The organism is Pseudomonas sp. LG1E9 (assembly GCF_003290225.1).
Classification (GTDB): domain Bacteria; phylum Pseudomonadota; class Gammaproteobacteria; order Pseudomonadales; family Pseudomonadaceae; genus Aquipseudomonas; species Aquipseudomonas cyclaminis.
In genome coordinates this window covers 5,772,427-5,822,500 of sequence record NZ_CP029983.1, presented here as the reverse complement: position 1 = coordinate 5,822,500, position 50,074 = coordinate 5,772,427, and the positions used below count along the sequence as shown (strand labels likewise).

The 50,074-nt window shown below is 57.7% G+C and carries 43 protein-coding genes, 1 tRNA gene, 2 rRNA genes and 1 pseudogene (2 of these 47 running past the window's edge); 33 read left to right on the top strand and 14 right to left on the bottom strand.

Going from position 1 to position 50,074, the window contains the following annotated elements; translation table 11 throughout:
• The 5 genes and pseudogenes from DNK50_RS26650 to DNK50_RS26630 form a co-directional block, all read left to right on the top strand.
• Nucleotides 1-551, top strand: a 23S ribosomal RNA gene (locus DNK50_RS26650); it begins 2,341 nt to the left of the window's first position.
• 151 nt (nucleotides 552-702) lie between these two features.
• Nucleotides 703-818 (top strand): 5S ribosomal RNA (gene rrf / locus DNK50_RS26645).
• Nucleotides 819-913: 95 nt separating this feature from the next.
• A pseudogene (locus tag DNK50_RS26640) lies at nucleotides 914-1,246 on the top strand (transposase); the annotation flags it as partial.
• Between the two features lie 137 nt (nucleotides 1,247-1,383).
• Nucleotides 1,384-1,536 carry a hypothetical protein gene (locus DNK50_RS28885; protein ID WP_158235039.1) on the top strand — a complete coding sequence of 51 codons (153 nt, stop codon included), beginning with the start codon at nucleotides 1,384-1,386 and terminating at the stop codon, nucleotides 1,534-1,536.
• Nucleotides 1,537-2,905: 1,369 nt separating this feature from the next.
• On the top strand, nucleotides 2,906-9,346 hold the full coding sequence (locus DNK50_RS26630; RefSeq protein WP_112196689.1) for a dsDNA nuclease domain-containing protein: 6,441 nt from the start codon (nucleotides 2,906-2,908) through the stop codon (nucleotides 9,344-9,346).
• A 353-nt stretch (nucleotides 9,347-9,699) separates the two neighbouring features.
• On the opposite strand, the gene DNK50_RS26625 is transcribed toward DNK50_RS26630, so the two are convergent.
• The 9 genes from DNK50_RS26625 to DNK50_RS26585 all read right to left on the bottom strand — a co-directional run bounded on the left by DNK50_RS26625 (nucleotide 9,700) and on the right by DNK50_RS26585 (nucleotide 17,932).
• On the bottom strand, nucleotides 9,700-10,545 hold the full coding sequence (locus DNK50_RS26625; RefSeq protein WP_112196688.1) for a chromosome segregation protein SMC: 846 nt from the start codon (nucleotides 10,543-10,545) through the stop codon (nucleotides 9,700-9,702).
• Between the two features lie 98 nt (nucleotides 10,546-10,643).
• Entirely contained in the window at nucleotides 10,644-13,532 is a 2,889-nt protein-coding gene (locus tag DNK50_RS26620) for a DUF927 domain-containing protein (protein ID WP_112196687.1), read from the bottom strand.
• A complete protein-coding gene (locus DNK50_RS26615; RefSeq protein WP_017478646.1) occupies nucleotides 13,529-13,801 on the bottom strand; it encodes a DUF3077 domain-containing protein in 273 nt (90 codons plus the stop codon). Before DNK50_RS26615 ends, DNK50_RS26620 begins: the two co-directional genes overlap by 4 nt.
• Nucleotides 13,798-14,082, bottom strand: coding sequence for a hypothetical protein (locus DNK50_RS26610; protein ID WP_112196686.1), 285 nt, complete (start codon nucleotides 14,080-14,082; stop codon nucleotides 13,798-13,800). The genes DNK50_RS26615 and DNK50_RS26610 overlap by 4 nt, the downstream gene beginning before the upstream one ends.
• Nucleotides 14,083-14,612: 530 nt before the next feature.
• Nucleotides 14,613-14,918, bottom strand: a complete 306-nt coding sequence (locus DNK50_RS26605; RefSeq protein WP_112196685.1) for a hypothetical protein — start codon at nucleotides 14,916-14,918, stop codon at nucleotides 14,613-14,615.
• The gene (locus DNK50_RS26600; RefSeq protein ID WP_112196684.1) at nucleotides 14,915-15,169 is read right to left on the bottom strand and encodes an AlpA family transcriptional regulator; all 255 of its coding nucleotides are present in this window, start codon (nucleotides 15,167-15,169) and stop codon (nucleotides 14,915-14,917) included. The genes DNK50_RS26605 and DNK50_RS26600 overlap by 4 nt, the downstream gene beginning before the upstream one ends.
• 80 nt (nucleotides 15,170-15,249) lie before the next feature.
• Nucleotides 15,250-16,194, bottom strand: a complete 945-nt coding sequence (locus DNK50_RS26595) for a hypothetical protein (RefSeq protein WP_112196683.1) — start codon at nucleotides 16,192-16,194, stop codon at nucleotides 15,250-15,252.
• A gap of 246 nt (nucleotides 16,195-16,440) precedes the next feature.
• The gene (locus DNK50_RS26590; RefSeq protein ID WP_043205854.1) at nucleotides 16,441-17,682 is read right to left on the bottom strand and encodes a tyrosine-type recombinase/integrase; all 1,242 of its coding nucleotides are present in this window, start codon (nucleotides 17,680-17,682) and stop codon (nucleotides 16,441-16,443) included.
• A gap of 165 nt (nucleotides 17,683-17,847) precedes the next feature.
• Nucleotides 17,848-17,932, bottom strand: a tRNA-Leu gene (locus DNK50_RS26585).
• Between the two features lie 108 nt (nucleotides 17,933-18,040).
• Between DNK50_RS26585 and queA the strand changes: the two genes are divergently transcribed.
• The 6 genes from queA to DNK50_RS26555 all read left to right on the top strand — a co-directional run bounded on the left by queA (nucleotide 18,041) and on the right by DNK50_RS26555 (nucleotide 24,115).
• The gene (queA, locus tag DNK50_RS26580) at nucleotides 18,041-19,090 is read left to right on the top strand and encodes a tRNA preQ1(34) S-adenosylmethionine ribosyltransferase-isomerase QueA (protein WP_112196682.1); all 1,050 of its coding nucleotides are present in this window, start codon (nucleotides 18,041-18,043) and stop codon (nucleotides 19,088-19,090) included.
• Nucleotides 19,091-19,095: 5 nt separating this feature from the next.
• Nucleotides 19,096-20,211 carry a tRNA guanosine(34) transglycosylase Tgt gene (gene tgt / locus DNK50_RS26575; protein WP_162633419.1) on the top strand — a complete coding sequence of 372 codons (1,116 nt, stop codon included), beginning with the start codon at nucleotides 19,096-19,098 and terminating at the stop codon, nucleotides 20,209-20,211.
• 43 nt (nucleotides 20,212-20,254) lie between these two features.
• Entirely contained in the window at nucleotides 20,255-20,593 is a 339-nt protein-coding gene (yajC, locus tag DNK50_RS26570) for a preprotein translocase subunit YajC (protein WP_003175975.1), read from the top strand.
• 62 nt (nucleotides 20,594-20,655) lie between these two features.
• Nucleotides 20,656-22,524 (top strand): protein translocase subunit SecD, encoded by a 1,869-nt coding sequence (gene secD / locus DNK50_RS26565; protein ID WP_112196680.1) that lies wholly within the window; start codon nucleotides 20,656-20,658, stop codon nucleotides 22,522-22,524.
• Between the two features lie 9 nt (nucleotides 22,525-22,533).
• Nucleotides 22,534-23,448 carry a protein translocase subunit SecF gene (gene secF / locus DNK50_RS26560; RefSeq protein ID WP_099585623.1) on the top strand — a complete coding sequence of 305 codons (915 nt, stop codon included), beginning with the start codon at nucleotides 22,534-22,536 and terminating at the stop codon, nucleotides 23,446-23,448.
• Nucleotides 23,449-23,572: 124 nt separating this feature from the next.
• The gene (locus DNK50_RS26555; RefSeq protein ID WP_003175972.1) at nucleotides 23,573-24,115 is read left to right on the top strand and encodes a glycine zipper 2TM domain-containing protein; all 543 of its coding nucleotides are present in this window, start codon (nucleotides 23,573-23,575) and stop codon (nucleotides 24,113-24,115) included.
• A gap of 221 nt (nucleotides 24,116-24,336) precedes the next feature.
• Here the strand turns inward: DNK50_RS26555 and suhB are convergent, their stop codons facing one another.
• Complete coding sequence (suhB, locus tag DNK50_RS26550; protein ID WP_003175971.1) at nucleotides 24,337-25,152, bottom strand: inositol-phosphate phosphatase; 816 nt, start codon at nucleotides 25,150-25,152, stop codon at nucleotides 24,337-24,339.
• A gap of 145 nt (nucleotides 25,153-25,297) precedes the next feature.
• On the opposite strand from suhB, the gene trmJ reads away from it, so the two are divergent.
• The 21 genes from trmJ to DNK50_RS26445 all read left to right on the top strand — a co-directional run bounded on the left by trmJ (nucleotide 25,298) and on the right by DNK50_RS26445 (nucleotide 44,103).
• Nucleotides 25,298-26,068 carry a tRNA (cytosine(32)/uridine(32)-2'-O)-methyltransferase TrmJ gene (gene trmJ / locus DNK50_RS26545; protein ID WP_099585622.1) on the top strand — a complete coding sequence of 257 codons (771 nt, stop codon included), beginning with the start codon at nucleotides 25,298-25,300 and terminating at the stop codon, nucleotides 26,066-26,068.
• 2 nt (nucleotides 26,069-26,070) lie between these two features.
• Entirely contained in the window at nucleotides 26,071-26,856 is a 786-nt protein-coding gene (cysE, locus tag DNK50_RS26540) for a serine O-acetyltransferase (RefSeq protein ID WP_112196679.1), read from the top strand.
• Nucleotides 26,857-27,143: 287 nt separating this feature from the next.
• Nucleotides 27,144-27,635 carry a Fe-S cluster assembly transcriptional regulator IscR gene (gene iscR / locus DNK50_RS26535; protein ID WP_003194020.1) on the top strand — a complete coding sequence of 164 codons (492 nt, stop codon included), beginning with the start codon at nucleotides 27,144-27,146 and terminating at the stop codon, nucleotides 27,633-27,635.
• Between the two features lie 50 nt (nucleotides 27,636-27,685).
• On the top strand, nucleotides 27,686-28,900 hold the full coding sequence (locus tag DNK50_RS26530; RefSeq protein WP_112196678.1) for an IscS subfamily cysteine desulfurase: 1,215 nt from the start codon (nucleotides 27,686-27,688) through the stop codon (nucleotides 28,898-28,900).
• Nucleotides 28,901-28,999: 99 nt separating this feature from the next.
• The gene (gene iscU, locus DNK50_RS26525) at nucleotides 29,000-29,386 is read left to right on the top strand and encodes a Fe-S cluster assembly scaffold IscU (protein WP_003209682.1); all 387 of its coding nucleotides are present in this window, start codon (nucleotides 29,000-29,002) and stop codon (nucleotides 29,384-29,386) included.
• A 28-nt stretch (nucleotides 29,387-29,414) separates the two neighbouring features.
• Nucleotides 29,415-29,738 carry an iron-sulfur cluster assembly protein IscA gene (gene iscA, locus DNK50_RS26520; RefSeq protein ID WP_003209680.1) on the top strand — a complete coding sequence of 108 codons (324 nt, stop codon included), beginning with the start codon at nucleotides 29,415-29,417 and terminating at the stop codon, nucleotides 29,736-29,738.
• An 8-nt stretch (nucleotides 29,739-29,746) separates the two neighbouring features.
• Nucleotides 29,747-30,268, top strand: a complete 522-nt coding sequence (gene hscB / locus DNK50_RS26515) for a co-chaperone HscB (RefSeq protein ID WP_099585619.1) — start codon at nucleotides 29,747-29,749, stop codon at nucleotides 30,266-30,268.
• A 51-nt stretch (nucleotides 30,269-30,319) separates the two neighbouring features.
• Complete coding sequence (gene hscA / locus DNK50_RS26510) at nucleotides 30,320-32,182, top strand: Fe-S protein assembly chaperone HscA (protein ID WP_099585618.1); 1,863 nt, start codon at nucleotides 30,320-30,322, stop codon at nucleotides 32,180-32,182.
• Nucleotides 32,183-32,185: 3 nt separating this feature from the next.
• Entirely contained in the window at nucleotides 32,186-32,527 is a 342-nt protein-coding gene (gene fdx / locus DNK50_RS26505) for an ISC system 2Fe-2S type ferredoxin (protein ID WP_099585617.1), read from the top strand.
• Between the two features lie 13 nt (nucleotides 32,528-32,540).
• Nucleotides 32,541-32,741 carry a Fe-S cluster assembly protein IscX gene (gene iscX / locus DNK50_RS26500; RefSeq protein ID WP_078734574.1) on the top strand — a complete coding sequence of 67 codons (201 nt, stop codon included), beginning with the start codon at nucleotides 32,541-32,543 and terminating at the stop codon, nucleotides 32,739-32,741.
• Between the two features lie 88 nt (nucleotides 32,742-32,829).
• On the top strand, nucleotides 32,830-33,255 hold the full coding sequence (ndk, locus tag DNK50_RS26495) for a nucleoside-diphosphate kinase (RefSeq protein ID WP_003175956.1): 426 nt from the start codon (nucleotides 32,830-32,832) through the stop codon (nucleotides 33,253-33,255).
• Between the two features lie 29 nt (nucleotides 33,256-33,284).
• The gene (gene rlmN / locus DNK50_RS26490) at nucleotides 33,285-34,433 is read left to right on the top strand and encodes a 23S rRNA (adenine(2503)-C(2))-methyltransferase RlmN (protein WP_112196677.1); all 1,149 of its coding nucleotides are present in this window, start codon (nucleotides 33,285-33,287) and stop codon (nucleotides 34,431-34,433) included.
• A gap of 12 nt (nucleotides 34,434-34,445) precedes the next feature.
• Nucleotides 34,446-35,204 carry a type IV pilus biogenesis/stability protein PilW gene (gene pilW / locus DNK50_RS26485; RefSeq protein ID WP_112196676.1) on the top strand — a complete coding sequence of 253 codons (759 nt, stop codon included), beginning with the start codon at nucleotides 34,446-34,448 and terminating at the stop codon, nucleotides 35,202-35,204.
• Nucleotides 35,204-36,184, top strand: a complete 981-nt coding sequence (locus DNK50_RS26480; RefSeq protein ID WP_099585614.1) for a RodZ family helix-turn-helix domain-containing protein — start codon at nucleotides 35,204-35,206, stop codon at nucleotides 36,182-36,184. Before pilW ends, DNK50_RS26480 begins: the two co-directional genes overlap by 1 nt.
• Before the next feature lie 2 nt (nucleotides 36,185-36,186).
• Complete coding sequence (gene ispG / locus DNK50_RS26475; RefSeq protein WP_099585613.1) at nucleotides 36,187-37,296, top strand: flavodoxin-dependent (E)-4-hydroxy-3-methylbut-2-enyl-diphosphate synthase; 1,110 nt, start codon at nucleotides 36,187-36,189, stop codon at nucleotides 37,294-37,296.
• Between the two features lie 23 nt (nucleotides 37,297-37,319).
• Nucleotides 37,320-38,609 (top strand): histidine--tRNA ligase, encoded by a 1,290-nt coding sequence (gene hisS / locus DNK50_RS26470; RefSeq protein ID WP_099585612.1) that lies wholly within the window; start codon nucleotides 37,320-37,322, stop codon nucleotides 38,607-38,609.
• 41 nt (nucleotides 38,610-38,650) lie between these two features.
• Complete coding sequence (locus DNK50_RS26465; protein ID WP_099585611.1) at nucleotides 38,651-39,292, top strand: YfgM family protein; 642 nt, start codon at nucleotides 38,651-38,653, stop codon at nucleotides 39,290-39,292.
• Nucleotides 39,285-40,436, top strand: a complete 1,152-nt coding sequence (gene bamB, locus DNK50_RS26460) for an outer membrane protein assembly factor BamB (protein ID WP_099585610.1) — start codon at nucleotides 39,285-39,287, stop codon at nucleotides 40,434-40,436. The genes DNK50_RS26465 and bamB overlap by 8 nt, the downstream gene beginning before the upstream one ends.
• 134 nt (nucleotides 40,437-40,570) lie before the next feature.
• Nucleotides 40,571-42,040, top strand: coding sequence for a ribosome biogenesis GTPase Der (der, locus tag DNK50_RS26455; protein WP_112196675.1), 1,470 nt, complete (start codon nucleotides 40,571-40,573; stop codon nucleotides 42,038-42,040).
• Between the two features lie 135 nt (nucleotides 42,041-42,175).
• A complete protein-coding gene (locus DNK50_RS26450; protein ID WP_112196674.1) occupies nucleotides 42,176-43,324 on the top strand; it encodes a pyridoxal phosphate-dependent aminotransferase in 1,149 nt (382 codons plus the stop codon).
• Nucleotides 43,312-44,103 (top strand): amidohydrolase, encoded by a 792-nt coding sequence (locus tag DNK50_RS26445; RefSeq protein WP_112196673.1) that lies wholly within the window; start codon nucleotides 43,312-43,314, stop codon nucleotides 44,101-44,103. The genes DNK50_RS26450 and DNK50_RS26445 overlap by 13 nt, the downstream gene beginning before the upstream one ends.
• 133 nt (nucleotides 44,104-44,236) lie before the next feature.
• Here DNK50_RS26445 and leuA read toward each other — a convergent pair whose 3' ends face one another.
• From leuA to DNK50_RS26420, 4 genes are all read right to left on the bottom strand, one after another.
• A complete protein-coding gene (gene leuA / locus DNK50_RS26440; protein ID WP_112196672.1) occupies nucleotides 44,237-45,916 on the bottom strand; it encodes a 2-isopropylmalate synthase in 1,680 nt (559 codons plus the stop codon).
• Nucleotides 45,917-46,240: 324 nt separating this feature from the next.
• Nucleotides 46,241-47,062 carry a M23 family metallopeptidase gene (locus DNK50_RS26430; RefSeq protein ID WP_112196671.1) on the bottom strand — a complete coding sequence of 274 codons (822 nt, stop codon included), beginning with the start codon at nucleotides 47,060-47,062 and terminating at the stop codon, nucleotides 46,241-46,243.
• A 3-nt stretch (nucleotides 47,063-47,065) separates the two neighbouring features.
• The gene (xseA, locus tag DNK50_RS26425) at nucleotides 47,066-48,445 is read right to left on the bottom strand and encodes an exodeoxyribonuclease VII large subunit (RefSeq protein WP_112196670.1); all 1,380 of its coding nucleotides are present in this window, start codon (nucleotides 48,443-48,445) and stop codon (nucleotides 47,066-47,068) included.
• 10 nt (nucleotides 48,446-48,455) lie between these two features.
• The gene (locus DNK50_RS26420) at nucleotides 48,456-49,346 is read right to left on the bottom strand and encodes a LysR family transcriptional regulator (protein WP_112196669.1); all 891 of its coding nucleotides are present in this window, start codon (nucleotides 49,344-49,346) and stop codon (nucleotides 48,456-48,458) included.
• A 99-nt stretch (nucleotides 49,347-49,445) separates the two neighbouring features.
• Between DNK50_RS26420 and DNK50_RS26415 the strand changes: the two genes are divergently transcribed.
• Nucleotides 49,446-50,074: the 5' portion of a sulfite exporter TauE/SafE family protein gene (locus tag DNK50_RS26415; protein WP_112196668.1), read on the top strand. 139 nt of this gene lie beyond the right edge of the window; the window shows 629 of its 768 coding nt (coding positions 1-629); it begins with the start codon at nucleotides 49,446-49,448; the stop codon falls past the right edge of the window.

Here is a 50,074-nt window from a genome sequence, read left to right as displayed (position 1 = left end):
ACAGACACGTCGAGCAGGTACGAAAGTAGGTCTTAGTGATCCGGTGGTTCTGTATGGAAGGGCCATCGCTCAACGGATAAAAGGTACTCCGGGGATAACAGGCTGATACCGCCCAAGAGTTCATATCGACGGCGGTGTTTGGCACCTCGATGTCGGCTCATCACATCCTGGGGCTGAAGCCGGTCCCAAGGGTATGGCTGTTCGCCATTTAAAGTGGTACGCGAGCTGGGTTTAGAACGTCGTGAGACAGTTCGGTCCCTATCTGCCGTGGACGTTTGAGATTTGAGAGGGGCTGCTCCTAGTACGAGAGGACCGGAGTGGACGAACCTCTGGTGTTCCGGTTGTCACGCCAGTGGCATTGCCGGGTAGCTATGTTCGGAATAGATAACCGCTGAAAGCATCTAAGCGGGAAACTAGCCTCAAGATGAGATCTCACTGGAACCTTGAGTTCCCTGAAGGGCCGTCGAAGACTACGACGTTGATAGGTTGGGTGTGTAAGCGCTGTGAGGCGTTGAGCTAACCAATACTAATTGCCCGTGAGGCTTGACCATATAACACCCAAGCAATTTGCGTCGAAAGGCCAGATTGCGGTGTGTGAAGACGAGATGAACCGAAAGTTCGACGCTCACAAGACACCGAAAGTTATCACATACCCAATTTGCTGAAGCGAGGCCAACAGGCCGCGACTCAGTACCCGAATTTCTTGACGACCATAGAGCATTGGAACCACCTGATCCCATCCCGAACTCAGTAGTGAAACGATGCATCGCCGATGGTAGTGTGGGGTTTCCCCATGTGAGAGTAGGTCATCGTCAAGATTAAATTCCGAAACCCCATTTGCGAAAGCAGATGGGGTTTTGCTTTGGGCGGTCGAAAAGTTCGCAAATGTTCGCTCGCGCAAAACATGAACGAAGTGCTGTGTCGCCACGGCGTCGATATTCCACGCCAAACCTCGGCGCGCTGGGTGATCCACTGTGACGAAACGCGGGTCCAGATGATGATAGAACTGAGTCGAGAGTCGACCAGCCAATCCTGGATGTGGATACAAGCCAACGGGCAGCCGAATCAGCCCGTTATCATGTTTGACTACTCGACTAACCGGGCGCACGAGGTTCCGTAGCGCTTGCTCGAAAGCTATCGTGGCTACCTGATGACCGATAACGCCTTGGGTGTGTAATCCGGTGTCGAACGTTTAGGCTGTTGGGCACATGCGCGACGCAAGTTTGTCGAGGCGCAAAATATGCGTGGCTGCCGACAGCGTCTTCGGTTGAGGATTGCGAAGCTTTATTGTCCTGGAACGGCTCGCCGGTATCGCAACGTGCTGTCCATCTTGATGGTCGGCAGGGTTTACTTTGAATTCAAAGAACGAGCGGAGCAGCGATCATGAAGTACGACGATAAACTGATTGAAGAAGCCATGCTTGCCCTGTTGGTAACCTGGTTCCGACTCGGATACCTGACTTCATACCACGGCAATACGGTAGGTGAGGTTGACCATATTCAAGTCAAGGTTCGCTCGTTTGCTTATGTGTGCTGATAGGGGGAGAAGGGGAGGCTATGTCATCACAAGACTCTCGCGGTTCCTAAGCGCGCTCACTGGCTTTTAAGGTTTGTAACTATCTCGGGGGTGGGTTTCGCTTGATCTTGCCTTCTGAGTGGTTATGCGGCCCCTGCGACAGTTTTTTACTTTTTTGCAGACGAAAAAAAAGACCTTGAAATTCAAGGTCTTTCTTTAAGATGGTGCCCGAGGGAGACTGGAGCCTTCCATATAATCCGTGGCCTACAGCTGGATTACATGGTTAGGGATACACGCGGGGATACATGCTGCTTGGGCCTGTGATCCCACAATCATAAATCTGTGCACGAACAATCAGTAAACCAGTCGTGCTCTGCCAGGAATTTAGCTGGTATGGCAAGGTTTGCAGCAATAGAAACAACCATTAATTTTTAGTTTGGGATTTGCTCCCCGAGCGGCACTGACAGCGCCAGTGCACGTCAGATGATTTCCGAGTGATACCTGATTCTCCGGCCGCGGCATGAAGCTGCAACCGGTCGTTGTGTTATGCACTTCGTAGTCGCCGTTGGTCTGTACGTTTCTATTCACGATAAATGATTGCATTGGTTAGTCCTCGCTTCCGTGTGTCGGATCGGTAATGACTCAGCGTTTAGCTATTTGTGCCTTGCCCGCAGTGTTTCACTCAGGCCAGCACGGAAGGAGGGTAGCTGGAGGATGGCAGAAAGCAATCAGTCTCCAGAATGGCGCTGGGGACCCTGGCACTATATGAAGCACACGGGGCATGAAACCCGCGGGATCGAGTTAGTGGGAGGCGTCGAAAGTTACTGAAATTTCAATCGTTGAAATTGAAAGGATCTTGAAGAAAAAGGGCCATCGTTACAGCTTCGGTAACGGTGGCTGTATCTGTTGCTGATAGCGAACGGCCGTATGGCGTCATCCATGATCATAGGTGTCAACCACGTCAACCTGTCAACCGACGTAGGAAAGACTGCGGCTAACACGTTCCCGCGGGTTTCTTAGCCCATACCTTCAAGAGTGCTCCAGGGGCGCCACTACCGAACCAATGCTAAGAGCATGACCCACATCGCTTCGCTGGAGGAGCAATACTAATGGGGCTGGGGGGATACCCTAATAAAACCGTGTTACGGGTGTTACGCGTGTTACGTAGTTAGATAACTGTTTGATTTTAATGGATTTTTACGGTGTTACACAGCTGAGGCTGGTTTGCCGATATGCGTGTTACAGGAGGCGTAGGTGTTACGCTTTTTTCTAAATATTAGGAGCTGTTTTTTCTCAAGAACGTACAATTAAGTCAGTATTTTATAGCTCTATCCTAGAGAGGAGGCTAGCGTAGCTGGCACGCTATCCATTTAGAATGAGCGAGTAATGCATGGGACAGTCAGAGGTCAATTTGGAAGATAAGGAAAGTTTCCTAGGTGCTGTCGCGTCGAACGCTGGCGACGACTTCCATGTGCTTTGGGCCACGCGTGAGATGCTCCGGCTGCTCGACGCTAAAGACGACGTAATAGCTGTCAAGGTTGAAGGCCCTCCTCGTGATGATGTTCACGCTCAGTTGGGGGAACATGGTCAAGCTGCCGATATCGTCCTAATACGTAACACGTCGGAAGAACTCAGCTATCGCTACTTGCAGCTCAAACACTCCGCGTCACACCCTCAAGATAATTGGACGTGGTCGCGACTTCTCACCCGCCGAGCGAAGACCAAACCGCGTAGTAGCGTGCTCGGCAAACTCGCAGGACTGTTGAAAGCCGTCAAATTCAAAGGTGATTTCTCGATTGTAACCAATCAACCGCTGTCGGCCTCAGTGGTAGCGGATATTGCACGGTTGATCAAGAGTGGCACCAAGCCCGCACCAGACGATACGGATCTATTTAACAAGCTCAAAAAAGGGCTTGGATTGACTGCCCTGCAAGTTGTAACTTTTCTCAAAGCATGGGATTTGACGGGTTTTGCGTCGACGTCTCGACTGATGATGGAGAGCGAAATCATCCTGCGTCTCGCCAGTATGGCCGATGCCGATACGCGCGACGACGCTAATCTATTGCAGAAGCGAGTTGCTACATTGATGCTCCCTGAGAGCACTAACGATCCTGCAGTGACGAGGGAAGTGCTATCGGTCTGGCTGGGAGTAGGTAGCAGCGGGATGCTGTTCCCGGCCCCGTCACAGATAGAACCTGCTCGGCCATACGTACGTCGCACAGTCATCGATCTTCTCGGTGCGAAACTTGCGGATTTTCAGCATAAACCACTGCGCGTTCACGCTGGGGGTGGATGTGGCAAAACAAGCCTGATTTTCGATTTACGGTCAGTTCTCCCGGCAGGCTCCGAGGTATTTATATATGACTGCTATGGAGGAGGCTTATTTCTGGCTTCAGATCAGAAGCGCCACCTACCTGAGCAGGCTTTCACGCAGTTAGGCAATGAGCTTGCTGCACGCCTTAGAACGCCTCTGGTCATTCGGCGTCGAGGTAGCATTGATGTGTTCGAGTCGTTCCGCAAGCGAGTCGAGGTGGCAGCGGGCGTTCTGACAGCACGAAATACGAATGCGCAGCTCATACTCTGTTTCGACGCGGTCGACAATGCTAGAACAGGCTCTATCCATTGGCACGACCTTTGTTTTCTCGATGCATTGAGTCAGGCGTCGGCTTGGCCCGCCAATGTTCGGATTATTGTGAGCTGCCGGACTGCTCGACGGGACGAGGTTGGTGATAAGCGCCTCTACGACGATTTTGAGATTCCAAATTTCAACGTCGGTGAGGTCCGCCAGCTTGTTGCCTCTTGGCAACCCAAGTGGAACCCCGAGCTCGCCACTACGTTCGAAAGTCTCACAGGCGGTAACCCACGTCGTCTTGTTTATGCCATTAAGGGTTTGCCAAGCGACGGGGAGATGCGTGCGATAGAGCGCCTGATGCCGAAGGCTGAGGGTATAAACCCTTTGTTTGAACAGCGTGTCAGTGAAGCAGGTAAGCATCTCGGTAGCGCTGATAAAGTCTGGCAAGTGCTTGATGCTCTTTCCCGTTTGCCCCGCCCGGTGCCACGACGGATTCTCGCGGCGTTGGCAGAGTTATCTTGCGCTGATATCAACGACATAGCAGCAGATGTAGGCGGTATTGTAGAGCACGATGAGGGATGGTCCTTCCACGATGAAGATTTCGAAGCCTTTGTAATTGAGCGCCCTGACAATGGTGGAGAAAAGCTACTTGAACGTGCGGCCGATCTTCTCTTCGATACCCGGCTCACAGATCGTTACGCAGCAATCAGCGTCGCAGAAGTACTCGCCGCCGCCAACCGTCTTGATGCACTTTACGCATTGGTTACTCAGGAGCAAAAACCCTCGTCCGTTCTAAATCTGCTAGAAGCTCAGTTTATCTGGTCTCGACAGTTAAGCCTCGCAATACGCTGCTGCCGTACAGCGGCGGATATCACTAATGCATGTAGCCTGCTCATCGCATCGGCCGAGGCGATTCATCGCACTAACTTGCTAGAGAACCTCACGGTTAAGAACCTTGACCTCTCGGTGCGATTCGCTGCTGAAGAGGCAAATCGCCTCGTGATGGTTGGTCAACGCCATCGGAACAAACGCCCGCAATTACGGATTGAACTAGCCCTACATGCGGCGCTGACTCGTCCAGAAACAGCAAAAGCTCATCTGCGATGGTGGCATGCTCACCTTCGTGAACTAAGCTGTAAGGATAGTGCGCATAGGATCGAAATTACTGCTAGCGACATAGCCGTCGAGTATCAAGTCTATGCAGCGCTATCAAATGACGGTGAGGCCTACGATCGCCTATTTTGCTGGCGTCCTAAGTCGGTATTGCACTCGGTACTCAAAATATTAGCGGCAAGTGGTGCGACACTAAATCTCCAAACACTACTCGCCGTGATCAATAAGCGCGCATGGCCTCCACTCGGACTGGCACCCTTGATGGCAGCGGCTCTACTCGCCGGAGCGGACATGGGGAACTCCATTATGCGCAAAGGCCTCGCAGGGCTTGCGCAGGCAACCCGTGCGCGATGGCAAATGCAAATAGAGACCGGGTTATCAAACTCTCCATTACTAGCCTGGCAAGAAGCTGTGCTCTTGGTATGTGAACGTGCCATCGCCCATGAAGATCTCAGGCCTTTGGTTGCTGTGATCCTAGAGCGCGCAATGCCAAAGCCTATACTTGAGGAAACATATCATCTTCACCGGCTGCGGTCGGCCGGAGCGCGACAGGCACGAGCTTACGCACTGCGCGAGCTAATCTCTGGAGTTATCGTTCCAATTGCTGATTGGCTGCCACCGCGACGCACCGCTCCCCCTCGGAATGAAAAAAGACCAGGACGGCGCCCGGAGAAGTCACCTGAGGAGTACTGGAATGAGACCCTCGCAGAAACGGTAACAGCATTCTCACGGTTCGTTGACGCAGCAAGAATAACAATAGCGTCAATTGCCGTCGATCCGGTTAGTGCATGGCCAGCGCTTGCCAAAACACTCGACGTCTCGCGCAGCTATGATCAGGCTTCGCGCCGAGATCCGGACGTCGCGATATTGCTTATGCGTAATCATTTGGTACATGTGGGACTTTGCGGCGGAGACGTGAAAAGCCTAATTCAAAGTGCGCGTAAAGTGATGCAGGACTGGTCTGCTGACAGTATTACATGCGCACTGGATCTAGCGAGAACGCTTGGATTGATTCTGCATACGCATGATGCAGTACTGCAGTTGTTGACTGAGGTTGCGGAAGAGATTGGCGCAGCTCCACTTGCCGCGTCTGAACGAGTCGAATTGTTTAGCCAAAGTGCGCGCATTGCGTTGTCGCTCGATGTAGGACTTGCGGAATGGTTGTTCGGCAAGGCGGTAGAGGCAACCGGAGCGATAGACTTTGAAGCTCGCAGTGCACTTGCGGCTGCTGGTGCTATCGCGCAGACAGGCCTTAACGGGAGCTCTGCTGAGCACGCAGCTTTCGCTGCGCGTCTTGGCGACGCGGCAGGGGCGGTCGCTGAGTCACTTGGAGCTGGTGATGATTTTGCATGGGATGACGTAATCGGTTGGGTCACCTCCGCAAGTCTTTCAATGGGCTTAGTGACTGCTGCGCGATGGCACGATAGGGGTATCACATTATTTGACCATAGTTTGCCCAAGGTGATAGCTGCTGGTGCCTCTTTGACACTTGCACAACGGCTCGCCCTTGCGACGCTTGCATCAGATGGACCGGTCGAGCTAAGCACTGTGATCGGTAGTAGCTCTGCGCTACCAAATTGGCTGGTAGAGCCGGCGTTGGAAGAGCAACTACGTGAAGGCAAGATCGATGAGTTCATCACTGCTTTCAAAAAACTCGAAGGTTGCGCTGGTCACGACGCCTCGGCTGCGATCGTTGCGGCAAAAATAAGTAGTGATACCCTCCTAAGATGGCCAGAGGTGGACGCTCAGTGGCACCCGACGGAAGAGTTAGATACTGAATCTACCGAAAAAGAGCGTGAGCCTCTCAAGAGTGCGGATGAAATACGAGCAGCGTTGAGCGCCGGTACGGAAAAAAGAGGCCCTGATAGTTATCAGTTCCATGAGGTCGCGGAGCGGCTCGGCAGTCTCGCATTACGTGTGCCCTTTCTCGATATTGGGTTCGAGCTGGGTCGCGATGGCGGAGAGTTTGGCAAAGCTGTACCCGAAATCTTGCAATGCTGGTCCAACTATCCCCCTGTTAATACCTGGATGCGAGAGCGCTTCCCGTCCTATATTTCGGGCGCGCTTCGTAATCTTTTCCAGTGGAGTTACCAGACGGAAATCATAGAGGCCGCGCTCGCAGCCACCGGGCTGGACTTTGCTGCGCAGGCTGATGTCCTTCTGGACGGTATTGAACAACTTCGAGAGCGTATCTCATCTGAGCTTCTCTATACGCTGACTGGATTGGTAGCCGCTCGTGTTCCGATAGAAAATCGCTCAAGACTATTTGATGCGCTGTTGCTGAGGGTCGAAGTCGGCACATCGCATCCGGCCCGTGTTCAACTCGCCAATATCGCTCCGCCAGACAATATCGCGGAAAGCGTCGGGCGCAGCCTATTCGCCGCGATGGGCGATATCGACCGCCGGGTACGCTGGCGTGCGTGCCACGCTGCACTGGTACTATTGCGCGGACAAGATCCAGCGTGGGCGAGTTTGATCTCATGTTTGGATAGCAGTTCGGAGCCCGTTTTCACTGGGGGGCCTTTCTACCACTATGCTGCACTTGAGCAACTGATGATCGTGATGCTACGTGCCACAGTAGATAATGTGCAAGAAGTCGCTCTTCATACCCAACTAATCCTCGATACAATTCGGCGCGAGCCGCATGTAATTGTGCGCGAACTGGGACGTTCCGTACTGCTAGAGATTTATAAGGCCGGTGCTTGGCAGCTCTCAGAAGCAGACCGTATGTTCGTGGAAAAGCTTAACAGAAGCCAGTTAGCCCCGATCCCTCGTCCAGCCAGATTTTCTCAACGTTTGAGTGAAGAGAGAGGGCGTAAGCGTAAGTATTCCTTCGATAGTATGGATGCGATCCCTTATTGGTATAAACCTGCTGCGCGCTTATTCGACTTGCCACTAGATGACTTTCTTGATCGGCTTGAGTATTGGCTTCATGACAAATGGGGATATGGAGAAAATGCCACGCACTGGAATCGCGAGCCGCGAATGAGTCGTCTAAATGGCTTACATGAATTGACGTCTCGCAGACATGGGGCCCAGCCAACGGTCGAGCGATTGAGCCATCATATCGAGTGGCATTCGATGATGTGTGTGGTTGGAGAGTTGATATGCGAAGTACCCCTTATCAAGTGTCACCAAGATGAGGACGAACTCGAAGCATGGATTTGTCGATATCTACCGACCTTGTCGCCTTACTGGTTAAGTGACTATCGAGCCGTGCCTCCGCTTGAGCCACGTTTCTGGGGTGTTGCACCAACCGAACTACAAAGCTATCTGGATCAGCACGACGATGAAACTGACGCCCATGCTTGGGGATGTTCAATCTCTACCGAAACGTTTGATGCTGAAATCACAGCATCAAACGATATTGTGGTTGCAGCTGATTTTGAGCTGCAGTGGAATAAGGCCACTCACAGGGTCTACATCCATTCAGCACTAGTTTCAACTCACACGGCAAACGCGCTTGCACAGGCGCTTGCTAATACTCGCGATTACATGGATTTCGCACTGCCTGATGAGCGGTTTCACGAAAATATTGAAATGCCAGGGTTCCAACTTGAGGCTTGGCTGCAGCCTTTAGATAGTGATTCGAGCGGAGATAAAATCGACGAACGCTGTGGAGCTGTTTCAGGAATTCCAGTTGGGTTAGTAGGTGCTGCCATGGACCAACAGGTGAAATTCAATGTTGAACGTAGTGCGTGGTGCTCACCAACAGGCGAAGCTCACGTCCAAGTAAAATATTGGGGAGACGAGGAACACCAAAACGGGTATGGATGGCGAGCGACGTCTAGCCGGGACTTCATATGTGACTTACTTGATCGAACTGAAAGAAGTCTCATCGTTTTAGTGCAGATTTCCCGGCAGATACGAAATGATGACGTTGATCGTAACAAACCTCGATGGCTTCTCTATGTGTTTGATAAGAGCGGGGGAAGGACGCGTGTAGAGAGACAACTTAAAAGTATCGGGCGAGTGCTGGTAAGACGTGAGAGGCTTGAAAATAGTGTTGATACTTTAGGCCGCTGGATGCTGCATAGAGCCGCTGAGCTTGATCAGCAGCGCGATATGGCCGATGAAGAACAACGTGGAGTATTAGTGCTCGAGCTAGAAAAACTTTGTAATGCGTTTAAGCTCCGCGACAAGTAATAATTTATAGCAGTAAGTTTATGCTTCTTCGGCTGTATGTGTGGTTTAACGTTTTGGTAGGGCAGCACACAAAAAACGTGATGCCCATGAATTTTATTTACGTTCATTTCAAATGAGGGCTCGGATGAGTAGTGCTTGAAGAGGTTGTCGGGGCGACGGGCTTGATCAATCTACAGCCTACGTGGTTCTTTCGAGTTAGTAATTGACCGTAGTCCAAAGGGGCTTGCATTCAAATGAGGTTGTCACGCGGTCAGTTACCTCGACCGGATGCGTTGTTCTGTACGTCTTTCTCATGAGCAGACCTCCTTGAAGCTCGGGTCAGCCAATAGCTAGGCTGTCCCGAGATAGGAGGGCTATTGGGTGTTTAGCAGGTCAGCCAAGCTATGTCGACGTGAACGGTCAGATATCTCATTCCAAGTCCAGCTTCCGAAGTGCTCGCCCTGTTTAGGGATATTTAGCTTCATCAGTGTCACCGGGTCCCGACTAATCAGGTTTCGTGCAGCCCACAGCTTACCGCCAGTTTCCAACAACTCTTTCGCGGCCTCGTTCCACTTATCTTCCAGCACCGCGTTTGCCAGATGTGCTGCTTCTTTTTCAATCTTGGCATGTTCTTTTTGTGCCTCCGTGGTGTGCTGATCAATCGTCACCAGCTCCTGCTCTAGGGCAGTGATGAGCAGTCGCTGGCGGCGGTGGTGCTCAACTGCAGCTGTAAGGTTTTTTGCAGCCTTTTGGGCTTCCGCGTTAGCGGCTTTCTCACCTTCCACATCGCCCCAGGCCACGGCCTGCGCATAAGCAGTAGCTGCGTCCGTTTCGGCTTGTCGAGCCTTTGCCATGCCCTCCTGATCGTTCTGGCGGACCTGCTGCAACCGGGTCTCGATGCTGCTGCGCTTTTCGTTGAGTTCGACCTCGTCGGCTTTCCAGATCGCCATAGCGCTGATGTAGCCCGCAGCCAAGCTCTCACGGTTTGCTAGTGTCTCAAGGCGATCAATCTTTTGATTCAGGAGGTGGATCTCAAGGCCTTGCGAGTCGATGCGTCTTTTGTGATCGTTAATTTCATGCTGCACGGCCCGTTGACGGCCCTGCTGGATAACCTCGGGACTTTCCAACGCCTCTTCGAAGGGTGCCAGGTCACGCTGAATGCTCTCCATTTCGAGTGTCAGTTGGTCGCGGCGGTCTTTCAGTTCTTGGATAGTGTTCATCTGTATTGTCTCTGGGTATTGCGGTTGATAGGGATTGTTGTCGAACGGCTGGCGAGGCCGGGAATGAGCCGGCGCTACCTCTATCAGCAGGCATGTCGTCAGGCGGCCTTGGCCTCACCTTCATTCGTTCCTGGAACCGTCTTCACCACGTAGCAGCGTTGAGGCCCTAACCCGGGAAGGCGAATCAAGCTGTACGCCTTGCCGTCACTTCCCGGCTCAAGCACGCCCCGTTGCAGCAGCTCCTTGTTGACCGCGCTGATGTTCATGCCCTTGAAGATTTCGGCCCTCCAGGCTTCAGGCAGCACGTAGTAGGTGTTGGTGGTGTGCAGGGCATCGCCCATGCCGTGTTCCATCGTCTTGCGAAAGCCCAATCGATCAATCGTGCGTGGACCATGCTCGTCGATCTTGGCGGCGGCAGATTCCCACCGGGTGAAGCGGCTTTCCCCAAACCGCTCGATGACCTGATGCAATCGCGCCAAGATCGCATCACCCTCGAAATTACCGGCGCCCCCGCGCTCGGCCAGCCACGCATGCAGACACACACGTGCGCCGGTCGTGGCTGTGCCGTCAGGCCAGCCGGTGACGCCGAAAGCAGTGGCCAACTCTCCGGCCGCTGCTGCGAGGCCAAAGCGGAGGGCTGCGCGCTGGGCTTGTCCACTGGCCGAGGCGGGCAGGTTTTGGGTGATGAACTGTTCCACCGTGCGGCGCACGATCACTGTCCACCTGAGCATTTCCCCAGGCGCACACAGTGCGTGCAGGAAAGCGGTGAGGGGCGTGCCGTAATATTTGGCTACTCGGGCCTTGAGCGCATCGGAGAGGGCGGCAGCGTCCTCAAAACCATTCAGCACATCGAACATGCCGAGGCCTTTGCTGGCATCCGCAGGCACGGCAAGCATGCGCACCTCCATACCGGCTTTCAGCTCCTTGTTGGCATCCGCCATGTGCTGCGCCAACGTCTTCTCGCCGGTCGAGAGAAACAGCAAGCGCCACTCCTGTACCTGTCGGCCCGCTTGTCCTCGATCATTCGCCCGGGCCTTACCGGTGCCGTTACCGAGCATGTAAACCGTCTCGCCAATAATGCGTGGGTCACACATGCCAATTTCATCGAGCACCAGTAGACCGTCTGAGTGAGCGGCGGCGATGGACTCCAGGGCGTTATCCGTGGAGCGCCACGAGCGCACCAGACGAGGCCCACCATAAACCGAGGCTGCGACTTGCAAGTGAGTGGTCTTGCCGCCGGAGCTGTCGCCGTAGAGGTGGAAGCCGCCCGACTCATGTCCAAGCATGTTCAACAGTGGGCCTGCAAAGGCCACAGAGACGACAAACGCTAAGCGGTGGTTGCCAACGCACAGCGCGCCGATTTGCTGCTGCCATTGCTCCAGAGAGCCGGCCTCGCTGATCGGTGGCAGTTGGGCACCGGCTTCATAAAAATGCAGGTGCTCGGCGTGTGAGCCGATCTGTTGTTCGGGTAGAAGGAATGCGTTGTCGTGCCAACCCAGGCGCGTTACCAGACGTGCGCGCTGGGCGCTGTCGAAGCCACCGAGGTAGCTCTGTAGATCGTTGCGGGCATTGCGTCCTGATCGGCTTCCGGCAAGGCGCAGGCCCATGTCTACCAGTGGACCGAGTACATCCTTGCCGAAGTCGCCGGTCATGGTTCGGGCCGGAATGTTCCAGCGCTTTTTAGCACCGTCCGGATCGTCGAACTCGACCAACAAACCCCAGTTGTGGCCTTTGTCGTCGCGAGTGCGGGCGATGATTTCGAGAGGCGAACACACAGGACGCGCCTCGCCATCATCGCCGGAATAAAACACCCCTTCAGGCGTCAGCCGAAAGCCACCCGGCAACAGATCACTTTTCGATTTCGCAGGGCGTTTGGCGGGTGCCTTGGTCTTTGGTTCTTGAGGCTCGGTGAACTCAGCAACACTGCCGAAAAACTCGCCGTTGCGTACCAGCTCGGCGACGTGGCCTGCGGTCCAGCCTTTGGTTAATGCATCCGCTGCATCGTCTCCGTCTGCCCATTTTCCACCTTTGACGAGTGTCGGCTTGCCGCCTTTGCTGCTGGGCTTGAGCTTGAATACGTCGAGCGAGATTCGTTGTACCGAGGCGGCGCCTAGCTCAATCAGCTTGAGCTCAATGGCGTCCATGCAGGTCTTGCCGCTGACATCGTTATCCGGCCACAGCGCAACGCTACGCCCTTTGAGCGGCGTCAAATCGGCCTTGTGCCAAGAGTTGGAGCCGTTCGGCCAGCACGTGGCGACGTAGTCCGGCATCAGCTCAGCAGCGGCATCAGCTGCTTTCTCACCCTCACACAACACCACGGGCGCATCGGCGCGCTGTGCCAGCTCATCCAGGCGCAGCAGTGGCCGAGGCTCTGGCAAGCCTTGCCAGCGCCATTGTGTGGCTTGCCCATCGGAGCGTTTGCACCAGGTCAACGGCGCAAAGACTTTTCGCGGCTTGCCGTCTTCATCGGGGCCCAGGTCGAAGCGATACAGCGCCATGACCGGGTGACTCTGAACATCGCGATAGATCCACACCTTCGACGGAGCGCCGTGTTGCCGGTGTTTGGTTGGACACTTGTTCATGGCCTCGGCCGGGATCGGTTGAATCGCGATCCACTCCGGCGTTGCGCTTTTGGCCGGTGCGCTTTTGGTGGTTGCAGATCCTGCGGAAACGCTGAGCAGATCTGCCAGTTTTTTACAGGCCTCAACGTCCGTGCCGCCGTCGATGTAACGCACCAGGTCGATCAGGTCGCCGCCCTTATCGCCGGTGGCAAAATCCGCCCAGGTGCCTTTGCTCAAATTGACCTTGAGTGAGCCCGCACGTTTGTCCGTGCGCGTGGGATTCGGTGCGGTGTATTCCTTGCCGCCGTCGACGCGTTTGCCATTTGGGAGCCAGTGAGAAAGCACGCGGTCAATATTCTTCAAGGCTGCGCTTTTTACGTCGGCAAAGCTCGGACGTTTTGAGGTGTTGCCGGTGCGTTGAGTCATGGGGCGGTCCTCGACTCAAGCAACGCCTCGTTCACGTCATCGATCAGCGCTTTGGCCATCTCGCCGAGGTAGAACGCAGGCCAACTAAAACGCTCGCCCGCATCGCTGATGGCGGCGTCGAGGATCAGTTGATTGGCGTGGTGCAGAATTTGAGAGACGGCTTCAAGTGCGTCTTCCAGCGGGATACCGGCGTTCACCCGAAACAGGTTTTGGCCGTTACCGTTGGCAGGGGAGAACTCGGAGCGTCCACGCGTGCTGGAATGGGTCACAGCGCACCGCCTTTCTGGCCCATCGGCACAGAAGAGGCATCACCGTACATGGTGAGTGTTTTGATCAAACCCAAGGTGCCGCGCACGTCCCAAATTACGGATGACAGCACGCGGTTCGAGAGCTGGGGTTTATCGCTGTCTAAGTGATCCTCCAGCAGCATGAGAACTGAATTGGCACGGTCGAGGGCACAGGTGATGGCGTCGATAGGCAGGCCAGCTTCGGCGTCCTGGCTGACGCAGAGTAGATCTTCGGGGAGTGCAAAGCCTGGGAGCATGCTCATTGGGCACCCCCTGCGGCTTCCAGGGCGCGAGCCCTGGACATATGGGAGTTGTAACGGGAGAGGCGTGTAGCGAGGCTGGAGTTGGCGTGTAAAGCGGCGAGAGCCATTGCTCGATGAGCGGCGGCGCGAAATTTGGACGGATTGAGTGCGTGCATTTGGTGAAGCTCCTGTATGTGAGGAGCTGCCACTGATCGTCGCCAAACGAATTAGGGTGGCAGCTGTGCGCAGGTTGGCGAACCGGGCATACAGGACCCCGGCAGACCCGAAGGTCTCCCACGCACAGCCGCCATAAAGCAGGAATGCGGGCACAAAAAAAGCGCCTGCAATCGGTATGGGGGCGCCTGTGCGCCTGCATGTACTCGGGTCGCCAAACCCGATCGCTGAATTTGCAGCGACGGTCAGAGAGTAACGCCCGTTTTTTGAAAGTGCAACTGTGCAGATGACTTGCGGATTTTTTCGAGGCGACATAAATTGTTCAGGCATGTAGATTTACCTCAACGCCTCCGGTTGCCGCCGGGGGCGTTTTCATTTCAGGCATGGACTTCCCAGCTCAGGGAAACAAAGGGCAAGAAGTCGCTATCTAGGCAGGCCCGTGCATCCTCGTAGGCGTCGATTTGTTGGCCTTCGTCGACAATGATTGCTTGAGGGGCTTGGCAGGGAACTGACAATGCGCACCAGATGCCATCGGCCCATCGCATCACCATCACGTCTCGATTCAGGCGTTTTTGCTCTGTGCGGTAGCGCTCAAAACGCTGCATGCCGCGTGATGAGAAACCTACTTTTCTGAGTACAGAAAAGGGCTGCAAGATGGCCCTGTTGGCAACACGACTTTTCATGCTGCCACCTGATTGCGGGCTGCGATGCGTGCCAGTGTCCATGCCTGAACTTCCCCCAGTACCCACGCAACCGGAGCGCTTCGCGCATTGCTGTTACTCAGCTTTACCGGCAACGGGAATCCGCTTTCAGGTTGACGCATCAGCTTGTAGATAGTCGGGCGTGCCAGCCCTACGATTGAAATGACCTCGGGCATGCGGATGAGGGTCATGGAGGGATCATGCGAGGGAATTACTTTTAATACGGTAGTCATAGCGAGCTAACCCTTTGTTAATTGAGACAACGGGTCATACGCTACGCAGGGGAGGGGGAGTGGACTGTGTCTTCTCCCTTTTATTTCAGAGGTCTAAGGCCCAGACTGATCAAGTGCTCTCGAATGGTTTTTTTCGTGCCGTGGCCCGCCTGGTCGAAAAGCAGATTGGTCAGTTCAGCATCGGTCAGACTGCGCTTTTCACTTCTCCGGCCGTTAATGATTTGCTCAGCAGCCGCCTTGATTTTTGCTCGCCTGTCCATAGCCAAGGTCTGTATCGCGGAGCTGGGGTTTCGGTTCCCATTACCTGCTTCCTGGCCCCTTCTCGTCGCCTTTGTCGACAAGGCATCGTCGAGAATTCGATGCATCAGGTTTGATGTGTTGAAGCCTTTTTTAAACACATCCATCTGCTCCACCTGGCGATAAAGACTCGCCATCAGTAGCGCCTGATTCGCCTCGCCTAGCAATGTCGCGAATTCTTCTCGTGCCCTGATCTCGTTTCCGCTGCTGCGGTCCCGCTCTTTTTCGATCAGGGCAAGGTACCGGCGGGGTGAGTCATGTTTCAGCTGCTCTATCAGGTCTGCATCAATACCGTAAGTGGTGAGCTCAAGGTCGAACAGCCAATTTGCAAGCGTCTCCACAGCCTGCGTTCCCATTATCAGTGCAAAGGTCGCCGCAAGCTGTGAGTCTGCTGCGGAATGACTAACCCCAAGAAACCGTCGAATGACATTGGGCAATGAGCCCGCCTCTGCATAACTGGCATGCTCGCTAATGGGATCGCGAAGTCGATAAAGGGTTCTTGTTACCGACTCTGCACACGGAGCGTAGGAGCCCTCCTCAAGCCAGAACGACGTAGCGGTGTTGATCAGATCGAAGGCATCATTGAAGTGTTCGTTGAATTGCGGAAACAGCACAAGATTGCGAACGGCTGCCTCGACGTCGTCCTGATCCCACACCAGGCACGTTACGTCGAAGCCTGCGATTTCAAGTTCAAGCTCTTCTGCCTCGATGTCCCGCTCAAAGTCCATTTAGATCTCCCCTCCGCCCCGAAGCCGGTAGGCTGTTAAAGCGATTCGCAGATGGAAACGCTGATGCCAGCAGGGTTGAGAGTGTGGCCTTTCTGTAACACGACTGCTCGATGTAACACGTGGTGCTCAGAAGTTTTGCAGCGCGTGTAACGCTGAGTATTTTCAATAAATACAATGGGTTATTGATATGCGTAACACGGGTAACACCCGTAACACGATTTTTGAGGGGGTATAGGGTTAACGGCTTCACACGGCCTTCCCAAATTGACCTTGCACTACATTTCCGGCCTCTAGGGAATCAAGGTGATCGGCGTACCATTGCATCATTTTTACGCGTTGCTCAAAGTATTGGGCCTTGTTGTATACCCCCGAGATGCCTTCCTCTTTGTGAGCCAACTGCGCTTCAACATGTTCCTTCGGCCAGCCATGTTCTCGAAGTAACGTGCTCGCGGTGTGTCGAGTACCGTGTCCTACTAGACGCCCTTTGTAGCCGATGGTAGCGAAGACTTTGTTGATTGTGTTTTCGCTGATGGTTGGGTTCTTTGCTCCGACGCCGGGGAAAAGCCAGCGACTCCGTCCCGTTAAACAGTGCAGGTCCCTCAGTGCTGTAACGGCTTGGTGGGGAAGGGGGCATACAAAATCCCGGCGCATCTTCATCTTGGCAGCAGGCGTCGTCCAAATGGCCTTCTCAAGGTCGAACTCTTTCCATTCAGCCAAGCGGACCATGCCTGGGCGGGATGCCGTCCAGATACAAAGCCATGCGGCGGTACGTGCCGTCAGTCTGCTCGGAGTGTTTTTGAGTGCTTGGAGAAACTCAGCGAGTTCAGGCTCCAGCAAGTGTGGATGCTGCTGAGTCTTGGGCGCCTGGGCGGCAATGTCGCGAAGGCGGCTGCCCGGATCGTTTTCGGTGAGTCCTAAACCAATCGCTCGGCCGAAGATTTGGTTGATCCAGGTGCGGCACTTTTCTGCCACGTTGTGAGCGTCTCTAGCTTCGAGGGATGCCTGGAGATCTGCACAGTCGGTGCGGGTGATTTCGTCGAGGGGCTTATCTCCCAATGCCGGGAGTATGTCCTTGTCGAGGTAGGTGCGGATTTTGTGAAGGGTAGAGGTTGCGAGGCCCTTTTCTTCTTTGGCCTTGAGCCAAGCTTCAGCAGCAGCTCGAAACGTTCGAGCCTTGGCCGCATCGATTGCAGCTTTAGCGGATCGTTTCTGCTCAAGGGGATCGGCGCCGCTACTCACCACTTTGCGTAGATCGGCAGCTTTCTCTCTTGCCAGCGCACCACTGACCTCTGGGTAACCCCCGAGCCCCATCCAAGCCCAATTGCCCGCCGGACGTTTGTAGCGTAGCTGCCAGGATTTACCACCATCAGGTTTGACCCTGAAGTAGAGGCCGTTTCCGTCTAGCTCCCGGTATTCCTTTGACTCCGGCTCCAGCCCTGCAAGCGTCGTGTCTGCGAGAGGGCGGCGCTTGATATCTGCGCGCTTCATCCTTGTATCCCAAAGTTCGGTATTTTTCTCAGGATACAAGCAGGGATACAGGGATACAACGGATAAGGGGATACAGAGGTAGAAAGCCAGATACAAAAAAACCGGCTCAAGTGGCCGGTTTCTCTGGGTCTGAGAGTCTGGTAGAGACTTTCAGATACTGCTATATGGTGCCCCGAGGGAGACTCGAACTCCCACTCCTTTCGAAAACGGATTTTGAATCCGCCGCGTCTACCAATTCCGCCATCAGGGCTCAATGGCGGCGAAGTATAGAGATGAGATTACCGTTGGTCAATCACGTTTCATGGTCTATTTTCACTATTTCCGCTAGACTTCCGGGCCCTGCTAGACGAACCCCATCATGCGCGTTGCTGACTTTACTTTTGAACTGCCTGATTCGCTGATCGCTCGCCACCCTTTGGCCGAGCGTCGCGCCAGTCGACTGCTGACCCTGGACGGGGTCAGCGGTGCCCTCGCACACCGTCAATTCACTGATTTGCTTGAGCATTTACGCCCAGGTGACTTGATGGTGTTCAACAATACCCGGGTGATTCCGGCACGGCTGTTTGGCCAGAAGGCTTCCGGCGGCAAGCTGGAGATTCTGGTGGAGCGTGTGCTCGACACTCATCGCGTCCTGGCCCATGTGCGCTCCAGTAAATCGCCGAAGCCAGGTTCAAGCATCCTCATCGACGGCGGTGGCGAAGCTGAAATGGTCGCGCGTCATGACGCACTGTTCGAACTCAAGTTCGCCGAAGAAGTGTTGCCCCTGTTGGAGCGTGTCGGCCATATGCCGTTGCCTCCGTACATCGACCGCCCTGATGAAGATTCGGACCGTGAGCGTTATCAGACGGTTTACTCCCAGCGCCTCGGTGCAGTAGCTGCGCCGACTGCCGGGCTGCATTTTGATCAGCCGTTGTTGGACGCGATTGCCGCCAAGGGCGTCGAGACCGCCTATGTGACCCTGCACGTGGGGGCCGGCACGTTTCAGCCGGTGCGTGTGGATAACATCGAAGACCATCATATGCACAGCGAATGGCTGGAAGTCAGTCAGGCTGTGGTCGATGCGGTCGCTGCGTGCAAGGCGCGTGGAGGGCGTGTGGTGGCGGTGGGCACCACCAGCGTGCGCTCCCTGGAAAGTGCGGCACGCGACGGCGTGCTCAAGCCATTCAGTGGCGACACCGATATCTTTATTTTCCCAGGCCGGCCGTTTCATGTTGTCGATTGCCTGGTGACCAACTTCCATTTGCCGGAATCCACGCTATTGATGCTGGTGTCGGCATTTGCCGGTTATCCCGAAACCATGGCGGCTTACCAGGCTGCCATCGACAATGGATACCGTTTTTTCAGCTACGGTGATGCGATGTTTATCACCCGTAACCCGGCGCCACGCGGCCCAGAGGACACCTTATGAGTCGTATGTCGTTTAAATTATTGGCCACCGACGGCAAGGCCCGTCGTGGTCGCCTGACCTTCCCACGCGGCACCGTAGAGACCCCGGCGTTCATGCCGGTTGGCACCTACGGCACCGTCAAGGGCATGCTGCCTCGCGACATCGTCGCCACCGGTGCCGAAATCATCCTCGGCAACACCTTCCACCTATGGCTGCGCCCGGGCACGGAAGTGATCAAGAAGCATGGCGACCTGCATGACTTCATGAAGTGGCAAGGCCCGATCCTCACCGACTCCGGTGGTTTCCAGGTGTTCAGCCTGGGCGCCATGCGCAAGATCAAGGAAGAGGGCGTGACCTTCGCCTCGCCGGTGGACGGCTCCAAAGTATTCATGGGCCCCGAAGAGTCCATGCAGGTGCAGCGTGACCTGGGCTCCGACATTGTGATGATCTTCGACGAATGCACGCCGTACCCGGCCGACGAAGACGTCGCACGAATTTCCATGGAGCTGTCCCTGCGTTGGGCCCAGCGTTCGAAGAACGCCCACGGGGACAACACTGCCGCGCTGTTCGGTATCGTCCAGGGCGGCATGCACGAAAGCCTGCGTAAACGCTCGCTGGAAGGCCTCGACAAAATCGGCTTCGATGGTCTGGCCATCGGCGGTTTGTCGGTAGGCGAACCCAAGCACGAGATGATCAAGGTGCTGGACTACTTGCCAGGCCTGATGCCTGCTGACAAACCTCGTTACCTTATGGGCGTTGGCAAACCGGAAGATCTCGTAGAGGGTGTGCGCCGCGGTGTGGACATGTTCGATTGCGTGATGCCAACCCGTAATGCCCGCAATGGGCATCTGTTCATCGATACAGGCGTGCTGAAGATCCGTAACGCGTTCCATCGCCATGATGATTCGCCGCTGGATCCCACCTGTGATTGCTACACCTGCCAGAACTTCTCCCGTGCTTATCTGCACCATCTGGACAAATGCGGGGAAATGCTGGGTAGCATGTTGAATACCATCCACAATTTGCGTCATTACCAAGTCCTGATGGCTGGTTTGCGCGAGGCTATTCAACAGGGTACATTGGCCGCCTTCGTCGATGCCTTCTATGCCAAGCGCGGGCTCCCTGTGCCGCCCTTGGACTGAGTTTCCCGACCCTAAGATTCACTATTTGCAACTGGAGTGCTAAATGAGCTTTTTTATCTCTAACGCCATGGCTGACGCCGCTGCGCCTGCCGCTGCCGGTCCTATGGGCGGTGGTTTCGAGTGGATTTTCCTGGTCGGCTTCCTGGTCATCTTCTACCTGATGATCTGGCGTCCACAGGCCAAGCGCGCCAAAGAGCAGAAAAACCTGCTCGGCAGCCTGCAAAAAGGTGACGAAGTTGTGACCACTGGCGGCATCGCCGGCAAGATCACCAAGGTTTCCGACGCTTTCGTGGTTCTGGAAGTCTCCGACACCGTAGAAATGAAGTTCCAGAAAGGCGCCATCGCCGCCACGCTGCCAAAAGGCACGCTCAAAGCGATCTGAGTAACAACCTTTACCAATCGACGGGGCGCGCAAGGCGCCCCGCGTTATAAGCGGGCGGCGTGATGCTGAACAAATACCCTCTGTGGAAATACGTACTGATCCTGGCGGTGCTGGCGATCGGTTTTATTTATTCCGCTCCCAATCTCTATCCTGATGACCCGGCGATCCAGATCACTGGCGCCAGCACTTCGTTGCAGGTCAACCAGGCTGATCTGGACCGCGGGAGCAAAGCGCTCACCGATGCGGGTATCCAGGTTAAAGCGGCAACATTGGCAGCTGGTGCGAAGGGCGGCTTGTTGCGCCTGACCAAGCAAGAAGACCAATTGCCGGCAAAAGATGTCGTGCGCAAGGCCATGGGTGACGACTACGTCGTTGCACTGAACCTGGCACAGACCACGCCACAATGGCTGCGCAGCATTGGCGCGCACCCGATGAAGCTGGGTCTGGACTTGTCCGGTGGTGTGCACTTTCTGTTGGAAGTCGACATGGACAAAGCCCTCGACGCGCGCCTGAAAGTCTACGAAGGCGACGTGAAGAGCCTGCTGCGTAAAGAGAAGCTGCGTTATCGCAGCCTGCCGCAGCTTAACGGTGCCATCCAGCTGGGTTTCTCCGATGAAGCTTCCCGCGAACAGGCCCGTGCGCTGATCCGCAAGAACTTCAACGATTTCGACATCGTACCGGCTGACCTGAATGGTCAGGCTGTACTGCGTCTGGCGATGAGCCCGGCCAAGATCGCGGAAATCCGCGAGTACTCCATCAAGCAGAACTTGACCACGGTACGTAACCGCGTCAACGAGCTGGGTGTGGCTGAGCCGATCGTTCAGCGCCAGGGCGCAAACCGCATCGTGGTTGAGCTGCCAGGCGTGCAGGACACGGCTGAAGCCAAGCGTATCCTGGGTAAAACCGCCAACCTGGAATTCCGCCTTGCGGCTGAGCCAGGTGCTTCTCGCGCCACTTCCGAGGAATTCGAGTTCCGCGAAGGCAACCGTCCACCGGCGCAGATCGAGCGTGGCTTGATCATCACCGGTGACCAGGTAACTGACGCCAAGGCCGGTTTCGGCGAGCACGGCACGCCTGAGGTGAACATCCGCCTGGATGGTCATGGCGGCGAGCTGATGAGCCGCGCCACGCGCAGCAACGTCGGTCGCAGCATGGCGGTGATCTTCATCGAGCAGCGTCCTGTCACCACCTACACCAAGCAGGTCGTCAACGGCGTCGAGAAAGACGTGCCGGTGCAGACCTTCAAGGAAGAGAAGAAGATCATCAGCCTGGCGACTATTCAGTCGCCGCTGGGTGCTCAGTTCCGTATCACTGGCCTGAACGGTCAGGGTGAATCCTCGGAACTGGCCCTGCTGCTGCGTGCCGGTGGCCTGGCTGCACCGATGTACTTCGCTGAAGAACGTACCATCGGCCCGAGCCTGGGTGCGGACAACATCACCAAAGGCGTGGATGCTGCGCTGTGGGGCATGTTGTTCGTCTCGCTGTTCATCATCGCCATCTACCGCTTCTTCGGCGTCATCGCCACCGTCGCTTTGGCGGGCAACATGGTGATGCTGCTGGCTCTGATGTCGCTGCTGGGCGCAACACTGACCCTGCCGGGCATTGCCGGTATCGTGCTCACCATGGGTATGGCGGTTGACGCCAACGTACTGATCTTCTCGCGGATTCGTGAAGAGATCGCGGCGGGCATGACCGTACAGCGCGCAATCAACGAAGGCTTCGGCCGGGCATTTACTGCAATTCTCGACTCCAACTTGACCACTCTGTTGGTCGGCGGGATTCTCTTTGCGATGGGCACCGGCCCGGTCAAAGGTTTTGCGGTAACTATGTCCCTCGGTATCTTTACCTCGATGTTCACGGCCATCATGGTGACCCGCGCAATGGTCAACCTGATCTTTGGCGGGCGTGACTTCAAGAAGTTGTGGATTTAAGGGGCTGCCATGTTACGTACAATCAACTTCATGGGCGTTCGCAATATTGCGTTCGGCGCCACCGTGCTCCTTACCGTTCTGGCGTTGTTCAGCTGGTTCCATAAGGGCCTGAACTACGGTCTGGACTTTACCGGCGGTACGCTCATCGAGCTGACCTACGAGAAGCCGGCCGACGTTACCCTGGTGCGCAACGAACTGGTCAAGGCTGGTTATCACGAAGCCGTCGTGCAGAGCTTTGGTGCGACCACCGACCTGCTGGTGCGCATGCCAGGCGAAGACCCGCAATTGGGTCACCAGGTTGCCGAGGCCTTGCAGAAGGTTGGCGGCGATAACCCGGCATCGGTCAAGCGCGTCGAGTTCGTTGGTCCGCAAGTGGGTGAAGAACTGCGCGACCAGGGCGGCCTTGGCATGCTGATGGCGCTGGTCGGCATCATGATCTACCTGGCGTTCCGCTTTCAGTGGAAGTTCGGTGTCGGCGCCATTGTTTCGCTGATCCACGACGTGATCGTGACCGTGGGTATTCTGGCGTACTTTCAGATCACCTTCGACCTGACCGTACTGGCTGCTGTGCTGGCGATCATTGGTTACTCCCTTAACGACACCATCGTGGTATTCGACCGGGTTCGTGAGAACTTCCGAGTACTGCGCAAGGCGACGTTGATCGAGAACATCAACATCTCCACGACCCAGACGCTGCTGCGGACCATGGCGACTTCGATCTCCACCTTGTTGGCGATTGCTGCGCTGATGATCTTCGGTGGCGACAACCTGTGGGGCTTCTCCCTGGCGCTGTTCATTGGCGTTCTGGCGGGTACCTACTCGTCGATCTACATCGCCAACGTGGTGCTGATCTGGCTGAACCTCAACAGCGAAGACTTGATCCCTCCGGCCGCGACTGGCAAGGAGGTCGACGACCGCCCTTGATGGGTGCTTGTTGATCTGCTGTTACAAGAAAGGCACGAGTATTGAACTCGTGCCTTTTTTTTTGCTCCAAGGCTGGGTATAGCGCGGATCTTTCGGTCCGTTTGTGATGGTCAGGAGGTTCAACGTGAACAAGTCGTTACTGGTTGGTGCGGTATTGGGTGCTGTCGGTGTGACTGCCGGGGGTGCTGTCGCCACCTACAGCCTGGTAAAAAGCGGCCCTGAGTATGCGCAAGTGCTGGCAGTGCAGCCGGTAAAAACCCAGATCAAGACCCCTCGTGAAGTCTGCAAGGACGTCGCCGTGACGCGTCAGCGTCCGGTACAGGACCAGCATCAGATTGCCGGTACCGTGGTTGGCGCCCTGGCGGGTGGCTTGCTGGGTAACCAGATCGGTGGGGGTAACGGTAAGAAGCTGGCCACTGTAGCCGGTGCCGTCGGCGGTGGTTACGCCGGTAACAAGGTTCAGGAAGGCATGCAGAACCGTGATACCTACACCACCACGCAAACCCGTTGTAACACCGTCAACGATATCAGCGACAAGGTTGTTGGTTATGACGTGCGTTACAACCTTGACGGCAAGGAAGGTTCGGTGCGCATGGATCGTGATCCGGGTGGTCAGATTCCAGTGGACAAAGAGGGTCGTCTGATCCTCGGTCAGAACCAGCAGTAATCTGAGTCTGGCACAGGCCTCAACGCTTGTGAGCTTCAAAATGTGGGAGGGGGCTTGCCCCCGATAGCGGTGGATCAGTCAGCCAGTTATTTGCTGACCCACTGCAATCGGGGGCAAGCCCCCTCCCACATTTGTTAAGTATTGCTGCTGATGCATGGGTCTGGCTCAAATCCCGGGCATAAAAAAGCACCCCCTTGGGGGGCTTTTTTGTGCTCGCTCGCTTAGCGCTTCAGCGAAGCCGGCAGGTGCGGCTGGATCGCCGTCAGCACTGCCTTGAAGCACTTGGTGTTGCCAGCTACAACGTGGCCTTTTTCCAGGAAGTCATGACCGCCGGTGAAGTCGCTCACCAGACCGCCGGCTTCCTGGATCAGCAGGGCGCCTGCAGCCATATCCCACTCGGACAGGCCCGACTCCCAGAACGCATCAAAACGACCGGCAGCAACATAAGCCAGATCCAGGCTTGCGGCGCCGGCGCGACGGATACCGGCGGTCTGGCCCACAAGGGCGCGGAACATGCCCAGGTAGTTTTCCAGGTTGTCCATTTGGTCGTCACGGAACGGGAAGCCGGTACCCAGGAGGGCGCCGTCCAGGCTGGTGCGGCCGCTGACACGCAGGCGGCGACCGTTCAACTGGGCGCCACGGCCACGGCTGGCGGTGAATTCTTCCTGGCGAACCGGGTCCAGGACGACGGCATGTTCCAGGCGACCACGGTATTTGCACGCGATGCTGACGGCAAAGTGCGGGATGCCGCGCAGGAAGTTGGTGGTGCCATCCAGTGGGTCAATGATCCACAGGTAGTCTTCGCCTTCGCCGCTGCCTTTGTGCAGGCCGGTTTCCTCGCCGAGGATGCCGTGGGTAGGGTAGGCCTTGCGCAACGCGTCGATGATTTTCTGTTCGGCGGCGCGGTCCACCTCGGATACATAATCCTTGGCGTCTTTTTCGTCGACCTTGATGGTATCCAGGCGCTCGATGGAGCGGAAGATCAATTCACTGGCGCTGCGGGCGGCGCGCAGCGCGATATTCAGCATGGGCTGCATGGATGTGTCACCTAAGGTTGTTAAAGAAAGCCGGGCATTCTAGCAGAAACTTTCTTCAGGTGAAGGACGACGTTAGCTTTCATGGCATAACCTTAGGCGGTTCTGTAAGATTTGCTCCCCTTTCCCGTGTCCGAGAGCGCCTCCCTTGCTGCAAAACATTCGTGTCGTCTTGGTCAATACCAGTCATCCCGGCAATATCGGTGGGGTGGCGCGAGCCATGAAAAACATGGGGCTGACGCGCCTGGTGCTGGTTGAGCCGCGCGTGTTTCCGCATCACGAGGCCGATGCCCGCGCATCCGGTGCCAATGACATCCTTGAAAAAGCCCAGGTCGTGGCCACCTTGGAGGATGCCTTGGTCGGCTGCAACCTGGTACTCGGTACCAGCGCCCGTGACCGTCGTATCCCCTGGCCGCTGCTGGATCCCCGTGAGTGCGGCAACAAAGTGGTGGAAGAGGCGGCTGGTGGCGCAGAAATCGCTTTGGTGTTTGGTCGTGAAGACTCTGGTCTCACCAATGAGGAGCTGCAGCGATGTCACTACCACGTGCACATCCCATCAGACCCTGAGTTCAGTTCGCTGAACCTCGGGGCGGCGGTGCAGGTGCTGACTTACGAAGTGCGCATGGCGTGGCTGGCGGCTGCCGGCCAGCCAAGCAAAATGGAGAAGGAAGAGGTTGCTTCGACCAAGAGTGGCGAACTGGCCACCATGGACGAACTTGAGCGGTTCTATGAGCACCTGGAGCAAACCCTGGTGGCGATCGAATTCCTTGATCCTGAAAAACCACGGCACTTGATGGCGCGCCTGCGTCGGTTGTACGGACGCAGCTCGGTAAGTCGGGCGGAAATGAATATATTGCGTGGCATCCTCACGGAAACCCAGAAAGCGGCCCGTGGCGAGCTTCTTAAGCGGAAGGATTAAAAATGTTCGAGCGTTTGCGAGAAGATATCCAGAGTGTTTTCCACCGTGACCCGGCGGCGCGCAACGCCTTTGAAGTGCTGACCTGCTATCCGGGTATGCACGCTATCTGGATCCATCGCCTGTCCGGCACCTTGTGGGGTATGGGCTGGAAATGGCTGGCGCGGCTGGTGTCGAACTTTGGTCGCTGGATGACCGGGATCGAGATTCACCCGGGGGCCAAGGTGGGACGCCGCTTCTTTATCGACCATGGCATGGGCATTGTTATCGGCGAAACCGCTGAGATTGGTGACGACGTCACCCTGTACCAGGGCGTGACCCTGGGCGGCACCAGTTGGAACAAAGGTAAGCGCCACCCGACGCTCGAAGATGGCGTGGTGGTGGGGGCGGGGGCCAAGGTGCTGGGTCCTTTCACGGTGGGGGCTGGTGCCAAAGTCGGCTCCAACGCTGTGGTTACGAAGGCCGTGCCGGCCGGTGCCACCGTGGTGGGTATTCCCGGTCGGATCATTGTCAAGCCGGAAGTGGGCGATGAGCAGGAAGCCAAGCGCAAGGCCATGGCCGAGAAAATCGGCTTCGATGCCTACGGTGTCAGCGAAGACATGCCCGATCCGGTCGCTCGTGCCATTGGTCAGTTGCTCGACCATCTTCAAGCGGTGGACGGCAAGCTGGACGGTATGTGCGGCGCGCTGAAGGAGTTGGGCAGCCCGTACTGTGCCAAAGACTTGCCTTCGCTGCGTGAAGAAGATTTTGCTGAAATCAAGGACGAAGCCGCTACCACCAAGGCAGGCTGAGCGCGGGCCCTTGTGGGAGCTGGCTTGCCTGCGATTGCGGTGGGCCAGCGGCCTATAAGTTAGCTGATAGGCTGCTATCGCAGGCAAGCAAGCTCCCACATTTGATCTCCATTGGCTCAGTGGCCTTGCTGCGGACCTGGTTGCGCTGTTCGATCCCACCCCATCCTGCTATGATTCGCGCGCCCTTTTTACGGGTAATCCTGACTAAAGTACTAGGTCTTATAGTTGACTTAAATACTCGGGAATCGCATACTTGCCCACATTCTGAAACACCTTGGTAATTGTCCATGAGACTGACTACAAAAGGCCGATACGCGGTGACTGCCATGCTCGACCTGGCCTTGCACGCGCAAACTGGGCCGGTGTCCCTGGCTGATATCTCCGAGCGCCAAGGCATTTCCCTGTCCTATCTTGAGCAACTGTTCGCCAAATTGCGTCGTAGCAATCTGGTCTCCAGCGTGCGTGGGCCAGGTGGCGGCTATCAGCTGTCCCGCGATATGCAGGGCATCCAGGTGGCTCAGGTGATCGATGCGGTCAACGAATCCGTCGACGCGACCAAATGCCAAGGCTTGGGTGACTGCCACGCTGGCGACACCTGCCTGACACACCATCTGTGGTGTGACTTGAGCCTGCAGATCCATGAGTTTTTGAGTGGTATCAGCTTGGCTGATCTTGTGACTCGCCGTGAGGTGCAAGAAGTAGCCCAGCGTCAGGACCAGCGCCGTTGCAACACCAAGGCGCCGCGTCTGGACAAGATTGAAGCGTCCGCCGTCGAGTGACAGCCGAAGAGCTAACGGCACGCCAGCCAGCCTGATTTAGGAGAAAGTCCATGAAATTGCCGATTTACCTTGATTACTCAGCGACCACCCCGGTTGATCCGCGTGTCGCGCAAAAGATGAGTGAATGCCTGCTGGTTGACGGAAACTTCGGCAACCCGGCCTCCCGTTCCCACGTATTCGGCTGGAAAGCCGAGGAAGCGGTCGAGAACGCTCGTCGCCAGGTCGCTGACCTGGTCAATGCCGATCCGCGCGAAATCGTCTGGACTTCCGGTGCCACCGAGTCCGACAACCTGGCAATCAAGGGCGCGGCGCATTTCTATGCGACCAAAGGCAAGCACCTGATCACCACCAAGATTGAGCACAAGGCTGTCCTCGACACCATGCGCCAACTGGAGCGTGAAGGTTTCGAGGTTACCTACCTTGAGCCAACCACCGACGGTATCGTCACCCCGGCCATGATTGAAGCCGCGCTGCGTGAAGACACCATCCTGGTTTCCGTGATCCACGTGAACAACGAAATCGGCACCATCAACGACATCGCCGCCATCGGCGAACTGACCCGCTCCAAGGGCATTCTGCTGCATGTCGATGCTGCCCAGTCCACCGGCAAGGTCGACATCGACCTGTCCAAGCTGAAAGTCGACCTGATGTCGTTCTCGGCCCACAAGACCTACGGCCCTAAAGGCATTGGTGCCCTCTACGTAAGCCGCAAGCCGCGCGTACGTATCGAAGCCACCATGCACGGCGGCGGTCACGAGCGCGGCATGCGCTCGGGCACCCTGGCGACCCACCAGATCGTCGGCATGGGCGAAGCCTTCCGCGTGGCCAAGGAAGACATGGCTGCCGAAAACGTACGCATCAAGGCCCTGAGCGATCGCTTCTACAAGCAGGTCGAGAACCTTGAAGAGCTGTACATCAACGGCAGCATGACCGCCCGCGTACCGCACAACCTGAATTTGAGCTTCAACTACGTCGAAGGCGAGTCGCTGATCATGGCGCTCAAGGATCTGGCGGTTTCGTCCGGTTCGGCCTGCACCTCGGCCTCGCTTGAGCCTTCGTACGTACTGCGCGCCCTGGGCCGCAACGACGAGCTGGCACACAGCTCGATCCGCTTTACCTTCGGCCGCTTCACCACTGAAGAGCAAGTCGACTATGCCGCGCAGAAAGTCTGCGAAGCCGTCAACAAGCTGCGTGTTCTGTCGCCGCTGTGGGACATGTTCAAAGACGGTGTCGATATTTCCAAGATCGAGTGGGCGGCACACTAAATATAGAAGCCGCCACCCAAGCTCTGTAGGAACGTGGCGGTAAACGCAGACGTTTTTACAGGGTTCCAGAGCGGCCCTGATGAGTGAGGATTCAGTACCATGGCTTACAGCGAAAAGGTCATCGACCACTACGAAAACCCGCGCAACGTCGGCAAGATGAACGCGGAAGATCCTGATGTCGGCACCGGCATGGTCGGCGCCCCGGCGTGCGGCGATGTGATGCGCCTGCAGATCAAGGTCAACGAAGCTGGCGTTATCGAAGACGCCAAGTTCAAGACTTACGGCTGCGGCTCGGCCATCGCCTCCAGCTCCCTGGCGACCGAATGGATGAAAGGCAAGACCCTGGATGAGGCTGTGACTATCAGCAACACCCAGCTGGCCGAAGAACTGGCCCTGCCGCCAGTGAAAATCCACTGCTCCGTGCTCGCTGAAGACGCCATCAAGGCGGCCGTTCGCGACTACAAGCAGAAGAAAGGCTTGATCTAAGCATTTGGCGACGAGTAAGGAGTCAACGATGGCTATCAGCATGACAGAAGCGGCAGCGCAGCACATTCGCCGCTCCCTGAATGGGCGCGGTAAAGGTGAGGGGATTCGTCTGGGTGTTCGCACCACGGGCTGTTCCGGCCTTGCCTACGTGCTGGAGTTTGTCGACGAGGTGGTTGAGGAAGATCAGGTGTTCGAAAGTCACGGCGAGAAAGTGATCATCGACCCTAAAAGCCTGACCTACCTGGACGGCACCGAACTCGATTTCGTCAAGGAAGGGTTGAACGAAGGTTTCAAGTTCAACAACCCCAACGTACGCGGTGAGTGTGGCTGCGGCGAAAGCTTCAACATCTGAGGCTACTCGTGGGTACTCCTTGTCATTTCGCTTTATTCGAGCTGCAGCCGAGTTTTCGGCTGGACCTTGAGCAGCTTGCCACGCGCTACCGAGAGTTGGCGCGTGGGGTGCACCCGGACCGCTTCGCTGACGCTTCCGAGCGTGAGCAACGCCAGGCCCTGGAACAGTCGGCCAGCCTCAACGAGGCCTATCAGACACTGAAGAACCCACCCAAGCGCGCGCGATACCTGCTTGCGATGAACGGTGGCGAGTTGCCGATTGAAGTCACGGTGCATGATCCTGACTTTCTGATGCAGCAGATGCAGTGGCGCGAAGAGCTCGAAGAGCTGCACGACGAAGCCGATGTGGCCGGTGTCGCTGTCTTCAAGCGTCGTCTGAAAGTGGCCCAGGATGAGCTCAACGAAAGCTTCGCAGCCTGTTGGGATGATGCTGCGCAACGCGAGCAGGCCGAACGCCTGATGCGGCGCATGCAGTTCCTCGACAAGCTCACCTACGAAGTGCGCCAGCTAGAAGAGCGCCTCGACGATTAACCCAGTGCTGCCCGTGATGCACGCCTGATAGACAGATAAGACCTGATTACCATGGCATTACTGCAAATCGCCGAACCCGGCCAAAGCCCTCAGCCGCACCAGCGCCGCTTGGCGGTGGGGATTGACCTGGGCACCACCAATTCCCTGGTTGCTGCCGTGCGCAGCGGCCTGTCCGAGCCGCTGCCCGACGCTGATGGCCAAGTCATCCTGCCCTCGGCCGTGCGCTATCACGCGGATCGCACCGAAGTCGGTGAGTCGGCCAAGCTGGCGGCGTCTACCGATCCGCTGAACACCGTACTGTCGGTCAAGCGCTTGATGGGTCGTGGATTGTCCGACGTCAAGCAGCTCGGCGACCAATTGCCGTACCGCTTTGTCGGTGGCGAATCGCACATGCCGTTCATCGACACCGTCCAGGGCCCAAAAAGCCCGGTGGAAGTGTCAGCCGATATCCTCAAGGTGCTGCGCCAGCGTGCAGAAACCACCTTGGGTGGCGAACTGGTTGGCGCAGTGATCACGGTTCCCGCCTATTTCGACGACGCACAGCGCCAAGCCACCAAGGATGCGGCAAAGCTCGCCGGCCTCAACGTGCTGCGCCTGCTCAACGAGCCGACTGCTGCGGCTGTGGCCTACGGGCTGGATCAGCACGCCGAAGGCCTAGTCGCTATTTACGATTTGGGCGGCGGCACGTTTGATATTTCGATCCTGCGCCTGACCGGCGGTGTGTTCGAAGTACTGGCCACTGGTGGCGATAGTGCCCTTGGCGGCGATGACTTTGACCACGCCATCGCAGGTTGGATCATTGCCAGTGCCGGCTTGTCCGCCGATCTGGATCCAGGCGCGCAGCGCAACCTGCTGCAAACCGCCTGTGCCGCTAAAGAAGCGCTGACTGACGCCTCCTCTGTTGACGTTTCCTACGGTAGCTGGTCGGCCCCGCTGACGCGGGATGCCTTTGACGCCTTGATCGAGCCAATGGTTGCTCGCAGCCTCAAGGCCTGTCGCCGCGCCGTACGTGATTCCGGTATCGAGCTGGAAGAGGTTGGTGCGGTGGTTATGGTTGGCGGTTCGACGCGTGTACCGCGTGTTCGTGACGCCGTGGCTGAAGCCTTTGGTCGCCAGCCACTGACCGAAATCGACCCGGATCAAGTGGTCGCCATCGGCGCCGCGATCCAGGCCGATACCCTGGCCGGCAACAAACGCGAGGGTGGCGAACTGCTGCTCCTCGACGTGATTCCGTTGTCGTTGGGCCTGGAGACCATGGGCGGTCTGATGGAGAAGGTGATCCCACGTAACACCACCATTCCCGTCGCCCGCGCCCAGGACTTCACGACTTACAAAGACGGCCAGACGGCCATGATGATTCATGTGCTGCAAGGTGAGCGCGAACTGATCAGTGACTGCCGCTCCCTGGCGCGCTTTGAATTGCGTGGCATCCCGGCCATGGTTGCCGGGGCTGCGAAGATTCGCGTGACCTTCCAGGTCGACGCCGACGGCCTGCTCAGTGTCGCTGCCCGTGAACTGGGTTCGGGCGTTGAAGCCAGTATCCAGGTCAAGCCGTCCTACGGCCTCACCGACGGCGAAATCGCCAAAATGCTCAAGGACTCGTTCCAGTATGCCGGTGACGACAAGGTCGCCCGTGTGCTGCGCGAGCAGCAAGTGGACGCCCAGCGCCTGCTTGAAGCGGTGCAGGGCGCCCTTGAGGTCGACGGCGAGCGCTTGCTGGATGCCGAAGAACGCATGGTCATCGACCTGCAGATGCAAGAGCTGGCCGAATTGATGAAAGGCAACGATGGTTACGCCATCGAACAGCAGACCAAGCGCTTGTCGCAAGTGACTGATGCCTTTGCCGCCCGCCGTATGGATCAGACGGTTAAAGCCGCGCTGGCGGGCCGCAACCTGAATGAAATTGAGGAATAACTGATGCCGCAGGTCACTTTTCTACCGCACGCCGAACATTGCCCTGAGGGCATGGTCGTGGAGGCTGAGACCGGCAAGTCCCTGCTCGACGTCGCCCATGACAACCACATCGAGATCGAAAGTGCCTGTGGCGGCGTCAATGCCTGCACCACCTGTCACTGCATCATTCGTAAAGGTTTCGACAGCCTAAATGAGGCTGACGACCTGGAAGAAGACTATCTTGATCGGGCGTGGGGGCTGGAGCCGACGTCGCGCCTGAGTTGTCAGGCGAAAGTGGGGACTGAAGACATTACCGTCGAAATCCCGAAATATTCGCTTAACCATGCGGCCGAAGCGCCGCACTGATGGTGACACTGTCATGAGCTATGGTTGGAATGATGTACAACGCATCGCAGAAGAGTTGGCCGAAGCCAAGCCGGATGTGAATCCGTTGACCGTTAACTTTGTCGATCTCCAGCACTGGATCATGGAGCTTCCCGATTTCGACAGTGCCTCTGGCCGTTGTGGCGAGAAGGTCCTGGAGGCTGTCCAACAGCTCTGGATCGAAGAAATCGACTGATCGACCTGGCAGGTTAGGCAATACCCCTGAACCCGCGTATAATTCGCGGGTTTAATTTTTCGTAAATTACCGTTTCTGGAGTTACACCATGGCTGTTCAACGTACTTTCTCCATCATCAAGCCTGACGCCGTTGCAAAAAACGTCATCGGTGAGATCACCACTCGTTTCGAAAAAGCCGGCCTGAAGGTTGTAGCTTCGAAACTCAAGCAACTGTCCAAGGCTGAAGCTGAAGGCTTCTACGCTGAGCACAGCGCTCGTGGCTTCTTCGGCGACCTGGTTGCCTTCATGATCTCCGGTCCTGTTGTTGTTCAGGTTCTGGAAGGCGAAAACGCTATCGCTCTGAACCGTGAGCTGATGGGCGCTACCAACCCTAAAGAAGCTGCTGCCGGCACCATCCGTGCTGACTTCGCTGAATCCATCGACGCCAACGCTGTACACGGCTCGGACTCCGAAGCTGCCGCTGCTCGCGAAATCTCGTACTTTTTCGCTGCTACTGAAGTAACCGCTCGCTAAGCATTGGCTTAAAGAGTGAGGGTGAATCCATGACTACATCGACTGTTAAAACCAACCTGCTGGGTCTGACCCAGCCGGAAATGGAGAAATTCTTCGACTCAATCGGGGAGAAGCGCTTCCGTGCCGGTCAGGTAATGAAATGGATTCACCACTTTGGTGTCGACGATTTCGACGCCATGACGAACGTCAGCAAGGCCTTGCGCGACAAGCTCAAGAGCATTGCTGAGGTCCGTGGTCCCGAAGTGGTCAGCGAGGACATCTCCACCGACGGTACCCGTAAATGGGTAGTGCGCGTGGCGTCCGGCAGCTGCGTCGAGACCGTGTACATCCCCCAGGGCAAACGTGGCACCTTGTGCGTTTCGTCCCAGGCAGGCTGTGCCCTGGATTGCAGTTTCTGCTCCACCGGCAAGCAAGGCTTCAATAGCAACCTCACTGCCGCCGAAGTCATCGGCCAGGTGTGGATTGCCAACAAATCCTTTGGCAGCGTCCCGGCGACCGTCGACCGTGCCATCACCAACGTGGTGATGATGGGCATGGGTGAGCCGCTGCTGAACTTCGACAACGTGATTGCGGCCATGCACCTGATGATGGACGACCTGGGCTACGGCATTTCCAAGCGCCGTGTGACCCTATCGACCTCCGGCGTGGTACCGATGATCGATGAGCTGGCCAAGCACATCGACGTCTCCCTGGCGTTGTCGCTGCACGCACCCAATGACGCATTGCGTAACCAATTGGTGCCGATCAACAAGAAGTATCCGCTTAAGATGCTGCTCGAATCCTGCCAGCGCTACATGGCGACCTTGGGTGAGAAGCGCGTATTGACCATTGAGTACACCATGCTCAAGGACATCAACGACAAGGTCGAGCACGCGGTCGAGATGATCGAGTTGCTCAAGAACACTCCGTGCAAGATCAACCTGATCCCGTTTAACCCGTTTCCCCATTCTGGCTACGAGCGGCCGAGCAACAACGCCATCCGTCGTTTCCAGGATCAACTGCACCAGGCCGGCTACAACGTCACCGTACGCACCACCCGTGGTGAGGACATCGACGCCGCCTGTGGCCAATTGGTAGGACAGGTGCTGGATCGCACCCGTCGCAGCGAACGTTATATCGCCGTGCGTGAACTGAATGCCGCCGACGAGATGCCGCAAATCGCTGTGAATCGAATCTGAGAGAGGATCTCTATGCCCTTGCGCCTCGCGCTGCTTCTGCTTGTTACCAGCCTTGCGGCCGGTTGTGTTTCATCGGGTCATGAGAGCCCTTTGCAAACCGGTAAAGCCCGTGATGAGGCGCGAGTTGCCTATGTGCAATTGGGCTTGGGCTACCTGCAGCAGGGCATGAGCGAGCAGGCCAAGGTGCCGTTGAAAAAAGCCCTTGAGCTGGACAGCAACGACGCCGATGCCAATGCCGCACTGGCCTTGGTCTTTCAGGCCCAGGCCGAGCCTGAACTGGCCGACCAGTATTTCAAAAAGGCACTGGCCTCCCGTCCTGCCGATCCTCGGCTGCTGAACAATTACGGCAGCTTCCTGTTCGAACAGAAACGTTATGACCAGGCTTCCCGTTATTTCCAGCAAGCCTCCGCTGACACACTCTATCCAGAGCGTTCGCGGGTGTTCGAGAACCTCGGGGTGACCTCAATGCGTCTTGGCCAGCGTGACAGCGCTCGTCAGCAGTTGGAAAAAGCCCTGCACCTGAACAGTCGCCAGCCACGGGCATTGCTCGAAATGGCTGAGTTGTCTTACGAAGACAGGCATTATGTGCCGGCACGTGACTATTACGCGCGTTTTAGCCTGCTCAGCGGGCAAAATGCACGTAGTCTATTGCTCGGTGTGCGCCTGGCGACCGTTCATGACGAACGCGACACGGCCGCACATTTTGGCCAGCAACTCGAACGACTCTATCCCGGTACGCCGGAATATCAGCAATACCTGTCGGAGCAATGATGAAAGCGGCGCACCCGGAAGTTGTAGCAGCTAATCGCGTAAACCCAGGCGACACCTTGCGTCAGGCCCGCGAAAGCAATGGTTGGTCGCTGGCGGAAGTGGCCCTCAAGCTCAATTTGACCACCACGTCCCTGGGCAATCTGGAAGCCGGCGCGTTCGATAAGTTGCCTGGGCACACGTTCGCCCGCGGCTATATCCGCGCCTACGCCAAATTGCTGGGTATCGACCAGACCGTTCTGGTTCAGGAGTTCGACCAGTTCACGGGTACCGACTCCCAGGGTAGCAGTGTTCATGGCCTGGGTCGTATCGAAGAGCCGGTGCGCGTTTCCCATACCATTTTGCGAATCGTCAGCCTGTTGCTGCTGATTGCGGTGATCGGCGGCGGGTTTGTCTGGTGGCAAGACCAGACCTCCCAGCGCAGCAAGGACCTGACCAGCAACGCGATGGAGCACGTCGAAGTCGAAAGCGCCGACGGCACCACCCAGATCCATCCATTGGACGAGCCGGAAGACCAGGCTGTTGCCGAGGGCCAGGCCACGTCTGAAGCCCCGCTCGCGACCGAGCAGCCGACACCTGAGACCGCTCCTGCGGCAACTGCCGCTGCGCCCGCTCCTGTAACGCCGGCGACCCCGGCAGTACCAACTGCCCAGGCCCATACGCCGGTCGCACCTGCGCCAGCGACTCCCGCACCGGCTGCGCCCGCTATTTCACCGCCTACCACCCCAGCATTGATCGCTGGCGACGGGCGCGTACAAGTGACCTTCGTTGCCGACTGCTGGACGCAAGTCACCGATGGCAATGGCAAAGTGTTGTTCAGCGGTCTGAAGCGCAAGGGAGATACGCTTGACCAGGGCGGCAAGCCTCCTCTGACGCTGCGTCTGGGCTTCGCCCGTGGCGCGCAAGTGGCCTACAACGGCCAGCCTGTGGACGTGGCGCCGTTCACCAGTGGCGAGACAGCTCGCATCAAGTTGGGACAATAGTCATGCACGGCGAATCTCCAATCAAACGTCGCGTATCGCGCAAGATCTGGGTCGGCTCAGTGCCGGTGGGTGGCGACGCCCCCATCGCGGTACAGAGCATGACCAATAGCGACACCAATGATGTGGCCGCCACCGTGGCCCAGATCAACCGCCTGGAAGCTGCTGGCGTTGACATCGTGCGGGTTTCGGTACCGGACATGGACGCTGCAGAGGCTTTCGGCCGCATCAAGCAGCTGGTCAAGGTGCCGCTGGTTGCCGACATTCACTTCGACTACAAGATCGCGTTGCGCGTGGCCGAACTGGGTGTGGACTGCCTGCGTATCAACCCGGGCAACATCGGTCGGGAAGACCGTGTGCGCGCCGTGGTGGACGCTGCCCGTGATCGCGGCATTCCGATCCGCATCGGCGTCAACGCCGGTTCCCTGGAAAAAGACCTGCAAAAGAAATACGGCGAACCGACTCCGGCGGCGCTGGTTGAGTCGGCATTGCGCCACGTTGAGCACCTTGAGCGCCTGAATTTCCAGGACTTCAAGGTCAGCGTAAAGGCCTCCGACGTGTTCATGGCGGTTGAAGCCTACCGCCTGCTGGCCAAGGAAATCGTGCAGCCGTTGCACCTGGGTATCACCGAAGCTGGCGGTTTGCGCTCAGGCACAGTGAAATCTGCGGTGGGTCTCGGTATGCTGCTCGCCGAAGGGATTGGCGATACTATCCGCATCTCGCTGGCGGCAGACCCTGTAGAGGAAGTGAAAGTCGGCTACGACATTCTCAAATCCCTGCGTTTGCGTTCCCGTGGCATCAACTTCATTGCCTGCCCGAGCTGCTCGCGGCAGAACTTCGACGTGGTGAAAACCATGAACGACCTGGAGTTGCGCCTTGAAGACCTGCTGGTGCCGCTGGATGTCGCAGTGATTGGCTGTGTGGTCAATGGGCCAGGTGAAGCCAAGGAGGCCCATGTGGGCTTGACCGGTGGTACACCGAACCTGATCTACATCGACGGCAAGCCGGCGCAGAAGTTAACGAATGACAATCTGGTGGATGAGCTCGAAAGACTGATCCGCGAGAAAGCGGCCGAAAAGGTTGCAGCTGACGCAGCGCTGATCGCTCGCGGCTGACTGAACGAATTTAAGGATTTGATGTGAGCAAGTCTCTGCAAGCCATTCGTGGCATGAACGACATCCTGCCGGAGCAGACGCCTCTGTGGCGCTATTTCGAGAATACTGTCGCACGTCTGCTGGATAACTACGGTTACAAGCAGATCCGCATGCCGATCGTCGAGTTCACCGAGCTGTTCAAGCGCTCCATCGGTGAAGTGACCGATATCGTCGAAAAAGAGATGTACACCTTTGAAGACCGCAACGGCGACTCCCTGACCCTGCGTCCGGAAGGCACTGCCGCGTGCGTGCGCGCCGTGCTTGAGCACGGACTCACCGGTGCAGGCCAGCCGCAGAAACTGTGGTACATCGGCCCGATGTTCCGTCACGAGCGTCCACAGAAAGGCCGTTATCGTCAGTTTCACCAGATCGGCCTTGAAGTGTTCAACATTGACGGCCCGGATATCGACGCCGAGCTGATCGTACTCACCTGGCGTCTGTGGGGCCTGCTCGGCATCCGCGACGCGGTCAAGCTTGAGCTCAACAGCCTGGGCACCAGTGAGTCCCGCGGCCGCTACAAAGTGGCCTTGGTCGAGTACCTCTCGGCTCATCTGGACAAGTTGGACGAAGACAGCCAGCGCCGCCTGAAAACCAACCCGCTGCGCGTGCTGGATACCAAGAACGCCGACACCCAGGCCGTGCTGGTCAACGCGCCGAAAATGGCCGATTACCTGGACGACGAGTCGCGCATTCACTTCGAAGGCCTCAAGGCTCGTCTGGATGCGGCCGGTATTCCGTTCGTGATCAACACCAAGCTGGTACGTGGCCTCGATTACTACAGCAAGACCGTATTTGAATGGGTCACCGACAAACTCGGCGCCCAGGGCACCGTGTGCGCGGGTGGTCGCTATGATGGCCTGGTCGAGCAGATGGGCGGCAAGCCGACCAGCGGTGTGGGTTTTGCCATGGGCATCGAGCGGCTGATCTTGTTGCTGGAAACCCTGGAACAAATCCCGGAAGAAATTTCCCGTCAGGTGGACGTGTACCTGTGCGCCTTTGGCGAGGCAGCCGAACTGGCGGCCCTGGCCCTGAGCGAAAAAGTACGCGACCAATTGCCGAACCTGCGCCTGCAGGTCAATGCTGGCGCTGGCAGCTTCAAGAGCCAGTTCAAGAAGGCCGACAAGAGCGGTGCGCTGTATGCACTGATCCTCGGCGATGACGAACTTGCCCAGCAAGTGATAGGTTTCAAACCCCTGCGTGGCCAGGGCGAGCAACAGAACATTGCCTTTGATGCGCTCGCTGCGCACTTGGCCACCTGCGTCGTGCAGGGTTGAAGCTGTCGAACAGCCGAATTTAGCGATTAAGGAGTATTGGGGTGTCGAGTACTGATGATGAGCAACTGGCCGAGTTCAAGGACTGGTGGCAGCGTAACGGCAAGCCCCTGGTTACTGGCGGTCTGCTGGCTTTAGTGGTGGTGTTCGGCTGGCAAGCCTGGACCAAATATCAGGCCAACCAATCCCAAGGCGCCTCTATCGTTTATCAGCAATTGCTGGAAACCACCCTGACGCCAAGCGGCAAGCCTGACCCTGCACAGGTTGCAGACCTGGCCGGCAAGCTGAAAAACGAATTCGGCGGTAGCACCTACGCCCAATACGGCAGCCTGTTCGTCGCGAAAGTCGCGGTCGACACCGGCAAGCTGGATGATGCAGCCACCGAGCTGAAAGCAATCGCCGACAAACCGACCAACCCGACTCTGGGTGAAATCGCACGTCAGCGCCTGGCTCAGGTATTGGCGGCACAGAACAAGGCTGACGAAGCACTCAAACTGCTCGACGGCGATGCGGACAAGGCATTTGTAGCCACTCGCGAAGAGCTCAAGGGCGACCTGTTGGTCCAATTGGGTCGTACCGACGAAGCCAATGCTGCGTACAAGAAAGCCAAGGCGGCGCTGTCTGATGAAGCGGCGGTCGGTGGCTTACAAATCAAGCTCGACGACTTGGCCAAAGGGGATGCGTGACGTGATCCGTTGGAAACATGCAGCATTGCTGGCTCTGGCCGTTCTGGCCGCGGGTTGCAGCAGCAACAGTAAAAAAGAACTGCCTCCGGCCGAGCTGACCAGCTTCAAGGAAGAAGTCGTCCTGCAAAAGCAGTGGAGCCGTTCCATCGGTGACGGTCAGGGCGAAACCTACAACATGTTGGTACCGGCTATCGACGGTGACAACATTGTGGCCGCTGACGTGACCGGCGTAGTGATCTCCATGGATCGCATGAACGGTGACGTGAAGTGGAAGAAAGACCTCGAATTGCCTGTCTCCGGCGCCGTAGGCGTGGGTTACGGCCTGGTGATGGTCGGCACGCTGAAGGGCGAAGTGGTTGCCCTGGATTCCAGCACCGGTGAAGAGAAATGGCGCGCTCGCGTGACCAGTGAAGTCCTCGCACCGCCTGCCACCAACGGCGACATCGTTGTGGTGCAGACCCAGGATGACCGTGTCATCGGTCTGGATGCCGCTACCGGCAACCAGCGCTGGTTGTACGACAGCACCCCTGCGGTGTTGACCCTGCGCGGTACCAGTGGTCCGGTTGTGACCAACAATCTGGCCGTCGCAGGCCTGTCGACCGGTAAAGTGGTCGCCCTGGACACCCAGAACGGCGTGCCGGCCTGGGAAACCCGTGTGGCCATCCCGCAGGGTCGTTCCGAGTTGGATCGCGTAGTGGACATCGACGGTGGCTTGCTGCTGTCGGGTGAAACCCTCTACGTCGCCACCTACCAGGGCCGCGTTGCTGCGCTGGACCTGCAGAGCGGCCGTGTTAACTGGCAGCGTGATGCTTCCAGCTACGCCGGTGTCGCCCAAGGGTTTGGCAGCGTCTACGTCAGCCTGGCGTCCGGCACCGTTGAAAGTGTCGACGAGCGTTCCACCACCGCGTTGTGGAGCAACGACTCCCTGGCTCGCCGTCAGCTGTCGGCACCGGAAGTGTTTTCCAGCTACGTAGCGGTCGGCGACTTCGAAGGCTACCTGCACCTGCTGAGCCAGGTGGACGGTCGCTTTGTAGGTCGTGAGCGTATCGACAGTGACGGCCTGCGTGCGCGTCCGCTGGTCGTGGGTAACATGCTTTATGTGTATGGCAACAGCGGCAAGCTGGAAGCCCTGACCATCAAGTAAGAACTATGCTTGGGGTAACACCCAGGCGGCCCCGCTTCGGCGGGGCATGCGGCATCTGACGATGCTGCCCCGAGCACCAGCCGCTGCCCTGCAGCGGCTTTTGTATTTTCTGAAATAACGAAGTGGAGAGCCGCATGGTTCCCGTAATCGCCCTGGTGGGCCGACCTAACGTCGGCAAGTCCACCTTGTTCAACCGCCTGACCAGGACTCGCGACGCCATTGTCGGCGACTTGTCCGGTCTGACCCGTGATCGCCAATACGGTGAGGCAAAGTGGCAAGGGCGCTCCTACATTATTGTCGACACCGGTGGTATCTCCGGTGATGAGCATGGCATGGACGAAAAAATGGCCGAGCAGTCGCTGCTGGCCATTGAAGAAGCCGATGTCGTGTTGTTCCTGGTGGACGCCCGCGCGGGCTACACCGCCGCCGACCAGATGATTGGCGAGCACCTGCGCAAGCGCAACAAGCGTTCCTACCTGGTCGCGAACAAGATCGATAACATCGATCCTGAGGCGGCCCGTGCCGAATTCAGCCCGATGGGCCTGGGCGATGCGATCCCGGTCGCCGGCGCCCACGGTCGCGGCATCACCCAGATGCTGGAAATCGCCCTCAGCACCTTTCCCAAGGATGACGCTGAGGAAGAGGAAGGTGAAGAAGAGATCGTTGCCGAAGGTGAGGAAGCCAAGCGCATTCCTGGCCCGAGCGAAAAAGACGGTATCAAGATCGCCATCATCGGTCGCCCTAACGTCGGCAAGTCGACCCTGGTCAACCGCATGCTCGGTGAAGACCGTGTAATCGTCTACGACGAACCCGGTACCACCCGCGACAGTATCTACATCCCGTTCGAGCGTAACGACGAGAAGTACACGCTGATCGACACCGCCGGTGTGCGCAAGCGCGGCAAGATCCACGAGGAAGTTGAAAAGTTCTCCGTGGTCAAAACCCTGCAAGCGATCAAAGACGCCAACGTGGTGATCTTCGTGATGGACGCCCGCGAAGGCGTGGTGGATCACGACCTCAACTTGCTGGGCTTTGCCCTGGAAGCCGGTCGTGCCCTGGTCATCGCGATCAACAAGTGGGACGGCATGACGCCGAGCGAGCGCGATTTCGTGAAGATCGAGCTGCAACGTCGGCTGTTCTTCGTTGAGTTCGCCGATATCCACTTTATCTCGGCACTGCACGGCACCGGCGTGGGCAACCTCTACGCGTCCGTACAGAACTCGTTCAAATCCGCAGTCACCCGCTGGCCGACCAACCGCCTCACCCAGATCCTGGAAGACGCGGTGGGCGAGCACGCGCCGCCGATGGTCAACAACCGCCGGATCAAACTGCGTTACGCCCACTTGGGTGGTGCCAACCCGCCGATTATCGTGATCCACGGTAACCAGATCGAGAAGGTGCCCAAGTCCTACGTGCGTTACCTGGAAAACACCTACCGCCGTGTCTTGAAACTGGTCGGTACGCCGATCCGTATCGAGTTCAAAGGTGGCGAGAACCCATACGAAGGCAACAAGAACACACTGACAGACCGTCAGGTGAACAAGAAGCGTCGTTTGATGACTCACCACAAGAAGGCCGACAAGAAGCGCCGCGATAAGAAATAAGCGCCGCTTTGCGTTGTAAGCTACACGCTGCGAGAGAGGGCTCCTTTGGAGCCCTTTTTTGTGGCCGGCGGTTTGTCGCTTGACCTGCTTGCGACTTGCAGCTTAAAACTTGCAGCTCACCTGCAGGGGCCTCCGATGATCACCAGCAAGCTGCCGAACGTCGGCACAACCATCTTTACCACCATGTCGCAACTCGCAGCCGAAACCGGCGCGCTCAACCTGTCCCAGGGCTTTCCCGATTTCAATGGCCCCCAGGCGTTACTCGATGCGGTGGGCAAGCACGTTGCCAGCGGGCACAACCAATATTCCCCGATGACCGGCCTGCCAGCCCTGCGCCAAGAAGTCGCGGCCAAGATCGCCCGCAATTACGGCGCCGCGGTTAACCCTGACAGCGAAGTAACCATCACCCCAGGCGCAACGGCAGCGATCTTCTGCGCGATCCAGGCGGTGATTCGCAGCGGCGATGAAGTCATCGTGTTCGACCCCTGCTACGACAGCTACGAGCCCTCGGTCGAGCTGGCCGGTGGTCGCTGCGTGCATGTGCAACTGAGCCTGCAAGGCTTTGCGCTGGACTTCGAGAAGATCAAGGCCGCGTTGTCGCCGCGTACGCGCATGATTATCCTCAACACTCCACACAACCCCACCGGTGCCCTGATCAGCCGCGCCGAGCTGGACCAGTTGGCCGAATTAATCCGCGACCGCGATATCTACCTGGTCAGCGACGAGGTCTACGAGCATCTGGTCTTCGACGGCGTACCCCACGTCAGTGTGCTGGCCCACGAAGAGCTGTATCAACGTGCGTTCGTGGTCAGCTCTTTTGGCAAGACCTACCACGTGACGGGCTGGAAAACCGGCTACGTCGTCGCGCCACCGGCCCTGACGGCCGAGCTGCGCAAGGTGCACCAGTACGTCAACTTTTGCGGCGTGACGCCATTGCAGTTCGCGCTGGCTGACTTCATGGCCGACCACCCGGAGCACGTCGACGAATTGCCTGCGTTCTATCAGGCCAAGCGCGACCTGTTCTGTGACCTGCTGGCACCGTCACGTTTCAGTTTCAGCCGGGTGACCGGCACGTACTTCCAACTGGTGGATTACTCACAGATTCGCCCGGACCTGGATGACGTCGCCATGTCCCTGTGGATGACCCGCGAACACGGCGTCGCGACCATCCCGGTCTCGGTGTTCTACCAGAACCCACCCCAAGGCCAGCGCCTAGTGCGCCTGTGCTTTGCCAAACGCGAGGAGACGCTGCGCCAAGCAGCTGAAAAACTATGCGTGATCTGAGTGCGCTGCCCAACCTGACGCTCGCCCTGGTCCAAACCACCCTCGCATGGCACGACCGTCAGGCCAACCTCGAACACTTCGACCTGCTGCTGGAGCAGGCCAGGGGCGCCGACCTGATCGTGCTGCCGGAAATGTTCACCACCGGATTCTCCATGGCGTCGGCCACTCTCGCTGAACCGGAAAACGGTCCTACCCATCGATGGCTCCAGGCCCAGGCGGTCAAATACAACGCCGTGATCACCGGCAGTGTGATCATCCAGGCCGCCGACGGCAGCCACCGCAACCGCCTGCTGTGGGCACGACCGGATGGCGAGGTGCTGCATTACGACAAGCGCCACCTGTTTCGTATGGCCGGCGAGCACGATCACTACACCCCCGGCGAACGGCAGGTACAGTTTGAATTGAAGGGCTGGCGTATTCGGCCGCTGATTTGCTACGACCTGCGTTTTCCGGTGTGGAGCCGCGATGCCCAGGACACGGACCTGCTGTTGTACACCGCAAACTGGCCGGGAGCGCGGCGTCAGCACTGGAACCGTTTATTGCCGGCGCGTGCCATCGAAAACCTGTGCTACGTGGCGGCAGTGAATAGGGTGGGTACGGATGGCAAAGGTTTCGCTTACACCGGGGACAGCCAGGTGCTGGATTTCCAGGGTGAGACCCTGCTTAGCGCAGGGGAGGCCGATGGTGTGTTTCAGGTGTGCCTGGAGGCAGCCGAGCTGGCGACCTATCGCAGCAAATTTCCGGCGAACCTGGATGCCGATAGTTTTCAGTTTGTCTGACCACAGGGAAACGCATTCCAAATGTGGGAGGGGGCTTGCCCCCGATGAGGACCTCACAGACACCGCAAATATAAATCCCAACAAAAAGGCCCCTGAGTTCTCACCCAGGGGCCTTTTGCGTTTCGGCGGTCAGTTACGCCGCTTTCGCTTCCAACTGGCTCAGCGAGCGATTCAGCGCGCTGAACACCGCCTTGAAGCTGGCGGTAGTGATGTTTTCATCAATGCCCACGCCATGCACCGGACGCTCGCCATTCACACGCAATTCAATGTAGGCGGCAGCCTTGGCGTTGGTACCCGCGCCGATCGCGTGTTCGTTGTAGTCCATGATCTCCACCTTGATCGGCAGGGCGGCGACCAGGGCTTCCAGGGTGCCATAGCCCTTACCGTGCCAGCGCAGGTTGGTTTCGCCCTGGCCTTTGCCCGAGACTTCCACTTCCACCGAGCTGTTGCCGTTTTCTTCCTGCAGGCGATGGCTGACCAGCGCGTACGGAGTGTTGGCCTGCAAGTATTCGCGTTGCAGCAAGGCGTAGATCTGCGGGGCGGTCATCTCCAGGCCCACGCGGTCGGTTTCGGCCTGTACCACCTGGCTGAACTCGATCTGCATGCGACGCGGCAGGCTGATGTCGTATTCCTGCTCCAGCAGGTAGGCGATGCCGCCTTTGCCCGACTGGCTGTTCACACGGATCACCGCCTCGTAGCTGCGGCCAATGTCGGCCGGGTCGATCGGCAAGTACGGCACTTCCCACAGCGCATCGTCTTTCTGCTGGGTGAAGCCCTTGCGGATCGCGTCCTGGTGGGAGCCAGAGAACGCAGTGTGAACCAGATCACCCACATACGGATGACGTGGGTGCACCTGGATCTGGTTGCATTCTTCGACGACCTTGCGCACGCCGTCGATGTCGGAGAAGTCCAACTGCGGGTCGAGGCCTTGGGTGTACATGTTCAATGCCACAGTGACCAGGTCGACGTTACCGGTACGCTCGCCGTTGCCGAACAGGCAGCCTTCGACACGGTCGGCGCCGGCCATCAGGCCCAGCTCGGTCGCGGCCACGCCGGTGCCACGGTCGTTGTGGGTGTGCAGGCTGATGATCACGCTGTCACGGCGGTTGATATGGCGACCGAACCACTCGATCTGGTCGGCATAGATGTTCGGCGTGGCGCATTCCACGGTGGCCGGCAGGTTGAGGATCATCTTGTGTTCAGGCGTCGGGTTCCACACCTCGATCACGGCGTCACAGACTTCTTTGGCGAATTCCAGCTCAGTGGCGCTGAAGGTCTCCGGGGAGTATTCGAAGGTCCACTGGGTTTCCGGCTGCTGGGCCGCGTATTTGACGAACAGCTTGGCCGCGTTGACCGCGATGGCCTTGATACCGTCCTTGTCCTGGTTGAACACGATGCGGCGGAAGGACGGCGAGGTGGCGTTGTACAAGTGCACGATGGCTTTCTTGGCGCCGCGCAGGGATTCGAAGGTGCGTGCGATCAAGTCTTCACGGCCCTGGGTCAGCACCTGGATGGTGGTGTCCTCGGGGATGTGGTTGTCTTTGATCAGGGTACGTACGAAGTCAAAGTCGGTTTGCGATGCGGCGGGGAACGACGCTTCGATTTCCTTCACGCCCACGGCGACCAGGGTCTTCCAGAAGCGCAGTTTTTTCACCGCGTCCATCGGTTCGATCAGCGACTGGTTGCCGTCACGCAGGTCGGAGCTGCACCAGATCGGCGCTTCGGTGATGGTCTTCGACGGCCAGGTGCGGTCCGGGATATCGATGGTCGGGAACGCGCGGTACTTCGAAGACGGGTCTTTGAGCATGCTCATCGGGAAATCCTTTGTTGTAGGGGCCGAGAAAAGGCGGCCTGCCGTGGAACTGTTTTTGGGGATAAGGCGTAGAGACGAGGCAGATCGATTCAGCCTGGCAGTCGTGCGCTGACGAGGCACAGGCTGCGGTGCTGGCGGAGCTGAATGAGGGTGTGAGAGGTTTTCATAAGCTCAACCCTAACCGCCGGGGTGAAAGATGGCAAGCAGTCGAAAAAAATTGAGAGAAGTTCTGTTATTTGCGTAGGAATCGAGATTTTATGCCTGGGAACGTTGCAAACGCTGAATTAAATTGCGCGCGCTTTACCGCGCGCGCAATCGAGTCACTCAGGGCTGGAACGCGCCGATAAAGATCGCCGGGTCCACCCGTGCATCGTTGAGGCTGATGTTCCAGTGCATATGTGGCCCGGTGGCGCGGCCCGTCGCGCCGACCTTGCCTACCACCGTCCCGCGCACCAGTTGCTGGCCGACTTTCACATCGATCTTCGACATATGACAGAACATGCTGATAAAGCCCTGGCCGTGGTCGACGAACACGGTGTTGCCATTGAAGAAGTAGTTGCCGACCAGGATCACCTTGCCGTTCGCCGGCGTCTTGATCGGCGTACCGGCCGGCACGGCGAAATCCAGACCCGAATGCGGGTTGCGTTCTTCACCGTTGAAGAAGCGACGCACGCCGAACTTGCTCGACAGCGGCCCGTTCACCGGTTTATCCAGCACCAGGTTGCTCGGCAGGTTGGGGCTGAAACTGCGGTAGGCCTTGAGTTGCACGGCCAGTTCGCCTTCGATGCGCTTGAGTTGGGCCGGGTCGGGGTTGACCTGGCTTTTGTTCTTCAGGGTGATGCGCTGTTCCGGGTATTTCTTGTAACCGACGATAAACGGCAGGCTGCGGCTACCGCTGCTGATGCGCTCGTTGCCCGGCTTGACGCTCAGCGGAATGCCGACAATCGCCAGCCAGTTGTCCTGTTCCTTGACCACCAGCACCGGCTTGCCTTGATAGGTCGCTTTCGGTGCAGCGGCCGAAGGGCCCAGGTCGACCACGGCCACGCCACCTGGCACCGGTTTGTTTAATGTACGGCTGATATAACTATCGGCGTGGGCATTAAAGGCAAGGCACAGCAGCATCAACAAGCTAAAGAGACGAGGCATCAATCAATCCAATAACGAAAGGGTGACGGGTGTCAGGTGGTTGTCTTCCACCCGCACTTGCAACTGGCCTTCACCGAGACGCGCGGTGAGGCGTTGGCCGGTGTGGGTTTGCGCCGCGTTGCGAATGGCCTGGCCGCGCTCATCCAGCAAGATGCTGTAACCGCGAGCCAAGGTTGCCAGCGGGCTGACCACCTGCAACGTCTGTACCTGGCTTTGCAGTTGCAGGCGACGGGCCTTCAGGCCTTCGCGCATGGCGCGGGGCAGGCGTTCGGCAAGGCTGTCCAGGCGCTGGCGCAATAGGGCCAGTTGACGGCCGGGGTGCTGGCCGGCGAGGCGGGTTTCCAGGCGGATCAGGCGCTCGCGCCGGGTATTGAGGCTGCGTTCGAAGGCGCGGCGCAGGCGCATGTCCAGGTCATCCAGGCGCTGGGCCTGCTGGCGCAGACGTTCGCCCGGATGACGCAAGCGCCGGGCCATGCCTTCGAGGCGCAGGCGATCATGGGTCAGGCGATTGCGCATCAGCATCACCAGGCGCCGATGCAGGTTCTCGACCTGGCGCACCAGATGGCTGGCGTCCGGGGCGAGCAACTCAGCGGCGGCAGACGGCGTAGGGGCGCGCACGTCCGCCACGAAGTCGCTGATGGAGACATCGGTTTCATGGCCGACGGCGCTGACGATGGGCGTGACGCACGCATCCACTGCGCGGGCGACGGCTTCTTCGTTGAAGCACCAGAGGTCTTCCAGAGAGCCGCCGCCACGCGCCAGGATCAGTGCGTCAAAGCCACGGGCGTCGGCGAGTTTCAGTGCCCGCACAATCTGCGCGATCGCTTCACGACCTTGTACGGCGGTGGGGATCAAAGTCAGCTCAATGTTCGGCGCCCGGCGGCGGAACACGCTGATGATGTCGCGGATCACCGCGCCGGTGGGCGAGCTGATAATGCCAATGCGCCGAGGATGGGCCGGCAGCGGCACCTTGCGCTCGGCATTGAACAGGCCTTCGGCGCTGAGCTTTTCCTTCAGCGCATCGAACGCCAGGCGCAGCGCGCCGTCGCCGGCAGGCTCCACCGTGTCGAGGATCAACTGGTAGTCGCCACGGCCCTCGAACAGCGAGACCTTGCCACGCACCTTCACCGCCAGGCCATCCTTCAGCGCCTGGCGCACCCGTGCGGCATTGTTGCGAAACAACGCGCAACGCACCTGGGCGCCGCTGTCCTTGAGGGTGAAATACACATGGCCGGAGGCCGGGCGGGCGAGGTTGGAGATCTCGCCTTCGACCCAGATATTGGTGAACACGTCTTCCAGCAACACCCGCGCACGGCCGTTGAGTTGGCTGACAGTCAGGACTTCACGGTCCAGGCCCAGACGGGCAAAGGGGTCTTTAATCATGGGCGGCAGTTTATAGGCATTCGTGCAAGGTTTGACAGAACTGCTCCACCAGGCGACTCGGCACCTGCGGGCAGGCCAGGGCCACGGTGCTCAGGCAATCCGGGTCAGCCAGGGCTAAAAAGTGCACATTGGCGGGGGCGATGTCCTGCATGGATTTTGGTAACAGGGCAATACCGAAGCCGGCCTGGATCAACTGTAGCTGAGTGGTCTTACGTGATATGACCCGCGCAGCCTTGGGGAAAAATCCGGCGCGCATGCAGAGTTCGGCTGACAGATAACTCAGTCCACCACGCTGTGGATGGGGGATCGAGATAAACGCTTCATCCTTGAGCTGCTCCAGGCCGACGGGCTCGTTGCTACTTGCCAGTCGGTGATTCGGCGGCACCGCCAGCAGCAATTGCTCCTTATATAAAGGCTCCACACGTACCCCTTCACGCTGGCGCAGCACCGGCAGCCGTAACAGGCCGACGTCCAGGCGACCGTCGGCGATCTCCTCCAGTTGCGCTTCCGAGGACAGCTTGACGATGTCCATCGAAACGCCGGGGCAGCGCTCCAGCCACGTGCTGATGCCCTGCAATAACACGCCGCTCATCGGCACGGTGCTCGAATGGCTCAGGCGCAGGGTGCCGAGTTGGCCTTTGCCGACCTGGGTCGCGGTTTCACTGGCCTTGAGCAGCTCGCTCAGCAGGTTGCGGGCCCTTGGGTAGAAGGCTTCACCGGCCGCGGTCAGGCGTGGCTGGCGTGCAGTGCGTTCGAACAACGGCGTTTGCAGCTGGTTTTCCAGCTCCTTGATCTGTCGGCTCAGGGCCGATTGCGCTACGAACAGGCGTTCGGCGGCGGCGCTGAAGCTGCCGCTGTCGGCAATTTCGACGAAGTAGCGCAATTGGCGAGTGGAAATCACACGTTATGCCTTTTCGAGATGGGTGGAGGGCTTTGACGATATTAGTCGCAACCCTCGCTGATGGCTAAAGTGATGGCTATCTCTTTCAAGGAATTCGCCATGAGCCCGGTTGAGCTGATGAGCCAGTGGTCGTTTAGCGGTGTGGAGTGGCTGGTGATCGGCCTGGGCGTGGTAGTGGCCTATATCGTGTTCGGCATTGCCGGCTTTGGTACGGCGTTGGTAGCGGGGCCGATCCTGATTGTGTTTATGCCGCTGTCGAGGATCATCCCGCTGCTGGTGCTGCTGGATTTTGTCGCGGCGTTTGGTGGCCTGCTGCACACGCGACGGGACGTGAACAAGCCGGAGCTGCTGCGATTACTGCCGTGCATGGCGATTGGCTGCACCCTGGGCGTGGTGTTTTTGCTCAACTTGCATTCGGACCTGTTGCTGCTGTTGATGGGGCTGTTTATCAGCGCCTATGCGATTTACAGCCTGGCGGTAAACGCCCGGCCCACGCAACTGGCAGCGGGGTGGTCGATCCCGATGGGCACTGTGGGCGGGCTGTTTGGGGCGTTGTTCGGCAGTGGTGGCTTTTTATATGCCATCTACCTGAACAGCCGCTTGCCCAAGGACGCGGCACGCGCGACCCAAAGCGCGTTGATCAGTTGCAGTACGGTGGTGCGCCTGAGCCTGTTTTTGATCGCCGGGGTGTATGCTGATCTGCCGCTGCTGATGTTGGCCCTCTGCCT

Excerpts from the sequence above, each read along its gene's own strand:
- DNK50_RS28885 (WP_158235039.1), top strand. The coding sequence starts at position 1,384 with ATGAAGTACGACGATAAACTGATTGAAGAAGCCATGCTTGCCCTGTTG.
- DNK50_RS26630 (WP_112196689.1), top strand. The coding sequence starts at position 2,906 with ATGGGACAGTCAGAGGTCAATTTGGAAGATAAGGAAAGTTTCCTAGGT.
- DNK50_RS26625 (WP_112196688.1), bottom strand. The coding sequence starts at position 10,545 with ATGAACACTATCCAAGAACTGAAAGACCGCCGCGACCAACTGACACTC.
- DNK50_RS26620 (WP_112196687.1), bottom strand. The coding sequence starts at position 13,532 with ATGACTCAACGCACCGGCAACACCTCAAAACGTCCGAGCTTTGCCGAC.
- DNK50_RS26610 (WP_112196686.1), bottom strand. The coding sequence starts at position 14,082 with ATGAGCATGCTCCCAGGCTTTGCACTCCCCGAAGATCTACTCTGCGTC.
- DNK50_RS26605 (WP_112196685.1), bottom strand. The coding sequence starts at position 14,918 with ATGAAAAGTCGTGTTGCCAACAGGGCCATCTTGCAGCCCTTTTCTGTA.
- DNK50_RS26600 (WP_112196684.1), bottom strand. The coding sequence starts at position 15,169 with ATGACTACCGTATTAAAAGTAATTCCCTCGCATGATCCCTCCATGACC.
- DNK50_RS26595 (WP_112196683.1), bottom strand. The coding sequence starts at position 16,194 with ATGGACTTTGAGCGGGACATCGAGGCAGAAGAGCTTGAACTTGAAATC.
- DNK50_RS26590 (WP_043205854.1), bottom strand. The coding sequence starts at position 17,682 with ATGAAGCGCGCAGATATCAAGCGCCGCCCTCTCGCAGACACGACGCTT.
- queA (WP_112196682.1), top strand. The coding sequence starts at position 18,041 with ATGCGCGTTGCTGACTTTACTTTTGAACTGCCTGATTCGCTGATCGCT.
- tgt (WP_162633419.1), top strand. The coding sequence starts at position 19,096 with ATGTCGTTTAAATTATTGGCCACCGACGGCAAGGCCCGTCGTGGTCGC.
- yajC (WP_003175975.1), top strand. The coding sequence starts at position 20,255 with ATGAGCTTTTTTATCTCTAACGCCATGGCTGACGCCGCTGCGCCTGCC.
- secD (WP_112196680.1), top strand. The coding sequence starts at position 20,656 with ATGCTGAACAAATACCCTCTGTGGAAATACGTACTGATCCTGGCGGTG.
- secF (WP_099585623.1), top strand. The coding sequence starts at position 22,534 with ATGTTACGTACAATCAACTTCATGGGCGTTCGCAATATTGCGTTCGGC.
- suhB (WP_003175971.1), bottom strand. The coding sequence starts at position 25,152 with ATGCAGCCCATGCTGAATATCGCGCTGCGCGCCGCCCGCAGCGCCAGT.
- cysE (WP_112196679.1), top strand. The coding sequence starts at position 26,071 with ATGTTCGAGCGTTTGCGAGAAGATATCCAGAGTGTTTTCCACCGTGAC.
- iscR (WP_003194020.1), top strand. The coding sequence starts at position 27,144 with ATGAGACTGACTACAAAAGGCCGATACGCGGTGACTGCCATGCTCGAC.
- DNK50_RS26530 (WP_112196678.1), top strand. The coding sequence starts at position 27,686 with ATGAAATTGCCGATTTACCTTGATTACTCAGCGACCACCCCGGTTGAT.
- iscU (WP_003209682.1), top strand. The coding sequence starts at position 29,000 with ATGGCTTACAGCGAAAAGGTCATCGACCACTACGAAAACCCGCGCAAC.
- iscA (WP_003209680.1), top strand. The coding sequence starts at position 29,415 with ATGGCTATCAGCATGACAGAAGCGGCAGCGCAGCACATTCGCCGCTCC.
- hscA (WP_099585618.1), top strand. The coding sequence starts at position 30,320 with ATGGCATTACTGCAAATCGCCGAACCCGGCCAAAGCCCTCAGCCGCAC.
- fdx (WP_099585617.1), top strand. The coding sequence starts at position 32,186 with ATGCCGCAGGTCACTTTTCTACCGCACGCCGAACATTGCCCTGAGGGC.
- iscX (WP_078734574.1), top strand. The coding sequence starts at position 32,541 with ATGAGCTATGGTTGGAATGATGTACAACGCATCGCAGAAGAGTTGGCC.
- ndk (WP_003175956.1), top strand. The coding sequence starts at position 32,830 with ATGGCTGTTCAACGTACTTTCTCCATCATCAAGCCTGACGCCGTTGCA.
- rlmN (WP_112196677.1), top strand. The coding sequence starts at position 33,285 with ATGACTACATCGACTGTTAAAACCAACCTGCTGGGTCTGACCCAGCCG.
- pilW (WP_112196676.1), top strand. The coding sequence starts at position 34,446 with ATGCCCTTGCGCCTCGCGCTGCTTCTGCTTGTTACCAGCCTTGCGGCC.
- DNK50_RS26480 (WP_099585614.1), top strand. The coding sequence starts at position 35,204 with ATGAAAGCGGCGCACCCGGAAGTTGTAGCAGCTAATCGCGTAAACCCA.
- ispG (WP_099585613.1), top strand. The coding sequence starts at position 36,187 with ATGCACGGCGAATCTCCAATCAAACGTCGCGTATCGCGCAAGATCTGG.
- bamB (WP_099585610.1), top strand. The coding sequence starts at position 39,285 with ATGCGTGACGTGATCCGTTGGAAACATGCAGCATTGCTGGCTCTGGCC.
- der (WP_112196675.1), top strand. The coding sequence starts at position 40,571 with ATGGTTCCCGTAATCGCCCTGGTGGGCCGACCTAACGTCGGCAAGTCC.
- DNK50_RS26450 (WP_112196674.1), top strand. The coding sequence starts at position 42,176 with ATGATCACCAGCAAGCTGCCGAACGTCGGCACAACCATCTTTACCACC.
- DNK50_RS26445 (WP_112196673.1), top strand. The coding sequence starts at position 43,312 with ATGCGTGATCTGAGTGCGCTGCCCAACCTGACGCTCGCCCTGGTCCAA.
- leuA (WP_112196672.1), bottom strand. The coding sequence starts at position 45,916 with ATGAGCATGCTCAAAGACCCGTCTTCGAAGTACCGCGCGTTCCCGACC.
- DNK50_RS26430 (WP_112196671.1), bottom strand. The coding sequence starts at position 47,062 with ATGCCTCGTCTCTTTAGCTTGTTGATGCTGCTGTGCCTTGCCTTTAAT.
- xseA (WP_112196670.1), bottom strand. The coding sequence starts at position 48,445 with ATGATTAAAGACCCCTTTGCCCGTCTGGGCCTGGACCGTGAAGTCCTG.